The sequence below is a fragment of the Burkholderia sp. WAC0059 genome (assembly GCF_002870125.1).
Lineage (GTDB): Bacteria > Pseudomonadota > Gammaproteobacteria > Burkholderiales > Burkholderiaceae > Paraburkholderia.
Window position 1 is genome coordinate 171,281 of record NZ_PNEO01000009.1, and the last position, 42,231, is coordinate 213,511.

Genomic DNA, 42,231 nt, shown 5'->3' on the forward strand with positions numbered 1-42,231 from the left:
TTCTCTCGAACGAGCCGACGCTCTCGCTCTACATGCAGTCGCGCGGCCAGGGACACCTGGTCATCCCGAAGAACGCGATCGCCTCGCCCGTGAGCATCGCGCTGCGCCGCGGCAACCCCGACCTGCGCCAGTGGCTCGACTACGCGATCCAGTACTACCAGGCCGACGGCTCGCTCAAGGCCATCTGGAACAAGTACCTGCCGGGGAGCCAGCCGTGAGCGACGCCGACCGCGCGGACGACCCGCCGCTGCTGGCCATCCGCGAGCTGCGCAAGCAGTACGGCGGCGTGGAGGTGCTCAAGGGCGTCTCGCTCGACGTGCGGCGCCGGCAGATCGTCGGGTTCATCGGCGCGAGCGGCTCGGGCAAGTCGACGCTGCTGCGATGTATCAACATGCTGGAGACGCCCACCTCGGGCGAGATCGTGCTCGACGGCGAGCCCGTCGGGTTTCGCCCGACGCCCTCGGGCCGGCGCGCGCTGACGCACGGCGAGCTGAGCCGCCAGCGCCGGCAGATGGCGATGGTGTTCCAGCAGTTCAATCTCTGGCCGCACAAGACCGCGCTCGAAAACGTGATGGAAGGGCCGGTCGTGGTCAAGGGCGTGCCGAAGGAGGCCGCGCGCGAGCTCGGCATCCGCCTGCTGCAGAAGGTCGGGCTCGGCGAGCGGCTGCACGCCTATCCGAGCCGGCTCTCCGGCGGCCAGCAGCAGCGCGTCGGCATCGCGCGGGCGCTGGCGCTGGAGCCGAAGATCCTGCTGCTCGACGAGCCCACCTCGGCCCTCGACCCCGAACTCGTCGCCGACGTGCTCGAAGTGATCCGCAATCTCGCGAGCGAAGGCCAGACGATGATCGTCGTCACCCACGAGATGGGGTTCGCGCACGAGGTCTGCGACCACATCGTGTTCCTCGAGCACGGCGTGATCGCCGACAGCGGGCCCGCCTCGCACATCTTCGGCGCGACCGACAACCCGAGAACGCGCGCCTTCGTGAGCCGCTACCTCGGCCAGCGCGACGGCCGCTGAGCGCCATCCACCGCCACCGACGAAGCCCGGCGGCCCGAGCGGCCGCCCGCACAAGGAAGAGATACGCCGTGGGAACGATTGCCTATCACTGGGATTTCAGCGTCATCTGGGAATACCGCGACGTGCTGCTCAAAGGCCTGCGCATCACGCTGCTGATCGCGCTGCTCACGATCCTGCTCGGCGTGGCCGGCGGCATCGTGCTCGCGCTCCTGCGCGCCTCGCGCCTGCGCGGGCTCGCCCTCGCCGTCGGCGCGGTGATCGAGCTGGTGCGCGCCGTGCCGCCGCTCGTGCTGCTCGTGTGGATCTACTACTGCCTGCCGATCCTGACCGGCCTCTCGTTCAGCGCCTTCCACACGGCGGTGCTCGCGCTCGCCGTCTACAGCGCGGTGTTCTACGCCGAGATATTCCGCGCGGGCATCCAGTCGATCGAAAAGGGCTACCTCGAAGCGGCCCACTCGGTCGGCATGAGCCGCTGGCAGATCCTGCGTCGGATCGTCGGCCCGCTCGCGTTCCAGAAAATCTTCCCGCCGCTCGTGAGCCAGTGCGTGCTCGTGGTCAAGAACACCTCGCTCGTGGGCTACGTGGCCGTGGCCGACATCCTCTACCAGGGCCAGCAGATCAGCGTGCAGGCGTTCCGACCGATGGAGGTGCTCACCGCCGTGGCCGTGATGTTCCTCGTCATCATCGTGCCGCTGACCGTGGCCGCGAACCTGATGGAATCGCACTACCGCCGCAAGTATTACGGCTGACCACGACGCCTCATCCTCATTCAACGACATCCACGAAACGGAGTTGCCATGCCTTACGTCAAGATCGAAATGCTCAAGGGTCGCTCGCCGGAACAGAAGGCCAGCATCGCGAAGATCGTCACCGACGCGCTCGTCGAACACGGCGGCGCCAAGCCCGAGAGCGTGTTCGTCGTGTTCGACGACTACGAACCGAGCGACTGGGCCGTCGGCGGCACGCCGATCTCGCAGCGCAAGCCGACGCCGCCCGCGTCGAAGTCCTGAACGGCACGCATCGAACGATAAAAAGGCGGTCATGACACAACGCATCCTGGTGATCGGCGCGGGGATTATCGGCGCCTCCTGCGCGCTGGCGCTGCAGCGCAGGGGCTGCGACGTCACCGTCGTCGACGAGCGCGGGCCCGGCGAAGGCTGCTCGTTCGGCAACGCGGGCAACATCAGCCCGGGGTCGGTCGTGCCCTACTCGGTGCCGGGCTCGCTGCGCAAGGTGCCGCGCTGGCTGCTGGACCCGCAAAGCCCGCTGTCGATCCGCCCGGCCTACTTCGCGCGCTTTCTGCCCTGGGGCCTGCGCTGGCTGGCCGCGAGCCGCCGCGAGCACGCGATGGGCATTTCGGAAGCGATGCGCCAGTTGCACGCGGGCGCCCTCGACGCCTATGCCGACATGCTGCGCGAGAGCGGGCAGTCGTCGCTCGTGCGCATGTCGGGACAGTTGTACGTGTCGCGCGTGCCCGGCAAGGCGCGCGGCTCGGACGCCGAGCGCGCGATGCGCGAGGCGGCCGGCGTGCGCGTCGAGCCGGTGGACGGCGCCGCGATACGCGACATCGAGCCGACGCTGGCGCCGCATTTCCAGAGCGGCCTCTGGCTGCCCGACAACGGCAGTTGCGTCAACCCGCAGCGACTCGTGCAAGTGCTCGCGCAACTCGCCGTGCAGCACGGCGCCGTGCTGATGCGCGAGCAGGTGCGCGACTTCGCGGTGGACGGCCCGCGCGTGGTCGGCGCGATTCTGGCCGACGGCCGCGTGCTGCGCGCGGACGCCGTCGTGCTGGCCGCGGGCGCGTGGTCCGCGCGGCTGCTGCGGCGCCTCGGCATCCGCGTGCCGCTCGAAGCCGAGCGCGGCTATCACGTCACGCTGCAGGCGCCCGGCATCCTGCCGCGCATTCCGACCACCAACAAGGACGTCGGCTTCGCCGTGGCGCCGATGGAAATGGGCCTGCGCTTCGCCGGCACGGCCGAATACGCGGGGCTCGACGCGCCGCCCGACATGCGGCGCGCGCGACTGTTGCTGGCGCAGGGCCGCGACATGTTCCCCGGCCTGAGCGCGGACGCGCATACCGCGTGGATGGGCTGCCGGCCCTCGCTGCCCGACGGGCTGCCCGTGCTGGAGCGTATGGCCGGGCGCCCGGGCCTCATCGCCGCGTTCGGCAACTCGCATTTCGGCCTGACGGCGGCGCCGCGCATGGGTAGCGTGGTGGCGTCGCTCGCGCTGGGCGAAACGCCCGAGATCGACCTCGCGCCGTTCCGCTCGGACCGGTTCAGCGGAGACCGCGCACGATGAGCGATCGTTCCGACATCGCCGACTGCATGGTCGTGGGCGCCGGGCTCGTGGGCGCCTCGCTCGCCTACGGCATGGCGCGGCGCGGCAGCCGCGTGGTGGTGCTCGACGAGGGCGACGTCGCCCTGCGCGCCTCGCGCGGCAACTTCGGCCTGATCTGGGTGCAGGGCAAGGGCCACGGCATGCCGCAATACGCCGCCTGGACCCGGACCTCGGCCGCGCTGTGGCCGGCGTTCGCGGCCGAGCTCGTGCAGCGCACGGGCATCGACGTGCAGTTGAAGCAGAACGGCGGCTACTGGTTCGGGTTTTCCGACGCCGAGATGGAGGAGCGCGAACGCATGCTCGCGCCGCTTTACGAGCACGGCGGCGTGCCGTTCACGATGCTCTCGGGCGACGAGGCTCGCGCCCGCGTGCCGGCCCTCGGCCCGGCCGCGGTCGGCGGCAGCTACTGTCCGCTCGACGGACAGGTCAATCCGCTGCTGCTGCTGCGCGCGCTGCACCAGGGCATGACGGACGCCGGCGCCGAGCTGCTCAACGGCGCGCCGGTGCGCAGCCTCGCGTATCGCGACGGCCTCTTCACGGCCACGGCCGGCGCGCGCACGATCCGCGCGCGGCGCGTGGCGCTCGCGGCGGGGCTCGGCAACCGCGCGCTGGCGCCGTCGGTGGGCCTCGACGCCCCCGTCACGCCCAATCGCGGCCAGATTCTCGTCACCGAGCGCCTGCGGCCCTTTCTGCATCACCCGACCAACAAGGCGCGGCAGACCGGCGAAGGTACCGTGCAGCTCGGCTCGACCGAGGAGGACGTCGGCTACGACGACCGGACGACCGACGAAGCGATACGCCGGCTGGCGCAGCGCGGCGTGATGACGTTCCCGCGGCTCGCGCGCGCGCGGCTCGTGCGCGCCTGGGGCGCGCTGCGCGTCATGACGCCCGATGGCTTTCCCCTCTACCAGGAGTCGGCCGACTGCCCCGGCGCCTACGTCGTCACGTGCCACAGCGGCGTCACGCTGGCGGCGATGCATGCGACCGCCGTCGCCGACTGGATCGCGGGCCGCGCGCCCCGGCCCGCGGCCGTCGACGCCTTCTCGTCCGTGCGCTTTCGCGCCCTGCTGCCGGCCGACCATGTCCAATAGCCGCTTCTTCCAGTTGCTCCCGGCCGACCCCGCCGCCGCGCACGTCACCGTGCGCTACGAAGGCCGGCCGCTGCGCGTGCCGGCCGGCCTCACCGTGGCGGCGGCGCTGCTCGCCGGCGGCGTCACGACGTTCCGGACCACGCCGGTCGGCGAGGCCCCGCGCGCGCCCTGGTGCATGATGGGCGTCTGCTTCGACTGCCTGCTCGACATCGACGGCGAGCCGAATCAGCAAGGCTGCCAGCGGATCGTGCGCGACGGCATGGACATTCGTTCTCAACGGGGTTCTGCGGAACTGAACGATGAATAACGATCCAGGCATGCGAGCCGCGCAGCGAGACGGCCTCTACGACGTGGCCGTAATCGGCGCGGGTCCGGCCGGCATGGCGGCCGCCATCGGCTGCGCGCAGCACGGGCTTGCCGTGGCGGTCTTCGACGACCAGCCCGCGCCGGGCGGCCAGATCTATCGCGGCGCGGGCACGGCGGACACGACGCTTCGTCGCATCCTCGGCGACGACTACGCCGCCGGCATCCCGATGGTGCGCGACTTCGCGCGTTGCGGCGCGGACTATTTCCCCGGCACGGCGGTCTGGCACGTCACGCCCGAACGCCGCGTGCATTTCGTGCGCGACGGCGCGGCGGCCAGCCTCGAGGCCCGGCACGTGGTGCTGGCGACCGGCGCGATAGAGCGGCCGTTTCCTGTCGAAGGCTGGACCCTGCCGGGCGTCATGGGCGCCGGGGCCGCGCAGATCCTGCTCAAGAGCGCAGCCGCGATGCCCGTCGGGCCGGTCGTGCTGGCCGGAGGCGGCCCGCTGCTGTATCTGCTGGCGTGGCAATACCTGCGCGCCGGCATGCCGCCGTCGGCCATCGTGGACACCGCGTCGCCGCGCAGCCTGCTGGCGGCGCTGCCGCACCTCGGCGGCGCGCTGGCCAACTGGCCCATGCTGCGCAAGGGCCGGGACATGCTGCGCGCCATCGCCGGCGCGGGCGTGCCGTTCTATCGCGGTGCGCGCGGGCTGGCCGCCGAGGGCCGGGAACGCGTCGAGGCGCTGCGCTTCGACGTCGGCGGCACGACCGTGCGCCTGCCGGCCAACGTGCTGCTGCTGCACCAGGGCGTCGTGCCGAACACGCAATTCACCTGGGCGCTGCGGGCCGCGCACGACTGGTCGGACAGTCAGTTGTGCTGGACGCCGCGGCGCGACGCCGACGGCGAACTGGCCGGCCTGCCCGGCATCCATCTGGCCGGCGACGGCGCCGGCATCGCCGGCGCGGCGGCGGCGGCCCTGCAGGGCGAGCGCCTGGCGCTGACGCTGGCCGCCCGCGCGGGCCGGCTGTCCGCCGGCGAGCACGCGCAACGGGTGCGCCCGCTCGACCGCCGGTTGTCCCGGCTCCAGCGCATCCGCCCGTTCCTCGAAACGGCCTACCGGCCGCTCGACGAACATCGCATTCCGCGCGACGAAGTGATCGTCTGCCGCTGCGAGGAAATCCGCGCCGGCACGCTGCGCGAGCACGTCGCGCTCGGCTGCCTCGGCCCGAGCCAGCTCAAGAGCTTCGGGCGCTGCGGCATGGGCCCGTGCCAGGGCCGTCAATGCGGCCTCACGGTGACCGAACTGATGGCCCGCGAGCGCGGCGTGCCGCCTTCGGAGATCGGCTACTTTCGTGTGCGTGCGCCCGTCAGGCCCGTGACGCTCGGGGAGTTGGCGCGGGAGCCGGCGGATCAGGATATCTAACCGGGCCGCCCGCCCATGACTGAAAGACAGCGAACTGCATGGCTTCCCCGGCCGGGATAACAAATTAGCGAACGAATCCCCATCCAACCAACGGAATCTCGCTGGTCTTCTTCGAGCAGGGAACAGTCGAACTCCCGGCGCTCTCCCCGCTATACGGGGAAGCGTTGCACGACTGCATCGACCGGGCCTTCGGCCGGGACGGGGCCCGGGGCCGACCAACGAAGCCGATCCGGAATGATTCGATCACCTGTCACGACGCCGGGCACGGCACCGTCCGGCACCCTGGTTTATAACCCTGAAGCACTTCGGTTTTGCAGAGAGGACTTCGCCTGTCGACCGTGAACGCCCGATTCGAGTTGGTATGGTTGCGTTATGTCCAAGGAGGTGTTGTGATGGTCAGCTCTGTAACCGATAATCTTTCGCTCCCGTCTACGCACGTGGCATCCGACTCCTGTGAAGAGCCCGGCACTCCGTGCGAACCGCAAGCGAGCCCTGCTTTGCCGGGCAAGCTGGCCGAACTATCGACGCGGACCCAACCCAGACCCACGGCCATCGGCGTCGCAACATCCCGCCCGGGCTTTGCCGCAAAAGGTTCCGAATCGGAGGCGGTAAGGAAAAACGCCGATTTCGGTCGGCCGGAAAGATTGGCCTCCCTGCGGGCAACCAGAGTTGCGCGTGAAACCCTGGCCACCGCTCCCACCGAAGACGTCGTCGAGCGCGTGACCACGATCCTGGCCCGGCAGCGCCAGGAGGCCGCTCAGGGACGTGGCATCCACGCCGACCTGAGCCGCCAGCCTCTTCCCATGCTGAATCTGCATGCACATTTCGGCGGCTCGATCGTCTCGAAGCTGATCGTCGATTTGAAGCTGGACCTTCCGGAAAAATTCGATTTCGACGCCGAGGTGAAGAAGGAGGACGAGGCCAATTTCTACACCTCGCCGGAGACTAAAGGTCTGGCGCCGTATCTGAAGCAATACACGACTGTCAGTCGGAAAGTGCCTATTCCCCAACCCGTGTTCGCCAGGATGATGGCGCACGAGTTGGCCTACAGTTGCGCCCAGAACGGCAACGTCGCGGCCGAATACCGGGTGAACGGTCTCCGGGATCTTTTCTCGATCGACAAAGTCAAGCCCGAAAATTATTCGGACTATTCCGAAGAATATGTCAGGTCAATTGCCGACGGCCTGGACAGCGGAAACGCCGCTGCCCAAAAAGACGGATTCAAGCCGACCGTCTTCGGTTTGATATTCGACGGGAATCGATTCGATCCACGGGAATTATTCAAGAAGGACGAGGGCGTCTCAAAGGAAGAAAAGCTGCAAAAATCTCGCGCGAGCGCGTTACGGCTGGTCGAGGTGCAATTCAGGGAAGCCATCCGGCAGGTCAATATCCCGGGAAATCCGTGCAAGGTGTCGGGGGTGGGCCTATGCGGCCTTGAAGAAGGACATTCGGTGGAATACTTCGGGAAAGCCATCGACATCATCCACGACCACAACGAGAAAATGCATCGATTCGGCCAGCACGACAAGATTCTGGGGCTGTCCATCCATGCTGGCGAGGTCGGTACGCGAGAAGAAGCAACGGCGGAAGTCGTGAAGGCGATTACATTGGGCTGGAAGCCTCATACGCCGGTTCGCATCGGACACGGCGTATTGGCAGATCTGAAGGCCGTAAAAACGGAGGTCGAGAAGGCGGGCATTCCTTTCGATCAGATTCACTTCGAAATGTGCCCCACCAGCAACATTCAGATCATCAGCGGCATTTCAGGCGACAACCACCCGGTCCTTCCTTTCCTGCGGGAAGGGGGGAACGCGGCAGTCTATTCGGACAACGACGCCATGTCGGGACGGGTCGAGAAGGAACCCGAGGTGGTCGGCGCCACGGAGCAGGAGGTGCTGCAAATGGCAATGCACGGCATCCCCTCTTCGTTCAGGCTCCAGCAACTGGGTCTGGTGGACAAGGTGACGAAAGAGACCCTCGAAAAATACGCCCAGCGCGGAATCCATCTGCCGACCGGCGCGGACGCGCCCCGACGGATGCAAGTGGCGCAATAACCTGCCCACGCAGCCCCGTCGTAGCGTAGAGCGCAGGCCTGCCATGCGAGCCCGGTGGCAGGCCGTTTTTTTTATCCACGCCGATCGACGATCCTGCGGCGCCGGAATCGCCCCCCGGCGTTCCCGGCGCCGCATCGTCCGCCGACGGCCGCGCGCCGCGAAAACGGGCGCGCGGCGCCCCCTTCGTCAGTGCATCGTCAGTTCGTCGAACTCGATCTTGCCGCCCTTCATCACCAGTTGGATATGCTCGCCCTGCCCGGCGAGGCAGCCGATGTCGGCAAACGGATCGCCGTCGACGACGAGCACGTCGGCAAACGCGCCCGGCGCGAGACGGCCGATCTTCCCTTCGAGCCCCAGCACCTCGGCGCCGATCAGCGTCGCGCTGCGCAGAATCTCGGCGGGACTCAGCACCTGCGCGCGAATCGTGAACTCGTCGCTCTGCATCCGCTGTCCCGGCCCGAGCAGGTCCGAGCCGAAGCCCATCTTCACGCCGGCGCGCTTGAGGATTTCGAGCGAGCGCAGCCCCCCTTCGCGCACCAGGTCGATCTTCGCCGCGCTCTCGGGCGGCAGTCCGTTCTCGTCGCCGATCAGATGCAGCGCCTCGTAGGCGACGAGCGTCGGCACCACGTACGCGCCGTGCTCGGCAATTACGCGGGCGGCCTCCTCGTCGACGAGATTGCCGTGCTCGATCGTGCGCACGCCGCAACGCACCGCGCGCTGCATCGCCTTCGCCGTGTACGCGTGCGCCATCACGTAGGTATCGCGGCCCTCGGCCTCCGCGACGACCGCGCGAATCTCGTCCTCCGAGTAGCCGAACGCGCCGACCGGATCGGTCGGCGACGCCACGCCGCCCGACGCCATGATCTTGATGTGGTCGGCGCCCATCTGCAGTTCCTCGCGCACGGCCTGGCGCAGCGCGTCGACGCCGTCGACCACGCGGGCGAGCGCGCCGACCCGCACGCAGCAGTTGCAGGGCGCGTCGCCGGGCATGTAGTCGGAGCGACCGCGCACGTCGCCGTGGCCGCCGGTCTGGCTGAGCGCGCGTCCGGCCACGAATAGCCTCGGCCCCTGCGCGAGCCCGGTTTCGACCGCCTGCTTGAGCGGCAGCCCCGCGCCGCCGGCGTCGCGAACCGTCGTGAAGCCGCGGCGCAGGATGTCGCGCATGATCGGCAGCGACTTCAGCGTGACGAGCACGTTCGGCATGCGCGCCTGGGCCGGCAGATCGAACTGCGTCGCGATCATGTGCGCGTGCAGGTCGACGAGGCCCGGCATGATCGTCCTGCCCTTCAGGTCGATCACCTGCGCGTGCGCCGCCGTAATGGGCCGGTCCGACACCTCGCGGATCGTGCCGCCCTCGACGAGGACGTCGTAGCCCGGCTGCAGCTCGTTGCGCCGCGGATCGAGCAACGCGCCGTTTTTGAACAGAATGTTTTCCATCGTGTTTCCCCGCTATCGTGGATTCGTAAATGAGTGGCGAAGCGCAGGTACCGGCGCCGCGCGTTACAGGCCCGCCTTGAAATCCTCGTTCCAGAACGCATCGGCGGCGGCCTGCTGCTTCGAGAGCGCCGCGTAGTCGAGCTTGACGAGCAGCTTCATCTCGGCGTCGGTGAAGCCGACCTGCTGCTGCAGGTCGGGCGGCAGGCCGGCGTTGGTGACCGTCGGGGCATAGCCCATCGTCTTCGCGAATGCGACCTGCGCCGACGGCGCGAGCAGCGCGTTCATGTAGGCCGCGGCGAACGCGGGCGAGCGGGCGTTCTTCAGTTGCGCCGCCTCCGAGATGTACGGCACCGCGCCCTCGCGCGGAAACGCAAACTCGACCGGCAGCCCTGCGTTGCGCCACTGCAGCGCGCGCGCCTTCCACATGAACGTCATGCCGATCTCGCCGCTGTGCAGCGCGGCGGCCACCGTCTCGTTCGACGGATAGATGCGCGGGCGCAACGGCTTGAGTTGAAGATAGAATTTCTTCGCCGCCGCGAGGTCCTCAGGCTTGCCGCCGCCGGCCAGCGCGCCGGCCATCATGTTGTTGCGCGAAAGGATGTCGGAGAAGCCGACGAGGCCCTTGTTGCGGGGGTCGAGCGCGGCCTGATACGAGTCCGGCCGGGTCTTGACGAGCGCCGGGTTGTAGACGATCACCTGCGCGCTGAAGATGTGCGGCACCGCATACGGATGGCGCAGCGTATCGATGACGTTCGCGTAGTTCGGCACCGCGTGCGGGTCGACGTCAACGAGCGTGCCGGCCATTTCCGCGTCGTACATGTCGATGTCGCCGAGCAGCGACACGTCCATCGAGCCCCGGTGGCGCATGCGCTCGGCCACCATCTGCGTCTTGCGCGCGAACTGGTCGGCCACCGAGTAATTGACCGTGCACCCCTGCGGGCGCAGCAGCGGCGCGTCGACGTTCTGCTGCAGCAGCTTCAGATAATCGCCGCCCCAGGAGCCCACCACGCCGGAGAGCGGCGTGCCGGCCGCGCGGGCGGCGGCCGGCCACCCGCCGAGGGTCGGCAAAAGCGCGAGTCCGGACGCGCTGGCGAGGAACTTGCGACGGCTGATTCGGTATGTCATGAGCGGTTTCCCGAAAGTGGTATCGATTGTCGAAACATGGCCGCGTCGCCCCTCGCGGGGCGGAATCGCAGGCCATTCCCGGCGGCCGCGCGCGAGCGGCTCGCCGCAAATCGGATCAGGACGCCATCGTCTTCGCGTAGTTGCGATGGATGAGGAAGTTCGAACCGAGCGCGAGCGCGAGCGTCGTGACCATCAGCACGAGCGCGAGCGCGGCGCCGAACGGCCAGTTCGACACGTGCGAGATCTGGTCGTAGACGGTCGGCGCCATCATCGTGATGCCCGTGCCGCCGAGCAATACCGGCGTCACGTAACCGTTCATGCAGAGAATGAACACCAGCATCGCGCCCGCGGCCACGCCGGGCGCCGCGACGGGCACGACGATCCGCACGAAGGTGCGCAGCGGCCCGGCGCCGAGGTTGCGCGCCGCCTCCTCGATCGAAAAGTCGATCCCCTCGAGCACGCCCTGCAGCGTCAGCACCATGTAGGGCAGCACGTACGCGGTCAGGCCCAGCATGACCGCGAGCGGGGTGTAGAGCAGGCGCAGCGGGCGATCGGCCAGATGCAGCGCGACGAGCACGCTGTTGACCACGCCCGCGTTGCCGAGAATCACCATCCAGCCGACCATCTGCACCACACCGCCCACGAGCATCGGGAACACGAGTCCCGTCACGAGCAGGCTCTTGAAGCGGCTCTGCGTGCGCGCGAGCGCCCAGGCAAGCGGAAAACCCAGCACGAGCGAAAACAGCGTGCACACGAACGACATCCAGACCGTCGACCACAGCACCGCGAAGAAGTACGGGTCCTTGACGAATTTCACGTAGTTCTCGAACGTGAACGCCGTGCGCATCAGCAGCGCGGGGTCGTAATGATTGAAGCTGTAGCGAAACAGCAGCAGCGCGGGAATGACCGTCGCGAACAGCACAACGAGCGACGCCGGCAGCGCGAGCGCCGGGCCGACCGCCGCGCGGGCCGCGCCCGCGCCGCCGGACGTCTTCGGGCGATTCATCGCGGCTCCTTCGGAAAATCGTTCATCGGTTCATTCAGTTGGCGAAACAGACGCAGTCGTCCGCGCGAAAGCTCGCGAATGCGCGAGCGCCCGAGGCCAGCCGCTGCGGCGTGCAGAGGCGGTCGTTCTGCAGGTGGCAGACGAGCGCTTCGCCCTGCTCGGTGGCGAGCCGCACCTCGATCCAGGCGCCGCGATAGACCATCGCCTGCACGACGACGGGCAGATTGTTCTCGTCGCCGGCGGGTACCACGTTGAGCGCGACGCGCTCGGGCCTCACGCCGACCATGTTCATGCCCGCGCGCAGGCCCGCCGCCGCGATCGGGGCGCCGCGCTCGCTGACGAAGCGCCCGTTCGCATCGGTGCGCCCGGCGAAGAAGTTCATCTCGCCGAGAAAATGCGCGACGAAGTGATTGGCGGGCCGCTCGTACAGCTCGTCCGCCGTGCCGATCTGCTGGATGCGGCCGTCGTACATGACGGCGATCCGGTCGGCCATCGTCAGCGCCTCGTCCTGGTCGTGCGTGACGAGGATCGTCGTCAGGCCGAGGCGCTGCTGCAGCGCGCGGATCTCGGCCCGCACCTCGACGCGCAGACGCGCGTCGAGGTTCGACAGCGGCTCGTCGAGCAGGAACACCTTCGGCTCGATCGCGAGCGCGCGCGCGATCGCGACGCGCTGCTGCTGGCCGCCGGAAAGCTGGCGCGGATAGCGCTCGCGCAGCTCCCACATGCGGACCATCTCGAGCGCCTGGCGAATGCGCCGCTCCCGTTCCGCGGCCGGCACCTTGTGCATCTCGAGCCCGAACGAGACGTTGCGCGCGACGCTCAGGTGCGGAAAGAGCGCGTAGCGCTGAAACACCATGCCCGTATGACGGCGATGGGGCGGCAGACGCGTCACGTCGACGTTGTCGATGCGAATCGTGCCGCCGCTCGGCTCGACGAATCCCGCGATCATCCGCAGCGTCGTGGTCTTGCCGCAACCGCTCGGGCCGAGAAACGCGATCAGTTCGCCGTCGGCGACGTTCAGCGAGACGTCGGAGACGGCCGTCGATGCGCCGTACGTCTTCTTCAGGTTGTCGATCGAGACATGCGCCATTTCATACGACCTTGCTAATCTTGACGAAGCGGTCGGTCACCAGCATCACGATGCCGAGCAGCAGAATCTGCATCGAGGCGACGGCCGCAATCGTCGGGTCGAGATTGAACTCGAGGTACTGCATGATCGCGATCGGCAGCGTGGTATTGCCGGGACCGACCAGCAGCAGCGACACGTCGAGGTTCTCGAACGAAATGATGAAACTGAAGAGCGCGGAGGCGACGATCGCCGGCCGCAGCATCGGCAGCGTCACGCGCCAGAACGCGCGCACCGCGCTCGCACCGAGATTGCGGGCCGCTTCCTCGATCGTGGCGTCGAGCCCCTCGAGGCTGGCCGAGACGAGCCGCACGGTCCACGGCACGGTCAGGCAGACGTGCGCGCCGACGAGACCGGCCGTCGTGCCCGCGATGTCGAAACCGAGCGCGTCGGACAGGCGCAGATAGAACAGGTAGAGCGCCACGCCCGACACGATGCCCGGCACCACGAGCGGCGCGAGCAGCAGCACGCCCGCGGCCCGGCTGCCGCGAAACGGAAAGCGCCGCAAGCCGAGCGCGGCCAGCACGCCGAGCGCGACGCTCGCCGCCGAGGACACCGCGGCGAGCTTCACGCTCAACACGAAACCGTCGGCGAACGCGGGGTTGCTCCACGCGTTCAGATACCACGACAGCGTGTAGCCGTGCGGCGGGAAGCTGATGATGGCGTCCCTGAAAAAGCTCAGCCAGACCACGAACACGAGCGGGCACAGGATGAACGCGTAGACGAGCGTCAGCAGGACCCGCCAGGCGAACGTCGCGAGACGCCGCGCCGGCAGGACCGCGCGGCGTTTCGCGCCGACGCGCCGATCGGCAAGCGCGGCCGTCACCGGACAGCGCCCCCGATACGCCCGCGCTGCCTGCAGGCGGCCCGAGCGCCGGCGGAAGAAACAACCCGATACATGCACTTCATACATCCCGCTCCGCGAGTAGCTTCGCTACGAACATGACGATGCTCCGCGTACAGAAACCTGCAATCTAGATCGCTTCCGCGTCCGCGGATGACAATTTCGGCATAGTTTTTTCCGCCTGCCCGCGGTTTAAACCCGGCTCAAAAACCGCTCAAAAGCGATGGCGGAAGCTGAGGCGAACGCCGTACTGCTGGTCGCTTGCCGACGGATTCTGACCGGTGATGGCGGCGACGGCCGGCTGGCCGAACGAGTCGGTTCCGCTCGCATGCTCGTACACGCCGACGAGGTACACGTCGGTACGTTTCGAGAGCATGTAGTCGGTGCCGATCGCGAACAGGTTGTAGTCCGCGTCGACGCGTCCGGACGCGCCCACCGAGCGCAGGTAGTTGTATTCGACGCCGGCCATCAGCGTCGGCGTGAACTGGTATTTGTAGTTCACTTCGACGTCGTTCAGGTTGCCGATTCCCGCATAGCCGAACGGGTTCGCCCCGTCGTTGCTGCCGAGCCCGCGAAACTGCGTGTTGGTGTAGTTGAATCCGACCGTCGAGGCACCGATCTGGTAGGCGGCGCCGGCGGCCACCACCTGGTACGTGCTCGCCGACGCATAGCCGCCGAACACCGGGTTCGACTCCGACGAGGTCGCCGAGCCGAGCGAACCCATGTTGTTGCTCGTCGGCAACGTGCCCGTGCCCGGATTCGAGCCGAAGAACGAGTAGTTCGGATTGCGCGCGTTCAGGTAGGCGACGGCGAGCGACAGCGGCCCGCGGTAATAGCTCGCGCCGAGCGAGAAGATCTGGTTGCGGCCGGTCGCGCCCGCGACGCCGCCCAGGCTGTAGAGACCGCCGAATTTCAGGCCGTCGATGTCCGGGCTCGCGTACTTGATCGAGTTATTCGCGCGGTGCGTATTGTCGAGGTTGTCGAGGTCGCCCGGGTGATCGGCAATGTAGCCGCCCCATTGCGCGGCCGACAGGAACGGCTGGACGTAGTCGACGACCGAGTCGTACTGACGCCCGAGCGTGATCGTGCCCTCGCGGGTTTTCATGCCGAGAAACGCCTGCCGGCCGAACTCGTCGCCGCCCTGGCCCAGTTGCCCGGTCTGGTAGCTGAAACCGTTCTCGAGAGTGGCGATCGCCGCCATTCCGTTGCCGAGATCCTCGTTCAACCTCAGGCCCCAGCGCGAGCCGCTGATGGCCCCCGTGGCGCCGTCTTCCATCGCGAACTGCGATGCGCCGGTCAGCCCGTGGCCGTTACGGCCCGTCTGCGTGTTGGTCGTGTAATTGAACCCCGCGTCGATGACGCCGTACAGCGTCACGCTGCTCTGCGCGCGTGCCGGCAACGCCCAGGCAAGCGACAGGCAGGCCACCGACGGGACAATCCAAGCTGTCTTCTTCATCTATTTTTCCTGGTAATTTTCGAGTAGACGGTCGGCCGCCATGCCGGAGACCGTCCGTCGTTCAGATGCCGGGACACGCGACGATCATCTTTCCGGTCCGCCTCCGTCAATCCATTCCATAGGATTCCTTCTCTATTGGAACAATCGACGGCACGGTTTTCGCGCGGTGCAACGCCGATCGCGACACCGGCCGGTACCGCCGCGACGCATGGGTGACGTCGCCTCCGTCCGTTCGTCGTTACGTTGCTGGGGCTAACTTTATGAAGCCAATATTGGAGGCGTCTTGACCCGCTTGCGCATGATTAATGAGTATTTCGGCACAGGACGGAACGCGCCCGGCTCGCCATGGCCCGTCACCGCCCGACGGGAGGTGTCGCGACGCCCCTGGCCGTCTGCAATCCGTAACGATTTTTCGCGATGTGGCGAAACCGCCTGAAAATGCCGGGCCGACGCCGGCCCGTTCGGCATCCTGACGGGGAGACGAGAGAAGTAGCGGAGAATGTTCGCGCCGTCACGCGCCGCGAGGACGGCGCGCCTTCGCCGGACGCGAGACTAATAGCCGGCGCGGCCTGCCATTGCGGCGGCCGGAAAGGGTAAAAGGGCCTTCACGCCGTCCGGCATGAAGGCCCGGTCAATCGTTGGTTGGCGCAGTCGCTGCCGTTCGATACCCGGCATCCGGGGCGCGGCGCTCAGAGCCCCACGTCCGGCAGACTCGGGCGCCCGGCCAGCGCCTTCGCGACGATCGCCTCGACTTCGGCCAGTTCCTCGCCCCGCAGCGCGAGGCGAGGCGGACGCGTCACCGCGCTGCCCCGCCCGAGCAGCGCCTCGCACAGCTTGATGCACTGGACGAGGTCCGGCCGCGCGTCCAGATGCAGCAACGGCATGAACCACTGATAGAGCGCCAGCGCCTCGTCGAAACGCTTCTGGACGGCGAGGCGGAACAGCGTCTCGCCCTCGCGCGGAAACGCGTTGGACATGCCCGACACCCAGCCCTGCGCGCCCACCGCGATACTCTCGAGCACCACGTCGTCGAGGCCCGCGAACAGCACGAAGCGATCGCCGACCGCGTTGCGCAGGTCGATGAAGCGGCGCGTGTCGCCCGACGAGTCCTTGAAACAGACGATGTTCTCGCAGTCCTGCAGCGTGACGAGGATGTCGGGCGTCACGTCGTTCTTGTAGACGGGCGGATTGTTGTAGACCATCACCGGCAGATCGGTGCTGCTCGCCACCGCGCGAAAGTGCGCGGCGGTCTCGTGCGGTTTCGCCGAATAGACGAGCGCCGGCATCACCATCACGCCGTCCACGCCCGCCCGCTTCGCCTCGCGCACCGTATTGCAGGCGAACTCGGTCGTGAACTCGGCGATTCCCGCGATCACCGGCACGCGGCCGCCGGCGGCGTCCTTCGCCGCCTCGATGACGGCGCGCTTTTCCGTCGTGCTGAGCGCCGTGTTCTCGCCGACCGTGCCGCACACCACGAGGCCCGACACGCCGTCGTTCACGAGATTCTTGACCACCCGGTGGGTCGCCTCCACGTCGAGAGAGAAGTCGGGCTTGAACTGGGTGCTGACGGCCGGGAAGACCCCGCTCCAGCTAATCGCTTGTTGGCTCATGGTGGTGTCCCTGATTGAAGTCGGCAAGCCGACGGGCAGTGGAAGATGGCCTATAGCTTCGTCCTTTATGCCGAAGCGGGCTTGAAGTTTTCTTCCTGCGGCCGGGACGAAATCGGCACAATCGGACGCTGTGCCGGAATCGTCATGATCGGCGCGCACCGCCGACAAGAATTCCGGCGCCCGCGCTCCTATCATGACGGGCATGAAAACTATGAACGTGATCGATTCACACACGGGCGGCGAGCCCACGCGGCTCGTCGTGTCAGGAGGCCCCGATCTCGGCGGCGGCACGCTGGCCGAGCGGTTCGAGGTGTTCCGCTCGCGCTTCGACGACTGGCGCGAAGCCCTCGTGACCGAGCCGCGCGGCTCGGAGGTGATCGTCGGCGCGCTGCTGTGCGAGCCCGACGATCCGCGATGCGCGGCCGGCGTCATTTTCTTCAACAACGTCGGCTATCTCGGCATGTGCGGGCACGGCACGATCGGTCTCATCGTGTCGCTCGCGCACATGGGACGCATCGGCCCGGGCCATCACCGCATCGAAACGCCGGTGGGCGTCGTGGAGGCGACGCTCAACGAAGACGGCAGCGTCACCGTGCGCAACGTGCCGGCCTATCGCTACCGTCGGAGCGTGAGCGTCGACGTGCCCGGGTACGGCGCGCTGACGGGCGACATCGCGTGGGGCGGCAACTGGTTCTTCCTCGTCGCCGAGCACGGGCAGACGCTCGAACCGTCGCGCATTCCCGCGCTGACGGCGTTCAGCGCCGAAGTGCGGGATGCCCTGATCGCGCAGCGCATCACCGGCGCGAACGGCGCGCTGATCGATCACATCGAACTTTTCGCGGCCAGCCCGCACCAGGGCCTCGACAGCCGCAGCTTCGTGCTGTGCCCCGGCAACGCCTACGACCGCTCGCCGTGCGGCACCGGCACCAGCGCGAAAGTGGCCTGCCTCGCCGCCGACGGCAAGCTCGCGCCGGGCGCGGTCTGGCGGCAGGAAAGCATCATCGGCAGCGTGTTCGACGCGAGTTACGACACCGGCGACGCGAACATCGATGTCGACGTCGAGGCCGGCAGCGCGCCCGTCGTGCCGACCATCACGGGCCACGCGTACGTCATGGCCGAGAGCCGGCTCTGCTTCGACGAGCGCGACCCGTTCGCCAGGGGCATCAGGACGGCATGACCGCCGACGCGGTCGTGGTCGGCGCCGGCATCGTCGGCTCCGCCTGCGCGGCGGAGCTGGCCGCGCGGGGCATGCAGGTGGACGTGATCGAGGCGGCCGGCGTCGGCGTCGGCGCAACGGCCGCCGGCATGGGCCACCTCGTCGTGATGAACGACTCGCCCGCGGAATTCGCCCTGAGCCGCTATTCGCGCGACCTCTGGCTCGAACTCGCGCCGCAGTTGCGCGAGCGCGACGCGTTCGTGCGCTGCGGCACGCTGTGGGTCGCGGCCGACGAAGAGGAATACGACGCGGCGCGCGCGATGCACGAGGCGTTCGCCGTCCAGGGCGTCGCCGCGCAGATGCTCGACGCGCCGGCGCTGCGCGCGTGCGAACCGGCGCTCGCGCCCGGACTGGCCGGCGGCCTGCTGATTCCCGACGACAGCATCGTCTACGCGCCGACCGCCAGCGAATGGCTGCTCTCGCATTCGCCGGAAGCGGCGCGCATCCGCCTGCGGCTCGGCGCCCCGGCCCGCACGATCGGCAAACGGCACGTCGTGCTCGCGAACGGCGAGCGCGTGCACGCGGCGCACGTGGTCGTCGCGAACGGCCTCGGCGCGCGTCAGCTATTGCCCGACGTGCCGCTGCAGCCCAAGAAGGGCCACCTGCTGATCACCGACCGCTACCCCGGCCTGATCCGCCACCAGCTTCTCGAACTCGGCTACATCAAGAGCGCGCATCACGCGAGCGGCACCTCGGTGGCGTTCAACGCGCAGCCGCGTCCGACCGGGCAACTGCTGATCGGCTCGTCGCGGCAATTCGATACCGTCGATCCGGCCGTCGAGTTGCCCGTGCTCGCGCAGATGCTGCGGCGCGCGGCGCGCTATCTGCCCGCGCTGCCGACGCTGAACGCCATCCGGTCGTGGACCGGCCTGCGCGCCGCGTCGCCGGACGGCTTGCCGCTGATCGGCCCCGCGGGCGACGCGATGCCGGACACCTGGCTCGCGCTGGGCCACGAGGGGCTCGGCGTCACGACCTCGCTCGCCACGGCCAGGCTGCTCGCGGCGCAGATCGTCGGCGCGCGCGCGCCGATCCCGCCCGGGCCGTATCTGCCGGCCCGCTTCGCCAGGGAATCCGGTCATGGCTAGAACCGCCGATTACGCGGGCGGTGCGACGGTCCGGGTCACGATCGACGGCGAGACGCGCGACGTCGCGGCCGGCAGCACCGTAGCCGCCGCGCTGGCCGCCGCCGGCATCGCGAGCACGCGCACGTCGGTCGGCGGCACTCCGCGCGCGCCGCTTTGCGGCATGGGCGTCTGCCAGGAATGCCGAACCACGATCGACGGCCTCGCGCACCGGCTCGCCTGCCAGACCCTCTGCGCCGACGGCCAGATCATCGAGACGACCGGGCCGCGATGAAGCTGAGCGTTCATTACGACGTGGTCGTGGTCGGCGCCGGGCCGGCCGGCCTCTCGGCCGCGCGGGCGGCGGCAGGCCGGAACGCGCGCGTCGCCGTGCTCGACGACAATCCGCTCGCGGGCGGCCAGGTCTGGCGGCAAGGCCCCGGCCGGGCGCCGCAGCCGCCGTTGCGCGACCTGCTCGACGCGTTGCGCGCGCAGCCTCGCGTCGCGTTCTGGGCATCCGCGCGGGTCGTCGGGCCGCTCGGCCCCGAGCGCGGCCTGCTCGTGGAATCGCCCGCGTACGACGGCGCCGTCGCCGTCACCTTCGACCGGCTGATTCTCGCGACCGGCGCGCGCGAGCGCCTGCTGCCGTTCGGCGGCTGGACGCTGCCCGGCGTGACGGGCGCGGGCGGCCTGCAAGCGCTGATAAAGGGCGGCCTGCCGGTGCGCGGCGAACGCATCGTCATCGCCGGCAGCGGCCCGCTGCTGCTGGCCGCGCTCGCCACCGCGCGCGAGGCGGGCGCGCACGTGCTCGCGGTCGTCGAACAGGCGAGCGCCGCGGCCCTTGCGCGTTTCGGCATCTCGCTCGCCGCCGCGCCGTCGAAGCTGTGGCAGGCCGCGCAACTGACGCGCGGCTTCGCGGGCCTGCGCTATTGGCCCGGCAGCACGGTGCGCGCGGCGCGCGGCGACGGACGCGTCGAGCAGGTGTCGATCCTGCGCGGCACGCGCGAAGTCGTCCTCGAGTGCGACCGCGTCGCCTGCGGCTACGGCCTCGTGCCCCACGTCGCGCTGGCCCGGATGCTCGGCTGCCGGATCGACGGCGACGGCGGCGTCGCCGTCGACGATGCGCAGCGCACCTCGGTCGACGGCGTGCTGGCGGCCGGCGAGTGCGCCGGCATCGGCGGCGTCGAGCTGGCGCGCGTCGAAGGCGACATCGCGGGCCGGACGGCGACGGACATGGCCGGCGCAACCGTCGACGCCGGGCTGCGGGCCGAACGCGCGCGCTGGCGACGTTTCGCCGAACGCGCGGCGCGGGCGTTCGCGCTCGGCCCGGCCGCCCGTGCCGTCCCGCCGCCCGACACGCTGCTGTGCCGCTGCGAGGACGTGAGCCTCGGCGAGGTCGGCTCGCAGCCGTCGTGGCGCGACGCGAAACTGCACACCCGCTGCGGCATGGGCGCCTGCCAGGGCCGCATTTGCGGCGAGGCCGCGAAGCTGTATTTCGGCTGGGACGCGCCGGCGCCGCGCCTGCCGCTGAACCCCGCGCGCATCGGCACGCTGATGTCGGCCGCCGACGCCCCGGCCGACGCGGACTGAGCCCCGCGTCGCCCTCGGCGACGATCGCCCGAACCGGCGGACTGTGCCGAAATCCGCATGCCGGCCGCCTGGTTTTTCAATACATCGTATTTTTGAACTCGTATATTGCGACCCATGCTCAGCGGCCGCAACGGGTCGCAACCCAGTGCCGCCACGCGGGCAACGCGTGCGCCCGCCTTGTCGACGGCAGGAGCCCGACATGCTCGATTCGCATCTTCCGCACCGATTACCGAAGCCGCCGCTCATGGCCAACGTCGCGCTCGGCACCGCGCTCTACGAGGGCCTGGGCAGCCAGGCGATCGACACCTTCGACAGCCTGCTCACGAGCCTGAAGCCCATCCTGCCGCTGCTCGACGCCATTCCCAACGCGGTGTTCTTCATCAAGGACCTCGACGCCCGCTATCAGGCCGCCAACCTCACGCTCGCGCTGCGCTGCGGCTTTAAGAGCATCGAGCCGCTGCTCGACAAGACCTCGGCCGAAGTCTTCCCCACGCAGATGGGCTCGCTCTATACCGAGCAGGACCTGCTCGTGCTGCGCCAGGGCGCGAACATCCGCCATCAATTGGAGCTGCACCTGTACGGCAGCCGCGAACCGGGCTGGTGCCTGACGAGCAAGCTGCCGCTGCGCGACCAGGACGGGCGGATCGTCGGCATGGCCGGCATCTCGGTGGACCTGCTGGCCACGCGCGACAACCCGCCCGTCTACGAGCGCCTCGCGGCCGTCGACAACTACATCCGCGAGCACTACAACGAGAACATCAGCCTCGTCGACCTGACCGAGATCGCGCAGCTATCCGCGGCGCAGTTGGAACGCTATTGCAAGCGGATCTTCTATCTCACGCCGCGCCAGATGATCCACAAGGTGCGGCTCGAACACGCGCATCGCCTGCTGCAGACCGACCAGTCCATCACCGAAATCGCACTGCAGTGCGGCTACACCGACCACAGCGCGTTCAGCCGCCAGTTCAAGGCGCTGACCGGACTGTCGCCGCGGCAGTATCGGCAGGCGATGGCGGCGGCATAGGTTACGGCCGGGGACGGTCTGGCCGGCGGGTTTGGCGCGATGGGAAAGCAGGATGAAAATGAAAAGGGAATGAAGTCCGGAGCCGGTTCCCGCCGGCCTCCCACGCTCCGCCCCATTGGGCGAGTCTCCAGTCTGGGCTTGCCGTACTCCGGCTCGTCAGGGACAGGGACGACCATGTTCGATCCCGGCCGGGCGCCAGGCCTGACGACGTTCTCAGCGCTTCGCCGTCGCTGAGACAGAACGGAAAGAATTCGCGCAGCGTCCAACCGCTGCCCGCTCACGCCGCCAGATGCGCTCTGATCGCCGCCGAAATGAACTCGGCGTCTTCCACGTTCGCCGTCGGTAAACCCGCCCTGTGTCCCCAGTCCGATCGAATCGGCAGCAGACGCGCGTTGCGCATCGCCTCGACCTCGAGCCGGTTGTCTTCTACCTGAAAGTAGAGATCGGTATCGCCCGGCATGATCAGCGCCCGCGCGCTGATCGCGCGCAGTGCCGCTTCGAGGTCGCCGTTGTAAATCTCGTTGTCGGCGATGTTGGCGTGCCGCCACGTCCACAGATGCGCGAGCAGATTGTTGCCGTCGCGCTTCAGGAAGTTCGCTTCCCACGACCCGACAATGAAATCCTCGAGCGACGAAAAACCCGCCCGGCGCCACAGCTCGTTGCGATAAAACGTCTGCGACATCGCCATCGCCGCATAATTGCGCCCCATCGCGCGCAACCCGCGCTCCGGCCGCGAGACGAACGTGCCGCCCTGATACGCGGGATCGGTGGTCAACGTCGCCCGCACGCCGTCGATGAAGACCTGGTTGTGGGCGGATGTCTTCGCTGCGCCGCATAGCACGACCAGCCGCTCGACCATCGACGGGAAAAGCGCCGCCCAGTGGTACGCCTGAATGCCGCCCATCGACCATCCGCACGCGAGCGCCAGCCTGTCGATGCCGAACACGTCGCGCAGCATCCGGTGCTGGATGCGGACGTTGTCGGTGATCGTAAGGTTCGGCCAGCGGCTGCCGCTAAACGGCTCGACCGCATTGCTCGGCGACGACGAAAGGCCGTTGCCGAACAGATTGGGGATCACGACGAAGTACCGGTCGGTATCGAGCGCCTTGCCCGGGCCGACCATCCATTCCATGTCGTAGTGATGCGCGGCGAACGACGTCATGTACAGAATCGCGTTCGACTTGTCGGCATCGAGCTTGCCGTAAGTCTGATATGCGAGCTGCGCGTCGCGGAAAGTCATGCCCGACTGCAAAACGACATTGCCTGCGTTGAAGGTGAAGTAATCGCGCATGGGACTGGCAACGGTGTCGACGGAACGCGCATTACATCACAAGCTCGCCGGTTTCGTGCGCCGGTCGATATACCCGTTCCGCGGGCGCGAAGGCACCAATCGGAGGCGTCGCGCACGACATGCGTTCGCGCGACGCGACCATAGCGCCCCGACAGGCGCGGCGCCATGTCGAACGACGCACTGGCATAGCCTTTGCTCGTTCCCGCGCTCTCATTCCGGGAAGCGCATTGGCATGGCAACTCAGACTCAGGCCCCCAGTCGCGTTACGCGATCGTCGGTCGGGCAACTGCTGCAAAACCGCTGGTGGCAGCTCTTTTGCGGCGCGGTGTGCGCGATGGTGTCGTCGAATCCGCAATATATCTGGACGCTATGGACGCATTCGCTCACCGGGAAGCTCAACGTATCGTTGCCGAGCCTTCAGGTGACGTTTTCGATCCTGATCGTCTGTCAGACGTTTCTTTCGCCGCTCGAAGGCTATCTGATCGAGCGCTTCGGACCGCGCTGGCTTCTCGCCGCCGGCGGCGCGATGACGGGTCTTGGCTGGATTCTGACCAGCCGCGCCGGGTCGCTGCTGGCGGTTTATCTGAGCTATGGCGTGGTCTGCGGCATCGGCGTCGGCATCATCGTCGTCGGCACGATCGGCCTGATGGCGCGCTGGTTCCCCGATCGCCGCGGCCTCGCGGTCGGCATCGTGATGGCCGGCTTCGGCATGGGCGCGATGACCACTACGTTTCCGATCAGCATCAGCCTCGCGAAATACGGCTATCAGCATGCAATGAACGTGTACGGGCTGATCCTTGCGGCCGTCGGCGTATTGGCGGCGCTTAGCCTGCGGCTGCCGCCCGACGGCCACATGAAGGACTGGGTGCCGCCCGCAGCAACCGCGGCGGTGCCCGACACCGGTACGCGCTCGATGCTGCGTACGCCGATTTTCTGGCTGCTGTTCGCGATGATGTCGATGATGTCGACGTCGGGCCTCATGGTGACGTCGCAGATGGCCGTCTTCACGCGCGACTTCGGGATGGCGGGCATCACGGTGCTCGGCCTTGCGGCACTGCCGCTCGCGCTGACGGTCGACCGCGTCGCGAACGGGGTCACGCGGCCCATGTTCGGCTGGATCTCCGACAGCATCGGACGCGAAAACACGATGTTCATCGCGTTCGGCATGGAGGCGCTGGCGATGGCGCTGTGGCTCACGCTGCGTCACGACCCGGTCCTGTTCGTCGTGCTGTCCGGCGTGGTGTTTCTCGGTTGGGGCGAGATTTTTTCGCTGTTCCCGTCGACGTTGACCGACACGTACGGCAGCAAGCATGCGATCGTCAATTACGCGTGCCTGTCGTATGCGCAGGGTATCGGCTCGATTCTGGGCGGCCCGGTCGCCGCGCTGCTGCATCAGCGGACGGGCGGCTGGAACGCGGTGTTCGGCACCGCGATCGCGCTGGATGCGTGCACCGCATTGCTGGCCATCGCGATGCTGAAGCCGATGCGCGTCGCGTGGTTGGCCCGCGTGTCCGGCACGCGCAAATAAGCTCGTCGTTTTCCGTCGCCGTTCTCCGGGGCAGGTTCCGTCGCCGGACACCGCCGGCACCGACGCAAACATCGTCGCGGCATCTGCCGCCGCGCGGACAAACCGCCTGCGGGGCGCCGGATTGCGCCCTTTCGCTTTTGCCGTTTTTTTGCCGCTTGACACCTCTTTTTGATTGTACGATTGTCAATACCATCAAATGAATGTGCGGCTACCGGGCTTCATGCCGTGCACGCCGGACCCGCCCGGCGCTGTGTCGTCAGGCGGAGAAAGCGCCCAATGTCCAACAACGATGACAGTCAAAAAAACCGCAGTCCCGAAGGTCCAGGAGTTTTTCAACCCCTTCCCCAAGTATCTGCAGGTCCGGGAGGTGTTGAAGCGGCGTATGTATCGTGACTATGAGCTTGGGGACCGCCTGCCGACCGAGGAACTGCTCGGCCGCGAGTTCGGCGTGTCGCGGGAGACCGTCCGCGAGGCGTTGCGGGGACTGGAGCAGGAAGGGCTGATCCAGCGTCACAGGGCAAAGGGCACGTTCTTTGTCCGACGTCCCGAACAACCGGCCGACGACCGCGTAACCGGCATGATCGAGGATTTCTCGTCGCTTCATCTCGATACGCATGCACAGGTATTGAAAGCGGAACGAATCAGGACCCCGGCGGAAATGGCCCAGATACCGGGTGCGGGCGAGCAGATTTTCCACATCAGCCGCCTGCGCTTTTTCGAGGGTAAGCCGCTTGTGCTGCACGACGCATTTCTGTCGATGAAAACCGGCGAGCAAGTGGTTTCGCTCGACCTTGCTCACTCGTCGATAACCGAGATAGTCGAAGAGGAACTGCACGCGCGGGCGACCGAGGAACGCCAGCAGATCGAGGCGCTGGTCGCGGACACTGAAATGGCGCGATTGCTGGAGATTCCCATCGGGGCGCCGGTGCTGTTCATCACCCGTCTGTTCAAGGTGGGCGACGGCGACCAGTTCATGCTGTTTCGTTCGTATTACCGCGCGGATCGTTACCGCTACACCGTGGATTTCACCGCGCACGGCAAGTCGCAAAAACAGACGCGGAACACCAAGCCCTCAAAACCCGTGGCCGGCGGGAAGAAATAGCCGGCGCTCCCGATGCGAACGCCGGCGACGAAGATCGGACACCGGGTCGGTGACCTGCAATAGCAACGCGCGGTACGCGCCGCTGGGCGAGCATCGCGACTTCGTTAATGTATGTTTATTAAGACATATGAACAATGGATCGGCAAAAGCGGGGAATACCGAGGCGGTGATCCGGATTTCGCAGTTGACCAAGAGCTTCGGGGCGCTCTCGGTGCTGAAGGGTATCGATCTGGAGGTGCAGGCCGGCGAGGTCGTGGTGCTGTGCGGGCCAAGCGGTTCGGGCAAAAGCACGCTGCTGCGATGTCTGAACGGCCTCGAGCGCTTCGATGCGGGCCATGTCCGTGTGGCGGGACGGGACGTTTCCGGTCGCGGACATCGGCTGAGCGCGCTGGACGCGAGGATCGGCATGGTGTTCCAGTCGTTCAACCTGTTTCCGCACATGACCATCCTGCAGAACGTGATGTTCGCTCCGGTGAAGGTGCTCGGGCGGCCGAAGCAGGATGTCCAGCAGGATGCGCGCGCGCTTCTGGTCAGGGTGGGGCTGCAGGGCAAGGAGAGCGCGTTTCCCGACATGCTGTCGGGAGGCCAGCAGCAGCGTGTCGCGATTGCGCGCGCCGTCTGCATGGGCCCCGAGGTCCTGCTGTTCGACGAGCCCACGTCGGCGCTGGACCCGGAAATGATTCACGAAGTGCTGGAAGTGATTCGCGATCTGGCCAACGACGGCATGACGATGGTGATCGTCACTCACGAAATGGGTTTTGCCCGCGAAGTGGCCGACCGCATTGTCTTCATGGATGGCGGACGGGTCGTCGAGCAGGGCGCGCCGGATCAGTTCTTCGATCGTCCCCGGCAGCAGAGAACCCGCGATTTCATCGAAAGGATATTGACCCGCTGATCGTTCTGAGCCGTCGGGTCCGCAGCGAAACCCGAAACCTGGAATCTGGAATTGACGATGAACAAGACATTCCGTGCACTGATGCTTGGCATGGCGTTCGCCGTGCTTCCCTGTCTGAGCCATGCGCAGGCCCCTTCGGCGCCGGCCCCGACCTCGATGATCGACCTCGTGAAACAGCGGGGCGTGCTGATCGCCGGCGTCAAGACCGATACGCCGCCGTTCGGTTTCATCGACGAGAACGGCAAGAACGCCGGATTCGAAATCGACCTGATCACCGACCTGGCGAAGCGCCTCGGCGTCAAGGTCCAGTTCGTTCCCGCGCCCGCGGCGACGCGAATTCAGCTACTCGAACAAGGGCGAGTCGACCTGCTCATTGCAACCGTGTCCCACTACCGGTCGCGCAACAAGGTCGTCGACTTTTCCATTGGCTACCTGTACACGCCGCAAACGCTGATGGTCAGGAAATCGAGCAGCATCAGGAGCCTGGCGGATCTCGCCGGCAAGCGCGTCGGCGCCGCTGCCGGCACGGACGCGATCTACCGGCTTCCGGCCATCGAACCGAAGACCACGGTCCAGAGCTTCCCGGGCTGGCCCGATGCGTTCTTTGCGCTCAGCCGCGGTCTGGTCGACGCGATCGCCACCGATACGTCGATTCTCCAGGGCTTGCGCATGGCTGCGCCCGACCCGGACGACTACGTCGTGCTCGGCAACGAAGGTTCATACGGCGGCGACTACTACGCGATCGCGATGCGGCAGAACGATTCGAAGTCGCTGAACGAAATCAACTTCCTGCTGCAGGACCAGTGGCTCGACGGCACCTGGCAGCGGATCTTCGACAAGTGGCTGGGCAAGAACTCGAAGCTGAAGCTGACGACGCACGACTTCGGCGACTTCAAGATGCGGATCTGGAGCAAATGACGCCTGCCGCACGATCGACGCGAACGCTACATGCCGGACCGCCATGATGCCGAACTCCGCGTATCACTTCGACTGGACATTCATGTGGGGCGAGCCTGGCCTGCGGCTGCTGGACGGCTTGCAGGTCACGCTCGAACTCAGCGTCTGCGCGCTGTGCGGCGGGCTGCTGCTGGGCGTCGTCTTCGGCATGGTGCGCTGGCTCGACTGGCGCGTCACCGCCCCGGCGTGCTGGCTGTACGTGGAGCTGGCGCGCAACACGCCGCCTGTCGTGCAGATCATGTTCTGGTATTTCTCCGCGTCGTGGATATTGCCCACGGCACTCTTTTTGCAACTGCGCGATACGGGCCTCGAGTTCGTCGCGGCCGCGTTCGCGCTGGCGCTCTATCACGGCGCGTTCTACGCGGAGATCCTGCGCGCCGGACTGAACGCGGTGCCGAAGGGACAATACGAGGCCGCGCGCGTGCTCGGGATACGCATGCCGCGAACGATCGCGACGATCGTGCTGCCGCAGATGGGCCCGATCATCGTGCCGGCGTTGATCAACGAAACGGTTGCGCTGATCAAGAACACGTCGCTGGCCATGGCGATCGGCGTGACGGAACTGACTTTTCAGTATCGGTACATCGATTCCTACGACTTCCGCGGCACGGAGGCGCTGGTTGCCGTGACGGTGCTCTACATGATCATCTGCTGTCTTGCGAGCGCCGGCGGACACCGGCTGGACTCGCTGTTTTCCCGCCGTCGGACCGCACCGCTGCCGGCGGCGCGGCAGGAGCAAGCATGATGGACTTTTCCAGCGTCCTGACCTGGCCCAACATCGAACGCCTGCTGTTCGGCAATCTCTTTGTCGACGGATCGATGGGAGGCCTGCTGCTGACCCTCGTGGTAGGTGCGCTGTCGATTGTCGGCTCGACGTTGCTTGGCGCGGTCGTGGGGCTGATGCGCAACGCCGGGCGCGCGTACTGGCGCCTCCCCGCGCTCGTCTATATCCAGATTCTGCGCAGCGTGCCGGTGCTGATCCTCGTTTTCTGGGTGTATTTCATTCCTCCGCAACTACTGGGCTTCGAAGTTTCGCCGATCGTGAGCGCAGTGCTCGCGCTCACGCTGTTCACGTCGGCGTACATCGCCGAAATCGTAATGGGCGGGCTGCGTTCGATACCTCAAGGGCAGATCGAGGCGTCCAGGGTGCTGGGGCTTTCGCGCTGGCAGACGCAGCTTCACGTCGTTCTGCCGCAGGCCTTTCATGCGATGCTGCCGGTGCTGGCGGGCAGGTACGTGGTCGTCATCAAGGATACGTCGCTGGCGTTTCTGATCGGCCTGGCGGACCTGACCGACATCGGCCGGCAGATCGACGCGCGTCTGATGACTTCGCCGATGGCCGTCTATCTGACGCTCATCGCGATGTACTTCGTGGTCAACCGGCTGATCTCCCGCTGCATGCACCTGCTGGAGAGCCGCGAGCGGTTCAATCGCCTGTTCGTCCGTCTGTGACGGGGAACGGCGTGTCGCGGAACTGAATCGCCGCGACCGCGAACGGAGGGAAAGTCCGGTCTTAAATGTATGAATATCCGTACATTACGACATGAACGGCTTCTGGCCGCGAACGGATGGGCCCGGGTCGCCGGGCGAATCGAAGGGTAGGTACTGTTCACATTGCGGAGATGAGAAATGAATGCTCAGGAAGTCAAACAGATAATCGATCAGTGGATGGTGCCGACGCCGAACGGCGCCTACATGGCGGGACTGGAGAAGCGTCCGGTCATCGCGCGCGCCGAGGGCGTCAACGTGATCGACACCAACGGCAAAAGCTATCTCGACTTCGGCTCGGGGCAGATGGCGGCGGCGCTCGGCCATAACCATCCGATTTACGTCGAAGCCGTCACGCGCAGCCTCACGACCATCAGCCATTCGACAAAGACGTTTCTCAACGTCGATCGTCTCGAACTGCATCGACGTCTGGGGGAAATCCTGACGAAGCCGTTGCAGAAGACGCTCTTCCTCGTGAGCGGCAGCGACGCGGTGGAGGCCGCCGTCGACATGGCGCGCAAGGTGACCGGCGGCGTCGACGTGCTGGGCCTGCACATGGGGCTGCACGGCTCCACGTCGTTCGTGTCCCGCTCGCTGTCGTTCGGATGGAGCCGCAGCAAGCACAATCTCGCCGCCCAGGCCACGTCGTCGATCCTCGCGCCGTACACCTATCGATGCCCGGTCGGGGATAACTGCTCGTGCGCGAAGGGAACGCACTACCAGTGCCTGAAGACGAGCTTCGAGCTGGCCGCCAGCAACTTCACCGGCAAGCCCGCTGCGGTGATCATGGAGCCGGTGCTGAGCGCGGGCGGGATCATCGTGCCGCCGCCCGGCTACGTGAAAGCGCTGCGGGAACTCTGCGACCAATACGGCATGCTGCTGATCATGGATGAGTCGCAAACCGGGCTCGGCAAGACCGGACAGATGTGGGGACACCAGCACGAGGACATCGTGCCCGACATCATGACGGTATCGAAGCACTTCGGCGCCGGGCTGCCGATCAGCGCGGTCTGCACCACGGCGGCCATTGCGGACAAGGCGGCCGCGAACGGCTATTTCGCCACCCGCTCGCATGCGTGCGATCCGATTACGTGCGCGGCGGGCATCGCGAGCCTCGACATCATCGAGAAAGACGGCCTGGTCGAGCGCGCGGCGCAGATCGGCGAGCGTATGGCGTCGCTGCTCGGCACGATGCAGGACGAGTTTGAATTCATCGGCGACGTGCGCGGGCGCGGCGTGCTTTACGGCGTCGAGCTGGTGCAGGATCGCGCAACGAAGGAGCCGGCCAATGCGATGGCACGGCGCGTGGTGGAAATCTGTCAGGATAACGGACTGATTCTGCAGGCACGCGGCAGTCACGGCCGCATGAACGTGATCCGCCTGGTGCCCCCGATGGTCTGCACCGACGCGCAGATCGACGACGGCATGTCGATCTTGCGGAACGCGCTCAGGACGGCCGCGCAAAGCTGAACGGCGGTCTCGCGCTTTCTCCTTTTTCCCGGGCGAGGACGACGAGGCCGGTTCCGCCAGCATCGCCGGCGGAACCGGCCTTTAATAGACTTGAACATGGCGAAACGACTTCCCGACTTCCGGATCGAGCTGGCGACGGACGAACAGAAAAGCGTGCTCGAAAGCATCGTCAGCGGTCCGCGCGGCAACTTGAACGGCCCGTTTCACGGCTGGATACACAGCCCGCGGCTCGCCGACCATGCGCAACGACTGGGCGCGTTCTGCCGGTACGAAACCGGGCTGCCGCTTCGACTGTCGGAGCTGGCCATTCTCGTCACCGCTGCGCGATGGCGAGCGCAGGCGGAATGGCACATTCACTATCCGATCGCGATCGAGGCAGGCCTTCCGGCGATAATCGCCGAAGCGATACGAAAAGACGAGCCGCCCGCTTTCGACGATCCGGACGACGCGCTCGTCTACGCGTTTTCGACCGAGCTGTACGAGAACTCGCGAATCTCCGACAAAACGTACGACACGGCGCTGGCGCGCTTCGGACGCGTTGTCGTGGTGAATCTCGTCGGCCTGCTCGGCTATTACGCGCTCGTTGCGATGACGTTGAACGTATTCGATATGCGAGCCGAAGGCCAGACTTCGCTGCCGTTTGCCGAGTAGACCGCCTCGGCGCGCGCGGGCTCTCCGACCAGGCGGCCACTTCACCGCCTCCCGTTCCCAGGGCAAATGCGACAGGCTCCCACACGAGACGGCGATGAATCGCGCGGACCGTTTGCGCGGCGTCTGCCCGGCCGTATACGCATTCTTCCCGACGCACCGCTCGAAGCATAGCGGAGCGAACTCGCGCCGGAATCCGTAGTTGCGTCCCCAGCCTTTTCGCTACAAAGCACCGGGCGTGTCCATCGTGACGATGTTCCCATGCGTCGGATCGACAAATGCGCGGTGCGACGGAAAGGCGGCCGCCCGGCTGTTTGAGTTGCATCGAAACCTGATCCGCTCTGCGGCAGAGCCCTCTTGAGGGCGCGCTGGCAGGCGACTGCGTCGGCCCAGGCAAACGTCTACGGAACAACACGCAAAGACCGGCGGAGGCCTGCCTCGTCTCGTAACGCGCGCAAAAAGACTCCATTTCTCGCCGGGCCGCCGCTTCGCCTGGGAAACCGGCACGGGTAGGCCCGCTGCATGCCAGGCGTGAGCCGGAACGCCCATCCCGCGCCTCTCTGAACGGGGCCGCGCGTTTCGGGCTGGCAGGCCTGGCGCGCGGCTGCAGCAACCGGGCCAGGGGAAGGACATCGAAGGAAGCGGACGCGTGTAGAGGAGAGGGCAGGGAGTGCGGTGGGCGAAGGAACCTGATGATGTTTAGACTCCATCCAGGCGCCGTCGGACGCGGGAGCGCCCCGGTGCCATTGCCAGATTCGCGCCGGATATTGGCCCTAAAAAGCACAAAGCCCGGCACAGGGCCGGGCTAAGCACTTGAATCTATTGGTGGCCTGGGACGGAATCGAACCATCGACACGCGGATTTTCAATGAAATTCCGCCTGTTTCTGGCTCCGCAGCCGAACGCAACTCATCGTAAAAACAAGCACTTGGGCGCAGTCAACCGCAGTCGGGCGCACTCATCCACCAGTGCCCTGGCCAGATTCCGGCCAGATTTTCCGCACCACTGCAGTCTGGGTGGATTGTACTTGGACAGCAGCCATTCCGCCATACCTGCATTCGGAAAACCCCGTCCGTTTCCTGTGCAACGATGGGCATTTCCCGGCATCACTGCGCTGTCCCGATCCAGTCTTTTTCCGTCATGCTCACGGTGCTGCGCTATACGGGTCATTAGTTACGACCAGGTATTTCTCACATGGCCCAGCAGCCCACTCCCCGCCTCGCAACAGACGCCACCGTCATCCGCCAGATCAACAAGCAGACACTCTGTGAACGTCTGTCGATCTCCGAGCGCACACTGGAAAACATGGTCAGGGAGGGCTCCTTCCCACCGCCTGTCCGGATCGGCAAGCATGTTTACTGGACCGAAGTCGCCGTGCGTCGCTGGCAGGAGCAGGTCTTCAGTGCCCAGGAAAACTGGAGTGGGCATCAGTGACATGGCTTCGGCATGGGTACGATCCCCGGGAACAAGCAAAACGATCGCGCACAGCCCCGATCGCGCATCCTGTTACAAAAAAATATCGCCCAATCCTCCATGGTTAATTTCTCCGTGGCGGCCCTGTTTCGACGTGGAGGGCAAAAACAGCGTGCTATACATCCCGATCCCAACACATCAGAGGCGCGAAACATGGGAAGTTCCTCCACTGGATTGACACGACCAGCTCCCACCAGGCTGTGCGAAGTCCATGACTTCATTGCTCCTACGATACAGGCGGCGCTGGGTATTTGTCTGACTGTGAATCGGATGGAAAGTACGGTTCGCAAATTGAGCCGGCAGCTTGCCGAACTGAAGGTCGGACCACTATTGGAAATCGACCCGACTCGCATCGCCAATCTTCAACTTCAAATCCGGTTCTTGCGCGGCACATGTGAGATGCTGGAAGACGAAGGTCTTCTGGAACTCGGCCGGTCACTGGTGGAAAATGCACCGTTCATCGACGGGTGCACAACGCTGGCACAGCGATGCGAGTTGCTGAACGCGAGTCTCGATTATCACGACAATCTGACCGGCAAGGATGGCTTGGTCAGCATCCTGTTGACGTGCGAACTCGGGGATTTCGTCGAAGCACAAAATGCAAAAGACTGTCATCTGCCGCTACGTCGGGCGGTCCGCCGAGCTTTCGACCAGTATCAAAAAACGATGGCGGAGAAAACACGTGAACCGCAGTCCCAGTTCGTACTGCCGCTTTGGTCCTCCATCGAGACCAACGACCACGTCGCCGGTTAACGTCGTTCATGCTATGCTCTTCGCCGTCGCTGATGACGAGAAGCCCGCCAGAGTGGCACGAAGGTGAGGCGTAATCTAGCAGAAGGTGGAGCCACATGGCGCAAGCCATACCATCGAGCGTGGTGACCGGGAGAACGTTGGATTTATCTAACGCCCGGACTCTGTAGCCCAGGTGACCGGGAACAGCGGGCGCCGCTCCGACAAAGACACGAAAAGCCAACCCCTCGGGTTGGCTTTTCCTTTCGTGCGCCAGGATCGGGCTGGATCACAGGAGATCCAGGCCGCCCTGCGACGAGATTGGCGACGGTACGGCCGATTGCATCCAGCACTCAGAGCATCAATCGCCTGAAGACAGGGCTGGAGGCTGTGCCGAGTTCCGCATGCTCCATGCGCCGGTGGTTGCCCTCGCTAAAAATCACCGCACCCGGGTTCCGACCGGCAAGCAACAGCGGATACCACCACGGTGGCTCGCTGCAGACCTGATGCCAGTCACCTGTGCCATCGTTGCCGCTGACGTGAATCTCGAGGCAACGATCGCATGCGAGCATGTCGGCAACCAGGCCATCTTCACGGCCCTCGCGATGCGCGACGATATTCAGGTGCGACAGGTCGATAGCATAGGGTACCCCTGACTCGAAGACGACACGATATTCGTTCCAAGTGGAGACAAGCTGCTTGCCGTGCCGGTCTGGGTAGAGCCCTTCGACCGCCACCGGGCAGCAAAACAGGTCAGTGCAACGGCGGGCATTGTCCAGCACCTGATCCAGCGTCGCGTGATGACGGCAGCCAGCATGGGCGCTATAGGCCGGCGCATCGAGCCTCCGGCTAATCCGCGCCGCCTGCTTGAACCAGTCCAGATCCACATCGAATGTCGATAAGTCGGCAATCCGGTGCCGCTGCAGCACACGCACGTTGGCATGCAGGCGAAACTGCGTACTCGGAAAGGCGCAACGCAGCGCGTCGACCCGCTCTTCATCGAGCGGCCCGAATGTCTGCGGCACAAGCTGAACGTGATCCATGGAGAGCGCGCCGAAGAGCGGCTCCACATGCGTGGCAGCCAGTACATCGGGGATGCCGCCAACCGCCAGCCCCGGCCATCCGGCCAGCGAGCAGCAAACCCGCAACCGGTCGGGGCTCACAGGCCGCCCTCCGTATGAGCCGCTTCAATGTAATAGCTGTTGTGCGACATGCGCACTTCGCCGGTCACACAGTCGAACCTGATCTCTCCTGTGCCACCCTGATCATTTTCGTAACCGGGGTGATGCAGCGCGATCGCGCGTTCGGCAAATTCGACCAACGCATCGTACAGTGAGTTGTCGTCCGTGATGAAATACACGGACTTGTACTCGTGGGGGATGCGACCGCCGTACTCCCGCATGGTCAGGACAATCTGCGCACCAGGCAGTTCGTTTCCGTCGATATCAGCGATGAGAAGCTCGGTCAGACCACCGTTATCGTCGCAACCCGAATAAGTGATCACCGCGGATACCGCACCTGCATCCTGCAACGCAGTAAGCAGCACCGCTTTGTTATAGAGAAGGACCGGATCGACCGGATAACGTTCAGACATACCGCTCTCCTGGAGAAGCGGGGTAACACCCGCGGGTCCAGGTATAGCGCTACAGGCCTACCATGATCTGGTTCGCAAACTCCCCCAGCATCTGAACGGTGATTTCGCGGTCGCTCTTACCAGGCCATCAAGACGATTCCGTCCTGCCAATCGCAACGCCCTGATTCGATCAGCATCCGGCCAGTTTGCGAGCCTTGGGCGGCAACCGAGCGGCAAGGTGTCCAGCGCGATGAGCGCTGTAAGGGAAGACCATGCCAAAGCAGTCGGCGGCCGACTAACTAGCCGAATTCTTAGAGTCTGCTGCGCCTTGGGGACGCCGGAAAAGCTCATGCGCAGGTACGTCAAGGGCGATTGCGAGACGCTCAACATTGTCTATCGACACGTTGATCCGCGCCCTTTCGACCTGGCTGATAAATGTCCTGTCGAGACCAGCAGCAAAGCCCAACTGTTCCTGAGATAGCGACCTCTGAACACGGACAGCGCGCACATTGAACCCCAGAACGTCTCGCAATGAAACGAGCGTCGGGCGTGGGTCGGGGCCTTTCAACGGGGCTGGCATGACCCCAATAGTTCCTATATGATGCACAAGCATCTACGGCTTTTGCATCACGCATCAGACCAGCAAGATCCTTGAGGCACTGACATCGGCCGCCGGTGTGCCGCCTGTAAATCGAGGATCTGATTACAAAAATCTTTCATCGACAGGGCCGATGTCTATAGCACCCGGCTAACCAGAATCAGGGCATGAGGAACCTATGAAGCGAGTCTTTTTTTTCGCGGCGATCTCCGTTATTGCGGCAGGCTGCACCGTGCCGGCACCCAGGATAACTAATGCCGCCGGCCAGCCGGTCAGGTTCGAAAATCCCCTGCTTTCGAAAGACGAACTGCGCAATGCCACGTTTGTCCTGCTCGAGAAGAGCATCGCAGACGGCAAATATCACCTGGTCAGTGTCTCCAAACAGCGGCAACCCATCAAAAACGCTCGGCAAGAGCGCATCGCGTTCAGCGCAGACTTGACTCACTACGCACCCGACTATCAGGACCGGGACTTCCAGACGTACAACGATCCACTCAATTATCAGCAGAAGACGGTGGTCTACATCTGTGACGCGGCACACCTCGCACTCATGAGCCGGGAACCTGCCATGTACACGCCATGTAACAGCGCGTTCGCCACACGGTTTATGCCGATGGGAATCGAAAAAAATTATGCGATGGGCCGACTGGACGAAGCGACGTATCGCTCGTACGAAAGCCCTCAAACGAATCAGATGCGGATCGTCAATTCCCCCCGCTATGCTCTTGATCAGGCTGGAGTGATGCAAAACCTCGGGCAACTCGAGAACGCCAGATGAGGTGCCAGGTGAAAAGGCTCCTGACTTCCTCTGCCATTCTCGCACTCGCCCTGATTGCCCGACCGGCCTTCTGCGAGGGCACACCGGCACAGCCCCTTGAGGTCAATAACGCCTGGGGAGTGTTAGACCATTACATCCGCGACACCGCGAGCCCAGTTCTCTTCGTCGTATTGAAAAGAGACGGCGCACATTGGGATATCGACACGATATCCGATCGCGCAGTTGATCTGAGAAAGACGGATGACCGGGAAATGTTCGTCGCAACGCCTGACCTGCAGCACTGGAGCAGCGCATATCAACTGATGGTCAACAATTGCGATTCTTTCGAGATGAAAGAGGACGATTACAAGTCGATCTGCACGAGCCAGTTCAGCGAAAAGAAGATCGGCCGCGCGATATTCGCAACCGTCATTGGATCAGGGAGAGGTGGCGTCGGTGTCTCGTACAACACTGATGAGGTCGCCGCCGCCATTCACAGCATCCGGCCAGATCAGGCACAAGCGAAACTGACCGCATACGAGCAAGGGCAGTAACTCGTACTGGATGCCACCCAGATCGAACAGCGTTGCCCCTGGCTGCGCATCCACCTGTCTGCCATCCCTTGCGCCTGCGGCCGCACAAAATGCAAGACATTCTCGTCCTGCGCCGGCATCTTTCCGGCCTCCAGTTCGTCGAGGAAATCCTTCCGGGTAAAGTGAACGACGGCCGCACCAGCCGGAAGCGCTCGGCACGCCAAGTACGAATTCTTCTTCACAGCAGGCTGGCGAAACGCCACAGCCGCTGCAAACCCGTCGTCCTGTGGGCCCATAAACGCCGCACGTCGGCCATGAGCTTCGCCAGCGTCTTCTGCGCCTTGGATTGGAGGCGTACCCGGGCGAATGCCCCTCGCAGTGTTGCGGTCTGCCCGCTCTCCACGGCAAAGCGATACGCGACCATCACATCACGCAACGCCCGATAGAACGGGCGTATTTCTGCGCCCTGCGTACGGTCGAGATACTGCTGCATCGCATCGAGATCGCCACCCAGCGCGGCGTCGATGGCGAGCCAGACCATGGCATCGGGCCGGCTGGGCTCCTTTGCGTGAGATGCAGCCGAAACCTCATGAGCCACCTCAATCATGCCCAGATTACGCATCGCGATCGCAAGATTGTCCAGGGCCCACCATGGAGCATCGTCGCGCCGCCAGTCGTGCATCCACTCAATCGCCTCCTGAAAGCTGTTACCCGTCACCAGCCCGTAGCTCACCTCGCCCCAGTCACTGGGGTTAGCGCGCATCACCGCCCCATAGCATTCCACGATCATTGGCACGATGCCATATCGCTTTTTTTGCGTAACCGTTTTGATGAACACCCTCTTTAGCCGGTTATCACGGTCGGCTTTCAGATAAGGCTCAAGCTGATCGAACAGCCCGGTATCGGCCAGGTCGAACTCACGTTCGAGCCAATAGCCAATCGCCGGCTCGCATGCCTCGCCGTCAGCACATGCATCGCGAATCGCGTCCAGCAGCAGCCGCTTGCCGTGCCCCTTCGGCACCGCCTTCGCGGCTTCCCCGAACATGCCAGCCTCCGCAGGCGCAGCGCGCACGATTTCACGCAGCGGCTGGGGCATCCCACCGCTGAAATCGCCGGCTACGGCATAGCGCAGCTCGCGCAGCGCGACGGCGACGCCAGGAAAGCGCTCGCGCAGGATGCGCAACACGGGTTGTGTCTCTTGCCACGTACTTTGCAGCAACAGATCGGCCAGCGTAAAGCCGGCGAACGCATAATTGTGGTCGAGATCGAACGCGGTACGCAGACTCTGGATCGCCAGTTCGATATCGCCTCGCTTGCGCAGCGCCTGGCCGAGGTGGCCGTGTGCAATGGCGGTGCCCGGCGCGAGGCGGACCATTTCACGCGCCGCGCTCTGATACTCGTCGAGACGCGGGGTCGTGCCAAGCCAGTCGGCCAACTCCTGCCACAGCGAAAAATCGTTGGGCTCCTCGGCCAACAAGGCATACATGCCGTCGATCGCTTCGCCGGCCTTTTGCTCATGCCACAGCGCGCGCGGCACATAACGCCTGATTACGGTGGGCGAACGCTCGCCCCACGGCGCGGTCCGCACCGCCTCGCGCACCGCATCGAACTGTCTGAAACGCACTAGCGCGTTGAGCCGAGCGATGTAGACAAGCTGGCTGAGCGGCTCCAGTGTCGTGGCACGCTCGAGTGCCGCGCTGGCTTCTTCGAGCGAGTTTTCGCTATCGGCGAGCCGGACCCAGCAGGTCACGTTGTGCGGATGCAGTTCGACCGAACGCACCGCGATACGGCGCACACGGTCGATCTCGCCTTGCTCGCGCGTCCACGCCGACGCCAGCTGCCACGCCTCGATGTGCTCCGGCCAGCGCTCGAGCGCGCGCTCAAGCGTATCGACCGCATCCTCGCGCCGCCCCATCTTCCACAGCACCTTGCTACGCAGCACGTGACAGTCCACGCTCTCCGCGCTGCGCGACAGCGGAGAATCGAGAAGAGCCAGCGCAGACTCCAGTTGAGCAGCGTTGCCGAGCGCAAGATCGACGTACAGGCGGATCGCCCAGCCCCACGCCGGTTCGAGCTGCAAGGCGCGCCGCACGCTCTTGTGGGCGTCGTGCGGCCGCCGCTGCATCGCCGCGATACGTGCAAGCTCGTAATGGAGCCGCGCCGTAAAAGGAAAGCGCTCGACGGCTTCTTCGAGTTGCGCCTGCGCCTCAGCCAGCTTGCCGGCTTCGATGCGATGTAAGGCCGGCACGAGCCACGCTTGCCACAGTTCTGGCCGACGGGCGCGCAGCGCATCGAGCCGCGCTTCGAGTTCCTCGACGGACCAGGTAAATTTCGCAAGCGGCTGGAAAAGCAGCAGAGCGGTCCCTTGCGTTGCCTGCTGGAGCAACTGCGCCTCGATGAACTCAAGCGCTGCAAGCCGGTCCTCGTGCGAATTGCACGCCGTCACCAGCATGTTGAATGCGTAGCCCTGGTCAATCGACCGCTGTAGCGCTTCGCGACATTGGGCCTGCCCCGCTTCGACCTCCCCGGCGCCAAAGTGCAGGCTCGCGAACACCGCGTATGTATTCGCGTCTTGCGGGGCGAGGGACAGCGATTGCCGGGCGGCCTCCCATGCCTCGGGCAGGCGCCGCTGGCCCGCGAGGTTCGTGGCAAGCTCACGCCACATGAAGGCGTTCTTTCCGTTCAACGAGAGCACGTGTCGCAACACCGCTTCACGCTCCTGTGGCGAATCCCCGGCCAGCCATTCGAGCAACAGCGCGTGCAGGGCAATGATAGTCCTATGCTGCGCGCAGGCCTCGCGCAAACGATCGACCACGGCGCGCCGTCCCGAACGTTGCGCAAGGATGTCGACGGCCTGGCGCCACACGTCGTTGCGTAGGGGTTCCTGCTCGCACGCGCCAGCGATTGCCGTCCATGCATCGTCGAGCCGGCCTTCTCGTAGCGCCAGCGTGGCCTCGACGCGCAGCCGGTCGACGGCCCGCGTACGCCCCTGCGCGGCGAGCAGCACCTGATGCGCCTTCTCCACCTCGCCATACTGAAGATACTTTTGCGCACAGAAGAGGCGCAGCACCTCGTCGTCGGGTCGCTGCCGTAACGCGTCTTCGGCAAGTGCGAAGGCCTCCGCCGTGCGCTCGAGATTTTCCAGTTCGCAAAAGTAGGTGATCGTGGGACCCGCCGACCGTACGCCCAGCCGCTGTTGTCGTGCCCCGAGCCATGCAAGCCCGTGCTCGATGTCTCCGAGCGCCCGGCACGCACGGATATAGGCCGAGGCCATGTTCTCCTGCAGATCCGCGAGGCACGCGGCAATCCGGTAATGTTCAAGCGCGTGGCGTCGGTCGCCGGATAACCACAGCACGTTCGCCATGGCCTGCCAGGCACCCGCATCGACGGGGTGCTCGCGCAGTGCGCGCGTCAGAGCCTGATCGGCCTGGCCAAGCTCGCGCGCGTCTTCCGTATGCAGCATCGCAAGACGGGTCAGGAGCGGCGCATTACGCGGATGAAGCTGCACAGCGCGCTCGGACAACTCCAGCACCTGCGCGCGCGTGCCCACCTGACCCAACGATTGCTGCCATTGCAGTAGCAACTCGGGCCGCTCGCCGAAGCGCTCGACCAAACGCTCCACGATTGCCGCGGCGGCCGTCGCGTCGCCGTCGTAGTACGCGAGGCTACGCAGGCTCCAGAGCGTCAACCAGTGGTCGGGCGCGCGTTGGCATTGCGCATCGGCGGCGGCCTGCGCGGCATCGCGATCATGCTGGTTAAGCGCGCGCATGACCGCGTAATAGCTGTCCCATTCGTTGGCGTCGGGCAACGTCACCCCTGTGATGCGGTGCGCCTCCTCCGGCGGCAACATCACCATGCCGCGCGGCCCGCCGGCGCGCTGCGCCTCGAACAGCGAGTCGGCATGGAACTCCGCGTGAATACGCTGCGTCGGGTCGCGAACCAACAGCGTGTGGCGCAGCGCGTCATAACCGATTACGGCCTGAAGATGCCCCGAATCCGTGTTCTGGGTCGTCAGCGCGAAAGGCACACCTGCGTCAATGAGCGCCGTCGCCACATTCCAGTCCACCGTGAATTCGTGCGCAAGAAAGCCGTTTCGCTCAGTCCAGGCACGTTCACTGTGCGTGGGCGTTCCGTCGTAGCAGATCTGTTCGGCAATCTCCAGATGCTTCGCCGGGCGTCCCCAGAACTGGCTAAGCGCACTGAGCGTGGCTGGCGAGCAGGTCATGTGATGCTGGCGCACGAAGCCCACGTCGAGCAGCACACGGCGTGGCGCTTCGCCCTCGGTCAGGGCGTCGATGCGTGCCGCGATCGAGGCGTGAAATGGATCTGCCGCCGCAATGCAATGCATCCTCGATTCGGCATAGCGTTTACGAGCAAGCAGATTCCCCGCGCTGGCCTGCTCGAACCAGATGCGGCGCGCCCGGTCGGCATACGGCGAGTACACCCGGCTTCGCTCGAGCGCCTGCCATGCTTCGTCGAAACGCTGGTGCTCACTCAAAAGGCCGAACAACTGTATCTCGAGGTCCGCATTCCGCATGGCTGCACGGGCGCTCTCGAGCAGCGCGATGGCTGCTTCGTCCTCACCGGTTATCGACAGTAGATACGCGAGCGCCTGTACGGCCGAGCGGTAGTCCGGGTTGAGCGCAAGTGCCTTCTTCGCGGCGTTGATAGCCTCGTCGCAACGATCCTCCAGCGCGAGGCCGTAAGCGTATTCGACCCAGATCCACGGCGAGTCCGGCGTGAGGTCTCGCGCGCTGGCAAAGAGACGCCCCGCCGTTTCCCAGTCGAGGAGCCCGGCCGCGATACTGCCACGCAGCGAATGCCATTCGGCCGTACAGGTGAGCGACGCGTCAGCCGGAAGCATCCTGCTACTGGTCCAGTGCCAGGCATGATAGAGCCCACGCCGCTCGCTCAGGATGCGCGCGTAACCGAGAATGGCATCGGGATCGTCTGGGAACTGGCGCCAAAGCTGGACATCGATGGCTCGCGACCGGCTACCGTTGCCGAGATGGCGAAGAACACGCGATAACAGGACTCTTGCCTCGACGCCCGAATCCTTTTGCAGCTCTTCGAGCAAGGGCAGCGCGACGTAGCTGTTTCCGCTATCGGCGAGTGTGCCGACGCGTTCTTTCAGGTCCAGTTCAATGGCTTGATTCATCGGGTTCCCGGGCGAAGAAGGCGGAGATCAAGAGGCAAAAACACGGCACTCATGGAGAAACTTCCAATTTTTATGTAACCTGCGAATGACCTACGATCCAATATAACGGCTTGAATTTCTATAAATCGAGGGGTGTCCCGTGCATTCTCGCAATATAAAAGTTGACGTTATCGTGGCGCTCCGTTTTATGCCAGATCAGGCCATGCGATAAGGAGCAGGAGCCGGGAGCAACGGGTTTCAATTGTTCAAAGCGCGATCTGTTGCATGCAAGGAATGGAACGCGACGAGAGCCGACGGCAATCGAGTG

The 42,231-nt window shown here is 65.5% G+C and carries 39 protein-coding genes (1 of these 39 running past the window's edge); 26 read left to right on the top strand and 13 right to left on the bottom strand.

The features are described from left to right. The 9 genes from CY652_RS11595 to CY652_RS11635 form a co-directional block, all read left to right on the top strand. Positions 1–218, top strand: partial view of a substrate-binding periplasmic protein gene (locus CY652_RS11595; RefSeq protein WP_180970541.1) — the 3' portion only. The gene continues 610 nt to the left of window position 1, outside the view; the window shows 218 of its 828 coding nt (coding positions 611–828); its start codon lies off the left edge, out of view; the stop codon is at positions 216–218. Further along, positions 215–1,018: an amino acid ABC transporter ATP-binding protein gene (locus CY652_RS11600; RefSeq protein ID WP_308410381.1), complete on the top strand. Its 804-nt coding sequence runs from the start codon at positions 215–217 to the stop codon at positions 1,016–1,018. Before CY652_RS11595 ends, CY652_RS11600 begins: the two co-directional genes overlap by 4 nt. A 68-nt stretch (positions 1,019–1,086) precedes the next feature. After that, on the top strand, positions 1,087–1,767 hold the full coding sequence (locus CY652_RS11605) for an amino acid ABC transporter permease (RefSeq protein WP_219723727.1): 681 nt from the start codon (positions 1,087–1,089) through the stop codon (positions 1,765–1,767). A gap of 48 nt (positions 1,768–1,815) precedes the next feature. Continuing rightward, positions 1,816–2,028, top strand: a complete 213-nt coding sequence (locus CY652_RS11610) for a 2-hydroxymuconate tautomerase (protein ID WP_102130855.1) — start codon at positions 1,816–1,818, stop codon at positions 2,026–2,028. A gap of 31 nt (positions 2,029–2,059) precedes the next feature. After that, the gene (locus CY652_RS11615) at positions 2,060–3,319 is read left to right on the top strand and encodes an NAD(P)/FAD-dependent oxidoreductase (RefSeq protein ID WP_102130856.1); all 1,260 of its coding nucleotides are present in this window, start codon (positions 2,060–2,062) and stop codon (positions 3,317–3,319) included. After that, positions 3,316–4,449 (top strand): NAD(P)/FAD-dependent oxidoreductase, encoded by a 1,134-nt coding sequence (locus CY652_RS11620; protein ID WP_102130857.1) that lies wholly within the window; start codon positions 3,316–3,318, stop codon positions 4,447–4,449. The genes CY652_RS11615 and CY652_RS11620 overlap by 4 nt, the downstream gene beginning before the upstream one ends. Continuing rightward, positions 4,439–4,756, top strand: a complete 318-nt coding sequence (locus CY652_RS11625; protein WP_102130858.1) for a (2Fe-2S)-binding protein — start codon at positions 4,439–4,441, stop codon at positions 4,754–4,756. Before CY652_RS11620 ends, CY652_RS11625 begins: the two co-directional genes overlap by 11 nt. Next, positions 4,749–6,176, top strand: coding sequence for an FAD/NAD(P)-dependent oxidoreductase (locus CY652_RS11630; RefSeq protein WP_258002282.1), 1,428 nt, complete (start codon positions 4,749–4,751; stop codon positions 6,174–6,176). The genes CY652_RS11625 and CY652_RS11630 overlap by 8 nt, the downstream gene beginning before the upstream one ends. A gap of 497 nt (positions 6,177–6,673) precedes the next feature. Then, positions 6,674–8,230 (top strand): hypothetical protein, encoded by a 1,557-nt coding sequence (locus CY652_RS11635; RefSeq protein ID WP_180970542.1) that lies wholly within the window; start codon positions 6,674–6,676, stop codon positions 8,228–8,230. Positions 8,231–8,416: 186 nt separating this feature from the next. On the opposite strand, the gene CY652_RS11640 is transcribed toward CY652_RS11635, so the two are convergent. The 7 genes from CY652_RS11640 to CY652_RS11670 form a co-directional block, all read right to left on the bottom strand. Beyond that, complete coding sequence (locus tag CY652_RS11640; protein WP_102130861.1) at positions 8,417–9,667, bottom strand: metal-dependent hydrolase family protein; 1,251 nt, start codon at positions 9,665–9,667, stop codon at positions 8,417–8,419. 63 nt (positions 9,668–9,730) lie between these two features. Further along, a complete protein-coding gene (locus CY652_RS11645) occupies positions 9,731–10,792 on the bottom strand; it encodes an extracellular solute-binding protein (RefSeq protein WP_102130862.1) in 1,062 nt (353 codons plus the stop codon). 115 nt (positions 10,793–10,907) lie between these two features. Beyond that, positions 10,908–11,798 (bottom strand): ABC transporter permease, encoded by an 891-nt coding sequence (locus CY652_RS11650; protein ID WP_102130863.1) that lies wholly within the window; start codon positions 11,796–11,798, stop codon positions 10,908–10,910. Between the two features lie 34 nt (positions 11,799–11,832). Continuing rightward, complete coding sequence (locus CY652_RS11655; protein ID WP_102130864.1) at positions 11,833–12,888, bottom strand: ABC transporter ATP-binding protein; 1,056 nt, start codon at positions 12,886–12,888, stop codon at positions 11,833–11,835. A gap of 1 nt (position 12,889) precedes the next feature. Continuing rightward, the gene (locus CY652_RS11660) at positions 12,890–13,699 is read right to left on the bottom strand and encodes an ABC transporter permease (protein WP_258002287.1); all 810 of its coding nucleotides are present in this window, start codon (positions 13,697–13,699) and stop codon (positions 12,890–12,892) included. Between the two features lie 283 nt (positions 13,700–13,982). Further along, the gene (locus tag CY652_RS11665; protein WP_102130866.1) at positions 13,983–15,224 is read right to left on the bottom strand and encodes a porin; all 1,242 of its coding nucleotides are present in this window, start codon (positions 15,222–15,224) and stop codon (positions 13,983–13,985) included. A gap of 689 nt (positions 15,225–15,913) precedes the next feature. After that, positions 15,914–16,834 carry a dihydrodipicolinate synthase family protein gene (locus CY652_RS11670; RefSeq protein ID WP_102130867.1) on the bottom strand — a complete coding sequence of 307 codons (921 nt, stop codon included), beginning with the start codon at positions 16,832–16,834 and terminating at the stop codon, positions 15,914–15,916. Between the two features lie 193 nt (positions 16,835–17,027). On the opposite strand from CY652_RS11670, the gene CY652_RS11675 reads away from it, so the two are divergent. The 5 genes from CY652_RS11675 (at position 17,028) to CY652_RS11695 (ending at position 21,725) form a co-directional block, all read left to right on the top strand. Next, positions 17,028–18,011, top strand: coding sequence for a 4-hydroxyproline epimerase (locus CY652_RS11675; RefSeq protein WP_102130868.1), 984 nt, complete (start codon positions 17,028–17,030; stop codon positions 18,009–18,011). Next, complete coding sequence (locus CY652_RS11680; protein WP_102130869.1) at positions 18,008–19,135, top strand: NAD(P)/FAD-dependent oxidoreductase; 1,128 nt, start codon at positions 18,008–18,010, stop codon at positions 19,133–19,135. The genes CY652_RS11675 and CY652_RS11680 overlap by 4 nt, the downstream gene beginning before the upstream one ends. After that, positions 19,128–19,406, top strand: coding sequence for a 2Fe-2S iron-sulfur cluster-binding protein (locus CY652_RS11685; protein WP_102130870.1), 279 nt, complete (start codon positions 19,128–19,130; stop codon positions 19,404–19,406). Before CY652_RS11680 ends, CY652_RS11685 begins: the two co-directional genes overlap by 8 nt. A gap of 2 nt (positions 19,407–19,408) precedes the next feature. After that, positions 19,409–20,701 (top strand): FAD-dependent oxidoreductase, encoded by a 1,293-nt coding sequence (locus tag CY652_RS11690; protein ID WP_102130901.1) that lies wholly within the window; start codon positions 19,409–19,411, stop codon positions 20,699–20,701. Positions 20,702–20,900: 199 nt separating this feature from the next. Further along, complete coding sequence (locus tag CY652_RS11695; protein ID WP_102130871.1) at positions 20,901–21,725, top strand: AraC family transcriptional regulator; 825 nt, start codon at positions 20,901–20,903, stop codon at positions 21,723–21,725. Positions 21,726–22,002: 277 nt separating this feature from the next. Here CY652_RS11695 and CY652_RS11700 read toward each other — a convergent pair whose 3' ends face one another. Further along, on the bottom strand, positions 22,003–23,016 hold the full coding sequence (locus tag CY652_RS11700) for an alpha/beta fold hydrolase (protein ID WP_102130872.1): 1,014 nt from the start codon (positions 23,014–23,016) through the stop codon (positions 22,003–22,005). A gap of 232 nt (positions 23,017–23,248) precedes the next feature. Between CY652_RS11700 and oxlT the strand changes: the two genes are divergently transcribed. The 10 genes from oxlT to CY652_RS23995 all read left to right on the top strand — a co-directional run bounded on the left by oxlT (position 23,249) and on the right by CY652_RS23995 (position 33,329). Then, positions 23,249–24,544, top strand: coding sequence for an oxalate/formate MFS antiporter (gene oxlT, locus CY652_RS11705; RefSeq protein ID WP_102130873.1), 1,296 nt, complete (start codon positions 23,249–23,251; stop codon positions 24,542–24,544). Positions 24,545–24,833: 289 nt separating this feature from the next. Further along, on the top strand, positions 24,834–25,646 hold the full coding sequence (locus CY652_RS11710) for a GntR family transcriptional regulator (RefSeq protein ID WP_180970543.1): 813 nt from the start codon (positions 24,834–24,836) through the stop codon (positions 25,644–25,646). A 211-nt stretch (positions 25,647–25,857) separates the two neighbouring features. Then, a complete protein-coding gene (locus CY652_RS11715; RefSeq protein ID WP_308410382.1) occupies positions 25,858–26,541 on the top strand; it encodes an amino acid ABC transporter ATP-binding protein in 684 nt (227 codons plus the stop codon). A gap of 57 nt (positions 26,542–26,598) precedes the next feature. Beyond that, complete coding sequence (locus CY652_RS11720) at positions 26,599–27,459, top strand: transporter substrate-binding domain-containing protein (protein ID WP_102130875.1); 861 nt, start codon at positions 26,599–26,601, stop codon at positions 27,457–27,459. Positions 27,460–27,502: 43 nt separating this feature from the next. After that, positions 27,503–28,243, top strand: coding sequence for an amino acid ABC transporter permease (locus CY652_RS11725; RefSeq protein ID WP_102130876.1), 741 nt, complete (start codon positions 27,503–27,505; stop codon positions 28,241–28,243). Then, positions 28,240–28,950 carry an amino acid ABC transporter permease gene (locus CY652_RS11730; RefSeq protein ID WP_102130877.1) on the top strand — a complete coding sequence of 237 codons (711 nt, stop codon included), beginning with the start codon at positions 28,240–28,242 and terminating at the stop codon, positions 28,948–28,950. Before CY652_RS11725 ends, CY652_RS11730 begins: the two co-directional genes overlap by 4 nt. Positions 28,951–29,127: 177 nt before the next feature. Then, positions 29,128–30,456 (top strand): aspartate aminotransferase family protein, encoded by a 1,329-nt coding sequence (locus CY652_RS11735; RefSeq protein ID WP_102130878.1) that lies wholly within the window; start codon positions 29,128–29,130, stop codon positions 30,454–30,456. Positions 30,457–30,552: 96 nt separating this feature from the next. After that, the gene (locus CY652_RS11740; protein ID WP_102130879.1) at positions 30,553–31,107 is read left to right on the top strand and encodes a carboxymuconolactone decarboxylase family protein; all 555 of its coding nucleotides are present in this window, start codon (positions 30,553–30,555) and stop codon (positions 31,105–31,107) included. A gap of 1,190 nt (positions 31,108–32,297) precedes the next feature. Further along, positions 32,298–32,537 (top strand): helix-turn-helix transcriptional regulator, encoded by a 240-nt coding sequence (locus CY652_RS11745; RefSeq protein ID WP_102130880.1) that lies wholly within the window; start codon positions 32,298–32,300, stop codon positions 32,535–32,537. 12 nt (positions 32,538–32,549) lie between these two features. Beyond that, on the top strand, positions 32,550–33,329 hold the full coding sequence (locus CY652_RS23995) for a hypothetical protein (protein ID WP_146010075.1): 780 nt from the start codon (positions 32,550–32,552) through the stop codon (positions 33,327–33,329). Between the two features lie 329 nt (positions 33,330–33,658). On the opposite strand, the gene CY652_RS11755 is transcribed toward CY652_RS23995, so the two are convergent. From CY652_RS11755 to CY652_RS11765, 3 genes are all read right to left on the bottom strand, one after another. Next, a complete protein-coding gene (locus tag CY652_RS11755) occupies positions 33,659–34,468 on the bottom strand; it encodes a hypothetical protein (protein WP_146010076.1) in 810 nt (269 codons plus the stop codon). Continuing rightward, positions 34,465–34,899: a DUF6878 family protein gene (locus CY652_RS11760; protein ID WP_102130883.1), complete on the bottom strand. Its 435-nt coding sequence runs from the start codon at positions 34,897–34,899 to the stop codon at positions 34,465–34,467. The genes CY652_RS11755 and CY652_RS11760 overlap by 4 nt, the downstream gene beginning before the upstream one ends. A gap of 274 nt (positions 34,900–35,173) precedes the next feature. Continuing rightward, complete coding sequence (locus CY652_RS11765) at positions 35,174–35,491, bottom strand: helix-turn-helix domain-containing protein (RefSeq protein ID WP_308410383.1); 318 nt, start codon at positions 35,489–35,491, stop codon at positions 35,174–35,176. A 163-nt stretch (positions 35,492–35,654) separates the two neighbouring features. Here CY652_RS11765 and CY652_RS11770 point away from each other — a divergent pair, with 163 nt between their 5' ends. Together CY652_RS11770 and CY652_RS11775 are read left to right on the top strand one after the other, a co-directional pair. Further along, the gene (locus CY652_RS11770; RefSeq protein WP_102130885.1) at positions 35,655–36,254 is read left to right on the top strand and encodes a hypothetical protein; all 600 of its coding nucleotides are present in this window, start codon (positions 35,655–35,657) and stop codon (positions 36,252–36,254) included. 8 nt (positions 36,255–36,262) lie between these two features. Next, the gene (locus tag CY652_RS11775) at positions 36,263–36,787 is read left to right on the top strand and encodes a hypothetical protein (RefSeq protein ID WP_146010077.1); all 525 of its coding nucleotides are present in this window, start codon (positions 36,263–36,265) and stop codon (positions 36,785–36,787) included. A 217-nt stretch (positions 36,788–37,004) separates the two neighbouring features. Here CY652_RS11775 and CY652_RS11780 read toward each other — a convergent pair whose 3' ends face one another. Both CY652_RS11780 and CY652_RS24655 read right to left on the bottom strand, forming a co-directional pair. After that, a complete protein-coding gene (locus CY652_RS11780; protein ID WP_102130887.1) occupies positions 37,005–41,924 on the bottom strand; it encodes a tetratricopeptide repeat protein in 4,920 nt (1,639 codons plus the stop codon). A gap of 118 nt (positions 41,925–42,042) precedes the next feature. Further along, the coding region (locus CY652_RS24655; RefSeq protein WP_219723728.1) for a hypothetical protein at positions 42,043–42,231 on the bottom strand (189 nt) is incomplete at its 5' end.

Excerpts from the sequence above, each read along its gene's own strand:
- CY652_RS11780 (WP_102130887.1), bottom strand. The coding sequence starts at position 41,924 with ATGAATCAAGCCATTGAACTGGACCTGAAAGAACGCGTCGGCACACTC.
- CY652_RS11695 (WP_102130871.1), top strand. The coding sequence starts at position 20,901 with ATGCTCGATTCGCATCTTCCGCACCGATTACCGAAGCCGCCGCTCATG.
- oxlT (WP_102130873.1), top strand. The coding sequence starts at position 23,249 with ATGGCAACTCAGACTCAGGCCCCCAGTCGCGTTACGCGATCGTCGGTC.
- CY652_RS11720 (WP_102130875.1), top strand. The coding sequence starts at position 26,599 with ATGAACAAGACATTCCGTGCACTGATGCTTGGCATGGCGTTCGCCGTG.
- CY652_RS11710 (WP_180970543.1), top strand. The coding sequence starts at position 24,834 with ATGACAGTCAAAAAAACCGCAGTCCCGAAGGTCCAGGAGTTTTTCAAC.
- CY652_RS11685 (WP_102130870.1), top strand. The coding sequence starts at position 19,128 with ATGGCTAGAACCGCCGATTACGCGGGCGGTGCGACGGTCCGGGTCACG.
- CY652_RS11725 (WP_102130876.1), top strand. The coding sequence starts at position 27,503 with ATGATGCCGAACTCCGCGTATCACTTCGACTGGACATTCATGTGGGGC.
- CY652_RS11640 (WP_102130861.1), bottom strand. The coding sequence starts at position 9,667 with ATGGAAAACATTCTGTTCAAAAACGGCGCGTTGCTCGATCCGCGGCGC.
- CY652_RS11670 (WP_102130867.1), bottom strand. The coding sequence starts at position 16,834 with ATGAGCCAACAAGCGATTAGCTGGAGCGGGGTCTTCCCGGCCGTCAGC.
- CY652_RS11630 (WP_258002282.1), top strand. The coding sequence starts at position 4,749 with ATGAATAACGATCCAGGCATGCGAGCCGCGCAGCGAGACGGCCTCTAC.
- CY652_RS11645 (WP_102130862.1), bottom strand. The coding sequence starts at position 10,792 with ATGACATACCGAATCAGCCGTCGCAAGTTCCTCGCCAGCGCGTCCGGA.
- CY652_RS11615 (WP_102130856.1), top strand. The coding sequence starts at position 2,060 with ATGACACAACGCATCCTGGTGATCGGCGCGGGGATTATCGGCGCCTCC.
- CY652_RS11760 (WP_102130883.1), bottom strand. The coding sequence starts at position 34,899 with ATGTCTGAACGTTATCCGGTCGATCCGGTCCTTCTCTATAACAAAGCG.
- CY652_RS11770 (WP_102130885.1), top strand. The coding sequence starts at position 35,655 with ATGAAGCGAGTCTTTTTTTTCGCGGCGATCTCCGTTATTGCGGCAGGC.
- CY652_RS11665 (WP_102130866.1), bottom strand. The coding sequence starts at position 15,224 with ATGAAGAAGACAGCTTGGATTGTCCCGTCGGTGGCCTGCCTGTCGCTT.
- CY652_RS11730 (WP_102130877.1), top strand. The coding sequence starts at position 28,240 with ATGATGGACTTTTCCAGCGTCCTGACCTGGCCCAACATCGAACGCCTG.
- CY652_RS11655 (WP_102130864.1), bottom strand. The coding sequence starts at position 12,888 with ATGGCGCATGTCTCGATCGACAACCTGAAGAAGACGTACGGCGCATCG.
- CY652_RS11610 (WP_102130855.1), top strand. The coding sequence starts at position 1,816 with ATGCCTTACGTCAAGATCGAAATGCTCAAGGGTCGCTCGCCGGAACAG.
- CY652_RS11680 (WP_102130869.1), top strand. The coding sequence starts at position 18,008 with ATGACCGCCGACGCGGTCGTGGTCGGCGCCGGCATCGTCGGCTCCGCC.
- CY652_RS11700 (WP_102130872.1), bottom strand. The coding sequence starts at position 23,016 with ATGCGCGATTACTTCACCTTCAACGCAGGCAATGTCGTTTTGCAGTCG.
- CY652_RS11765 (WP_308410383.1), bottom strand. The coding sequence starts at position 35,491 with ATGCTTGTGCATCATATAGGAACTATTGGGGTCATGCCAGCCCCGTTG.
- CY652_RS11735 (WP_102130878.1), top strand. The coding sequence starts at position 29,128 with ATGAATGCTCAGGAAGTCAAACAGATAATCGATCAGTGGATGGTGCCG.
- CY652_RS11650 (WP_102130863.1), bottom strand. The coding sequence starts at position 11,798 with ATGAATCGCCCGAAGACGTCCGGCGGCGCGGGCGCGGCCCGCGCGGCG.
- CY652_RS11620 (WP_102130857.1), top strand. The coding sequence starts at position 3,316 with ATGAGCGATCGTTCCGACATCGCCGACTGCATGGTCGTGGGCGCCGGG.
- CY652_RS11625 (WP_102130858.1), top strand. The coding sequence starts at position 4,439 with ATGTCCAATAGCCGCTTCTTCCAGTTGCTCCCGGCCGACCCCGCCGCC.
- CY652_RS11675 (WP_102130868.1), top strand. The coding sequence starts at position 17,028 with ATGACGGGCATGAAAACTATGAACGTGATCGATTCACACACGGGCGGC.
- CY652_RS11740 (WP_102130879.1), top strand. The coding sequence starts at position 30,553 with ATGGCGAAACGACTTCCCGACTTCCGGATCGAGCTGGCGACGGACGAA.
- CY652_RS23995 (WP_146010075.1), top strand. The coding sequence starts at position 32,550 with ATGGGTACGATCCCCGGGAACAAGCAAAACGATCGCGCACAGCCCCGA.
- CY652_RS11745 (WP_102130880.1), top strand. The coding sequence starts at position 32,298 with ATGGCCCAGCAGCCCACTCCCCGCCTCGCAACAGACGCCACCGTCATC.